We start from the raw sequence: 57,164 nt of genomic DNA, 5'->3' as shown, positions 1-57,164 counted from the left end.
AGATCATATAAACAAGAGTCTTACGCTTTCTGAAGAGGAGACATCTGAAATCCTAACTTTTTTCGATGCTCACACCATTACCTTCTCTAAAAGAGAAAGGAATGCGAGATTTATCTGTGAAAATTAATGCAAGTTGTGTCCAACGAAAGGAAGTAAGAGAGCTTTCCAAACCTTGACGGGCAGCAAAACCTCTTCCATCATTGCAGCTATATTCTCGCCACTCAAGCTGGGATAAGGACCAATAGCTTTTGTCAATCCTTTGAAATTAGTTATCGTAACTACCTAGTTTTTTGTACCTTATGATAATTAACTTCTAATTAAACACAATTGCTATGAAAACAAAATTCAACTTCGCAAGAGTATTATTGTTCACCACGGTTTTAGCTGTGGGTTTTGGCTGTTCCAAGGATGACCAACTGTATTCCGATAGTGAAAATCAGCTAGTGGCCGTTAAGGCAACACTGGGCAAATTCAATTTCAACACCACTTTAAAGGGGAAAAACGAAGTGCCTGCAGTTAATTCCATGGGTACAGGCCAAGCCAGTATTAAAATTGCCAGGGATGGGAAATCGATAGATTATAAGATTACCGCATCGAATGTTGAGAATGTACTTGCCGTTCATTTTCACATGGCCCCAGCTGGTCAAAATGGAGGTGTTGTAGCGTTTTTATTCTCAAATCCCAATCAGCCTTCTGGACCACAAAATGGTGTTTTGGTGGACGGAACCCTAACCGAAGCTGACGTTATTGGCGCTTTGGCCGGTGACCTAGATGGATTGATTGAAGCAATCAGGTCCGGGGATATTTACGTTAACCTTCATACTTCTGCCGTTCGATCCGGCGAATTGAGAGGTCAGCTCTAATGAGCACAGAACCAACAAAAGGATAGAGCCCGTTATTTACGACGGGCTTTCTCATGAAAACAATGATGTAGTAAAATTGATTTACTTAGCACCAAGACGGAAGGTATAATTGTACCCTTTCCGCTATTACCCCATAATACCATCTTTTCCCCTTCGATTACGCTCGAACTGATATTAAACCTGTGTAGTGCTGGGGTAATTTTATTAATCCCATAGCTTTGTTTAAACTTGATAAAGTGAGCCAATTATCTTCTAATCCAAAAATCCCTACCATTTAGTTTAGGTGGATTTTTAATCCAAAAACCTTTAACTTCACTTGTTCCAGGAGATTAATAATTCGGACGCATTTAAAAGTACACTTTGTCATTGGCAGCACCTTCAAAAAAAATAATATGGGAGTTTTAAAAGCAATCAAAAGATTTCCTTTATCCAGTTCTTTTTTGGTCTTAGCATTAGTTATTTGTATAACAATGGAAGGGAGAGCCCAAAGCAACCCTCCTGACGCTTTTTATAAGTTTGATGAAATTTACAGCGTAAAATTAGATTCCTTGTACAACGAGTATAATTTCTGGAACGGATGCTGGGATGTAGATTGGCAGTCATGGAAAGAATTGGATAAATACGCGTCGAGCGGAACACCAGCAGAACATCGGGTTTTCTCAGCATTGGATGGTAAGGCAATGATTGAACTCGCATACCATGATTCCATTTCACAAGGGAGCAAAACTGCCGGATTTAGCATCAGGTATTTTGATTCAGGACTGGAAAAATGGGTAATGTTACAAAGTTGGCCAGGAAAGAATTCGCCTAACATATCTTCACTTCAAGGAACCCATCATCACGGAAGAATTCAATTGTACAAAAGCGGAAAAACTACTGCAAATACTAAAACAGTACCTGTTGGCACACCTTACGTAAACAGATATACCTTCTCAGATGCCATGAAGGACTCCTATCGATGGGATTCGAGCTATTCTACAGATTCCATGAGAACTTGGTTTACCAATAGCATAGCCGAAGGCACAAGAATAGCTGATTTTATTTCATTAAGGGAAAAGTGGACGAATTATTGGTTTACTTATGGAGATGGATATAATTGCGATAGCAGTGTTTTAGAAGATATAGAACCTTTTTTAGGCGAGTGGGAAGGCGAAACCACATATTACGATACTGACAAAAAAAAATCAAAGTCTATCAGGGTATTAATGCCGTTTCTAAGCAATTGTGCTGTATTGGGATATCAGATAGATGAGCTTGATGATGGAAGATCAAACAAAGAAATACTATTTGCCACGTATTTACCTAAATCTTTAGAATGGGTTTTCTATACGCTTAACAACATCAAAGGAAAAAGTCATACATTGTATTTTTCAAGTTCATTAAAGAACCCAGAAGTCTTATTTTCCAAACGGGATCTTTTTGATGTGCCCAGCTCCAATGTAATAGAATCGTTGCAATGGAAAAAAAATGATAAAGGAGAACAGGAAATTTTAGGATATTCGGGGGATGGCAAAATTATATACAAGAAAATTCTAAAGAAGATTTAGCTTTAACCTCTGTCGAGATGGACAGTAAATCTAGGGCAAAAGAAGCATGAAGCCTCCTAGGTCTGTCTCAGTCAATAAACGAATCCATCCAAGAAATTTGTGAAATTTGTGCCTAGCAAGACACAATTTAAACTCCCGTATAATTCGCTGGGGTTATTTGCTTAAGCTCGCCTTTTATTGCATTGGAAACTTCAAGGGTATCGATAAAATCGGCAATGGATTTTTGGGTGATTTTTTCATTGGTACGGGTCAAGCCCTTAAGGGCTTCGTACGGATTCGGGTAACCTTCACGCCTTAAAATAGTCTGGATGGCTTCGGCTACAACAGCCCAGTTATCCTCTAAATCTTGTTCAAACTTTGCGGCATTCAACACCAATTTGTTCAATCCTTTAAGCGTAGATAAAAATGCCACTTGCGTATGTGCAAAAGGAACTCCCACATTTCGGAGTACCGTACTGTCCGTGAGATCACGTTGTAGCCTGGAAACCGGTAATTTGGCCGATAAATGCTCGAAAATTGCATTGGCCAAGCCTAAATTTCCTTCAGAATTCTCAAAATCAATCGGATTTACCTTGTGGGGCATGGCCGAGGAACCTACTTCTCCTTTTTTTATTTCCTGTTTAAAATAATCCATGGAAATGTAGGTCCAAATATCCCTATTCAAATCAATATAGATGGTATTGATACGCTTTAAACAATCGAACAAGGCCGCCATATGGTCGTAATGCTCAATTTGGGTGGTAGGGAAGGAGTGGTACAAGCCTAGTTTTTCCTGTACAAATTGCTGTCCAAAAGCTTTCCAATCGATTGTTGGATAGGCTACTTTGTGCGCATTGTAATTTCCGGTGGCGCCTCCAAATTTGGCTGCACTGGGAATGTCATTCAATAAATTGAACTGTTCTTTTAAACGCTCCACAAAAACATCAATTTCCTTGCCCAAACGGGTCGGGGATGCTGGTTGGCCATGGGTGCGTGCCAACATGGGAATATCTGCCCACTCGGCCGCCAAAGCTTTTAATTTTTCAAAAACCTCGAAATAAAGCGGCACATAAACATCGTTCATAGCCTCTTTAATGGATAAAGGAATAGCAGTATTGTTAATATCCTGCGAAGTCAATCCAAAATGGATAAACTCCTTATATTTTTCCAATCCAAGCACGTCAAATTGTTGTTTGATGAAATATTCAACGGCTTTTACATCATGATTGGTGGTCTTTTCAATGTCTTTGATAACTGTGGCATCTTCAGCAGAAAAATCCTGATAGATTTTTTGAAGTTCAGAAAACTTGGCGGTGTCAAAATCGGCCAATTGTGGAAGTGGAATTTCGCAAAGGGCGATAAAGTATTCAATTTCTACCTGTACCCGATACTTTATAAGTGCTTCTTCCGAAAAATAATTCCCTAGAGCTTCAGTTTTGTTTCGATATCTACCATCGATTGGTGAGATAGCATTCAATTGACTTAAAGACATTGACCGTTTTTTATGAAAGCGCAAAGATACTTATTAGTTAAGGAGTTTAAAAGCCCAGCTTTCGCAACTTTGCCAAGGTTTTTTTTGCCCTTGATTTGTACCCGGCACTATCGCGATGATGCTGTTGTTCCAGCACCATTTTTAGCTCAGGGTGAACCCAGTCATATTTGAGCCCCAAGTAGTACAAACTACTCATGGCGAATACTTTGGCTGCAACTTTGTGCGTGCCAATTAACCAATCAAAACATACGGTTAATATTCGTTCCAATTGTTCAGAGGTTATATTTTTTGTGAATACAGGGTCTTTTACTTCAAAGTAGGCTTCCATTGAAAATTCACAAACGTGAGCCATAGAACGGATAATGGATTCAGATTTTAATCCGGCTAAACCTTCAGTGAATTTTTCAAAATGCGGTAGGAGATAAACCAACTTTTTACGCATTAAATGGTCGAATGTCCAACTTGCATTGAAGGAATCGGTACCATCTTGGTCAAATACCTCTTGCAGTAAAGGCCCTGTCAATTCAGGTAATCTAACCAATTGATCAACCAATTGATTGATTTGCTCCTTGGAAAGTCGGCCCGAATTTAGTGCAGCGTGCAATTGTTGTTCTGTCACAAAAACTTATTTTTACTAAAATACAAGTGATGAAAATAGCAAAAAAAGCAGCCATATTTTTATTGATTGTTCTTATTGGGATGCAATTCTATCGACCGGAAAAAAATCAAGCAAATCTAGAAAGTTATGTGACCGCTTTTGAATTGGAAACGACTCCTTCGGAAGAAATCAAGATAATCCTGAAAACTGCTTGTTATGATTGCCATAGTGGGAACACCAGGTATCCATGGTATAATAATGTGGCCCCTATTTCCTATTGGCTGAATCATCATATTGAAGAAGGAAAGGAGCATTTGAACTTTTCCGATTGGGAAAACTATACGATTAAAAAGAAAGACCACAAGTTGGAGGAGCTTATAGAAGAGGTTGAGGAAGGAGAAATGCCATTAAATTCATATACCTGGACCCACCAAGACGCAAGATTGACAGAAAATCAGAAAAAACTACTGATGGATTGGGCCAAAAAAGCTAGATCTAACTATGAGATAGCTGAGCAACAAGAGTAGGAACGCCTTCTGTTGCGGTTTTAGCAATAATTTCTAAATTTCTATAACTGGAAGAGTTGATATTGGGTCTTGGATCTACAAAGTAGATCGGTGCTTCTTGGGGCGCATAATTTATTAAACTGGCTGCCGGATACACCTGCATTGACGTGCCAATAATAATCAATACATCGGCCTGTTGGGTGATATAAGCTGCAGTTTCCAACATCGGGACCATTTCACCAAACCAAACAATATGAGGCCTCAATTGGTTCCCATTTTCATCCAAATCCCCCAAAACAAGATCTTTTTTCCAATCCAGCACATGGTTTTCATTTACCGTACTGCGTACTTTGAATAATTCCCCGTGCAAGTGAACAACATGGGAGCTTCCGGCCTGTTCATGTAAGTTATCCACGTTTTGGGTAATTATGCTAACATCAAAATGTGTTTCCAATTCAACCAACGCATTATGCCCGGCATTGGGAGTAACCCCCAGTAATTGTCTTCTTCGCTGATTGTAAAATTCCAAAACCAGCTCTGGATTTTTAGCAAAACCCTGCGGTGAAGCCACTTCCATAACATCGTGGCCCTCCCACAGCCCATTGGCATCCCTAAAGGTTTTTAGGCCGCTTTCGGCACTCATTCCGGCTCCTGTGAGTACAACTGCTTTTTGTTTGCTCATAGGTAGCTAATTTATATGATTTTAAGGTTAAATTATAATTAGTGATGTCATCGACACAATTCTAACCATGTGTCAGGTAGAGCACTGTCGAGACCTTTATCCTGAGTAGACTTCAAAACTTCTCGACTGCACTCGATGCGACAAATTTCATTATTTTGGTATTAATGTTTGACCAAGAATTGTTCGCATATCTGGAAGGATTTCTTACCGAAGAACGGAAACGACGTTTCTTGGAGGTGCTCCAAAACAGGACCAAATATCTCACCGTAGCTATCGAAGATGTATTTCAATTGCACAATACAAGCGCAGTTATTCGAAGTTGCGATGCCTTTGGCATTCAAGAAGTCCAAGTGATTGAAGATCGATTTGGCCAGCGTTTGGACAAGAATATTGCCATGGGGGCGGAGCAGTGGGTAGATGTAAATCGTTATCAGACCACGGCGGAATGTGTGGAAAAGTTAAAGGGCATGGGCTATCAAATCATTGCCACGACCCCACACGATGATTCAAAATATTTAGCTGATTTCGATATTGCGTCTAAAACAGCGCTCTTTTTTGGAACTGAAAAGGAAGGTTTAAGCGAGGAGGTCATGCAACTGGCAGATGGTTTTTTGAAAATTCCCATGGTGGGGTTTTCGGAAAGTTTGAACATCTCCGTTTCCGCGGCTATCATTATCCAACAACTCACCCAAAAACTGAGGGAATCTGATGTTGATTGGCGACTTTCAGAAAGGGAAATTCTTGAAAAACGAATGGATTGGACCAAAAAATCCATAAACAATGTGGAAGGGATTATCGACCGATACCGTTCAAAATGAAGTTTTTTGTACTTTAGGAGGTAACCAATTTTTAATCAAATGATGACTCTACTTTACATTTTAGCCGGAATTGTTTTATTGATTTTGATCTTGGCGATGATTGCGCCGAAGAATTACAACGTCTCTAGATCCATAGAGATTGCCAAACCGAGAAGTGAGGTTTTTGAAAATCTCCGCTTTTTGAAAAATCAAGATGCCTGGTCGCCTTGGAATAAGAAGGATCCCAATATGGAAAAGAAATTTACAGGTACGGATGGAGAAGTGGGTGCTACCAGTTATTGGAATGGAAATAAAGATGTTGGTGAAGGGGAGCAGGAGCTTACTAAAATTGTGGACGGTGAACGTATCGAATCCGAACTTCGGTTCTTAAAACCATGGAAATCCACATCGGATGCCTATTTACTTACTGAAGATTCAGGAGATGGAAACACCAAGGTAACGTGGGGGTTCTCTGGGAAAAACAAATTTCCAATGAGTATTATGATGTTGTTTATGAATATGGACAAAGCCGTGGGCGGAGATTTTGAAGAAGGTTTGGCCAATTTAAAAGCCTTATTGGAAAAATAATATTTATAAATGTCATCCTGAGCATGTCGAAGGATGTCAACAATTAGATTCCCGCCTTCGCGGGAATGATAAAAAGTAATTTAGTATGGAACAAAATATGGTAAGCTGGTTTGAGATTCCAGTCACAAATATGGATCGGGCAAAGGCCTTTTATGATGAAGTTTTTCAAATAGAAGTTCAGGTACAGGATTTTGGAGGCACTTTAATGGGGTGGTTTCCCTGGGCCGAAGGAAAACCTGGTGCCAATGGCTCGCTAATACAACAAGAGAGCTATACACCCAGTGCTACAGATGGCGTTCTCATCTATTTTGGAAGCATGGATGTGCAAAATGAATTGGATAGGGTGGAAGCCGCTGGCGGCAAAATTCTGAGGCCAAAAACACAGATTAGCCCTGATGTGGGTTATATGGGCGTGTTTTCAGATTCTGAGGGCAATCGGATTGCACTGCACTCGAGAGAGTAACGGATGAAGTTTAAGAATTCCATCGTTGAGATACTTGGCCAATTTGTTGTCCTGTTTGTTGTTATTGTGGTGTTTGAATTTTTGACGGCTATATTAATTGCCTACAATAGCATGGGAGACGATACCCCCTCATTAAGTCAAATGAAATTTACTCAAACCCTTGTTGATATTATTGGGTTTCCCGTTTCAACGGTAATTCGAGGATTTCCTATGGAAGGAGGCACTACTTTTTGGCTAGTAGCCAATGTGTCAATTCAATCTTTAATGGTTATGGGGCTAATCTTTTTTTTGAGAAAGATAAAAAGGAAAAAATAGCCATTATTCCACCAATTCCAATAAGGCGATGTCATAATCATTTTCCAAAATGACTTTGCCCTTATTGACGATAACCTCCGTTTCGGAATAGGTATCGTACAATTTGGTGCCATCTCCGAAGAAGCCCTTTACCCAAAGCGATTTTTTACCTTTAGGTAAATCCAATCCCACCACCACCTTGTCCTTAAAATCTCCGTCCATATAGGTTCTAGAGAATACGTAAGGAGATTTGGCCAGCCGTTTGTGTCGCCCAGCACCTATTGCCGGGTGATCTCTTCGGAATTGACCCAGTTTTTGCCAGTGCTTGTGAATTTTTTGGGTTTGTGGCAAGCTATCCAGCTCTTCCCAATTCATAAACGACCGTAATGTGGCATCACCTTCAGTTCCTTCAATAATCAAACTACGCGCAGTTTCGTCGCCATAATACACTTGTGATGCCCCTGGCGTCAAAAGCAATACATTGGCCGTATAAAAGGGTCGTTTTCGTTCTTTGTCAAATGGGTTTCCATCATCATGGGAAGTCAAATAATTCAATACACTTTTTCCTTTGAGTTTGGTATTGAGTAGTTTGTTGTACTTCTTGAAAATGGTCTCATAGCTTTTGTGCGCATCTGTTTTTAAATCGAAATTGATAAGACTTTTAAAACCGTAATCAAAGAAATCCACTTTTTTGTCCCCAAAATCGAATTCACGTCCACCCGTAATGCCATAATTGTACACTTCTCCAACCATATAAAATGGATTTTCATCCAGCACATACTTTGGATTTTTCTTTTTCCAGGTCTCAAAAGCATAGGTGGCTTCGGCATACAAATCTGTCCATGCGTTTTCATTGACATGTTTCACAGTGTCCACCCGGAAACCATCCACACCAAAATCATTGATATAATCCGTTAGCCATTTTATGATATAATACCGAGGTGCTCGTGGATATCCGGTTCGTTCAAAAAACAATTGGAGTTCGTCCAACTCTTGGCTTAAGCGGCCTTCTTCTTTCCATTTTGCCAAAAGGGCATCCGGAAGTTCTACGGGCTCATCCGATTCAGTTAAAATATCGGGTAAGTTCTCAACCAAAGTACAAGCGGTAGTATTTTCATAGGTGGTAAACTCGCATTTAGGTCCTGTTCTTACCCAATCTTCCGGCCATACAGGGTCTTTGTCGGTTACAGGTCCGGTATGGTTTAAAACCACGTCCAATAAAATACGAATTCCCTTGGAGTGAGCTGTTTTCACCAGTTTCTCCAAATCTTTACGTGTTCCAAAATTAGGATCAATTGCCGTCCAATCCTTGGCCCAATAGCCATGGTAAGCATAGGTGTTTCCCGTTCCTTCATTTGTAGCGCCATGTACCTGCTCCACAATAGGTGTGAACCAAATAGCATTGATTCCTAGATTAGTAAAATAGCCTTCTTCGATTTTTTGGGTAATTCCAGCCAAATCCCCTCCTTCAAAACCGCGAAGTACAGCTGTTTCCTCATTTCTATCGAAATGTATGGTTGACTCGGTGTTTCCTTTATTAAAACGATCCGTTAAAAGAAAATATACGTTGGCACCTTCCCAGGTAAAGGGAATGGTTTTTGTTTCTATTTGATTTTCAACCATCTGTGGGGCTTCGTCAGGTTTTTTAAGGACTTTTTTACAACCCAAAAGAAAAGACAATAGGGACATGATAGCAAGTAGCTTTTTCATTTGTTGGGATTTTGTCTAAAACTATAAAATGAATACGGAAATATAAAATTTATTTACCGCTCCATTCGTCAACAAAACCCTAGGAAAGTTTGAGACTTAACCTCTATTCAACACCTTGTACTCCTCATAGCAGCTAGAGATAGCATCAAGGATTTGTAGGTCGTTGGCCGTATTGATAAATGATTTGGAATAATTGCAATTATTTAAGATGTCTTGGATATCCACCTTTTCCAATTGGAGCAGCTCTGTTAGAGTCTCTCTGTCAAACTTGGAAGCCAACAGATTTCTAATATCATCATCTTCTTTCATCTGGCGCAATTTTCGCATTTGGCGTGGTTTTTTGCCAAAAAGATTCCGTAAAAGGTCTGCGGGATTTAAAATAGCCCCCAATACTTTGGTGACCGCACTGGGATTTTTATTTCCGGCTTCGTAGCTTTTGGAAAGTCCAGAAATGCTATATTGATATGCGTTGTTTATAGGCAAGTTTTTTACATCAATCTCAAGGTAACCCGTTAATTGGTATGGTCTTACAATCACTTCTTCGAGGGCATAGGCCAACTCTGTCAATGCAATCTCTGTGTCCTCAATTTTGAACATATCGTTGGTTACCCGCACTTTTTCTGATTTAAAGCCCAAGAAAGAAAGGTATAGTGTATCGTTCACTGCGGCCCTAATGGTGAATTTTCCTTTTTGGTCGGTAATGGTACCTACCACCTTGTTTAAATTGATGATATGAACACTTTCCAAAGGGAAACTGGTCTGCGCGTTAATAACCGTGGCATTCAGTTCACCTTCAACTGGAGATTCATCAGTGTTTTGGGCAAAACCGATTGTTGAAACAAGAACAAATAGTATAAGTAGCTTTCTTCCCATGCAATCTTTGTAGGTATAAAAGTACTAAACAAACAAAAATAAACAGGAGTGTCTCTCTATTTAATATAGAATTAACTAATGGAAACCAGGTCTCTTTTTGCCTCTTCTACCCGAGCCTCCTTTTTTGCCTCCTCTAAAGGATTTATTGTCACCTCCTTTTCTATAGTTGCCATCTCCGCCTTTTCGATGGCCTCTTTTTCTATCCCGGCTACGACCTTTCCTGGCTCCGCCAGGGTCTTTGGACACCTCAACATTGATAAAACGACCGTTTACCTTAAATTCTGTAAAGGTCTGAAGAATGAACTCGGTGTGTTGCGCATCGGAATTAAAGAATGAAAAACTATCCTTGGTGTCCACATTAAAAATGTCTTCCTTTTCCAAGTTGAGCGTATCGCGAAGGAAATCTTTCAAGGACATCCAGTCATAACCATCACGTTCACCAACATTGATAAAATAGCGTACCGACCCACTTGATGGGACATCACCGCCTTTTGAACTTCTTTCACCTCTATCCCTGTCACCTTCGGATGAATTTAGATCACGTGTTTTGCTATAATAATTGTAGAATCGGGTAAATTCCACCGAAACAATTTTTTTGATCAACTCTTCCCTGTCCAAACCATCTAGAACATCGTTGATAGCCGGAAGGTAATTGTCAATTTCTGTATTGACTTCGGTATCCTTGATTCTATTGGCAAGATGGTACAATTGTATTTCGCAGATCTCGATTCCGGTCGGAATCTTTTTCGAGATAAAATCCTGTTTTATCTTCTTTTCAATGGCTTTTATTTTCCGAATTTCTGAGCGAGTTACGATCACCATCGAAATCCCGGACTTACCAGCTCTACCTGTACGTCCACTTCTATGCGTATAGGTTTCAATTTCATCAGGTAGCTGATAGTTAATTACGTGGGTGATATCATCAACATCAATTCCCCTTGCCGCAACATCGGTTGCAACAAGCATCTGAACCTGCTTCTTTCGGAACGCATTCATCACCAAATCCCGTTGATTTTGGCTCAGGTCACCATGAAGTGCTCCTGCATTGTAGCCATCTTCAATAAGTTTTTCGGCCACCCTTTGCGTATCTCGTTTTGTTCTGCAGAAAACAACGGAGAAAATCCCGGGATTTGCATCCGCTAATCTTTTCAGGGCAGGGTAGCGGTCACGTCCACCCACCTGATAATACTCATGCTGAACGGTAGATGCTCCCGCATTTTTGGTTCCCACAGTTATTTCCACAGGTTTGTGCATAAACTTTTTAGCTATCAAAGCCACTTCTTTGGGCATAGTAGCAGAAAAAAGCCAAGTAAATTTTTCTTCTGGCGTATTGGAAAGGATATCCTTGATATCTTCATAAAAGCCCATGTTAAGCATCTCATCGGCCTCATCGAGTACACAATAATCGATTTTGGAAATGTCGACCATACCCCTGCCGATCATATCCTTCATACGTCCGGGAGTTGCTACAACGATTTGGGCGCCACGTTTAATTTGTCTTGCCTGTTCCGTAATGCTTGCCCCTCCGTAAATAGCAACTGTATTTAATCCATTGATATATTTGGAATACAGTTTAAGCTCATTGGTTATCTGTAAACAAAGTTCACGGGTAGGAGAGAGGATAAGTCCTTGCGTGGTTCTACTTTCCGCATGGATTTTTTGGATCATGGGAAAACCAAATGCAGCGGTTTTACCAGTTCCTGTTTGTGCCAAAGCGACCAAATCGGTCTCTTTTTCCAATAAGATTGGGATTGATTTTTCTTGTACTTCGGATGGAGTTTCAAATCCAAGATCGGATATAGCATCCAATAGGGGTTTGTCCAACCCCAGGGTTTCAAATTTTGACATTTTGGTATATACCTTAAATCGCAAATATGTTGTGTTGCATAGAGCGATTGTATACTACCCATTTGAGCCCCTCGCAACACCATGCCCATACCGGCGGCGTTAATAAAGGCGCAAAGGTACACTTATTTAAAGATATAGGGCTAAGTTGTTTGATTTTTAAGGAATCCGACCAATTTTTGAACTGCTCTAGCCCGATGACTGATGGTGTTTTTGGTTTTCAGTGGAAGCTCGCCGAAGGTTTTATCAAACCCTTCGGGTTTAAATATGGGGTCATAACCAAAACCACCGACACCATGTTGTTCATTGGTGATGTGTCCATTGACTATTCCTTCAAAAACATAGCTCTTATCCTGAAAATTTAAATGAATCACCGTTTTAAAATGAGCTTTTCTACTATTGGTTTCTCCAAGTTCCGCTAATAGCTTGACCATGTTGTCCTGGGCATTTTTTTGAACTCCCGCATACCTTGCAGAATGTACTCCGGGATCACCTTGCAATGCATCAACCAACAGCCCCGTATCGTCCGAAAAGCAATCAAAACCGTAATTTCTGATGACATAATCAGCTTTTAATCTTGCATTATCTTCAATGGTTTTTCCAGTTTCAGGGATTTCCTCCAAGCAGCCTATATCCTCAAGAGACAATACCTTGATGGTTTTGGGCAAGAGTTTTTGAACTTCGTTCAGCTTATGTTGGTTGTGGGTGGCAAAGACTATTTCCAAGGCAATGTTTTTCAAAAACAAGGGTAAAAGTAGTAATTTCGAACCTCACATTATTCTATTTAAGATGAAGATTTTGCCAGCCTTGGTTTTGCTAATTTTTGGATTTTTGATGTACCTACTTGCCAAATTTCTACCCGTGGGTGATTTTGATTTTTTCGGGAGGAGGGAGTTGGCTATTTTTCTTTTTGTTTTGGCAGTTTTGGTGATGGTTTCCGGAATCTTTCAATTTACAAGGGCAAAAACCACTGTAAACCCGATGGATTTATCAAAAACTACACGGTTGGTCACCAAAGGTGTGTTTAAATTTTCACGTAATCCGATGTATTTGGGCATGCTCCTAATTTTGCTTGCCTTTGGGTTAAAATTGGGTAACGCTTTCAACACCCTTTTGGCTGCAGGGTTTGTGTATTACATGAATCATTTTCAAATCAAACATGAAGAAAAGGCCTTGACGGAAATGTTTGGAAAAGAATACAGGGCCTATTGTAAAGCAACAAGACGTTGGTTTTGAGTTAAAAAGAGCCAATGAAATGCCATTTTGAAACTTTTACACCCTGATTTTTGATATTTCCATATTTATAGGCCCATTTTGATTGCTTCCAATTCGGCGGATGGAATTAATGTTTAATTTTAGGCCTTAATTTTTGAAGCAATTCATGATAGAGGTGGGACGCAAATACGTTTTTGATTTTGACAGTACGCTTACAAGGGTTGAAGCGTTGGATGTTTTAGCGGAAATGACCCTTCAGGGCAAATCCAACAAAGAAGAAATTATTCAGGAAATCCAAGACATCACCAATCTGGGTATTGATGGTGATATTTCGTTTACTGAATCTTTGGAAAGAAGGATACGTTTACTCAACGCACATCGAAACGATTTGGGTGGACTGGTTGGTGAATTACGTCAAAAAATTTCAAAATCCATTGCCTCCAATAAAGAGTTCTTCGAGAAATTTTCTGATGACATTTATGTGATTTCCTGTGGCTTCAAGGAGTTTATAGATCCCATTGTAGAGGAATACAACATTCCATCCGATCGGGTATACGCCAATACTTTCAAATTTGACGAAGATGGAAACATTGTGGGTTTTGATGAGGAAAATGTTTTGGCATCGCACAATGGCAAGATAGAATGCCTTAAAAACCTCGATTTGGATGGCGAAGTACAGGTGATAGGTGACGGTTATAGTGATTATGTAATGCGCGAGGCCGGAATTGCCGACAAATTTTTTGCCTATACTGAAAACGTGCATCGTGAAAAAGCGGCGAATAATGCCGACCACATAACACCTAATTTGGATGAGTTCCTATTTGTGAACGATTTACCTCGAAATATTTCATATCCAAAAAACAGAATCAAAATACTGTTGTTGGAGAATGTACATCCAGCGGCGTTCGATAACCTTTCCGAAGATGGTTTTTCTGTTGAGTTGGTAAAACATAGTTTACCAGAAGAAGAACTTATTGAGAAAATAAAAGGGGTTCACGTCCTTGGAATACGGTCAAAAACCCAAGTAACACAAAAGGTTTTGGAAGCGGCCAATAAATTATTGGTTGTGGGCGCTTTTTGCATTGGCACTACCCAGATAGATCTTATTGCTGCTAAGAAAAAGGGAGTGGTTGTTTTCAATGCCCCTTATAGCAATACCCGTTCGGTAGTTGAGTTGGCATTGGGTCAAATTATTATGTTGATGCGCAATGTTTTTACACGCAGTACAGAGATTCATAACGGAGAGTGGAACAAAACAGCCATTAACTCAAGGGAAGTTCGAGGTAAGAACCTCGGCATAGTGGGCTATGGTAACATCGGAAAGCAAATGTCAGTTTTGGCGGAAGCGGTCGGCATGCGTGTTTATTATTATGATGTTGCGGATAAATTGGCCTTAGGAAATGCCACAAAATGTAGCAGTCTTGAAGATTTACTCTCCATTTCCGATGTGGTCACACTTCATGTAGATGATAATAAGGCCAATAGAAATTTTATAGGTGAAGACGAAATCAATCAAATGAAGGATGGTGCAATGTTGATCAACCTCTCAAGAGGGTTTGTTGTTGACATTGAAGCACTCACCAATGCACTCAAAAGTGGGAAATTGGGTGGTGCAGCCGTAGATGTTTATCCGTCCGAGCCAAGAAGTAATGGTAATTTTGAAACCTCATTACAGGGCATTCCAAATGTAATTCTAACACCTCATGTTGGTGGAAGTACCGAAGAGGCCCAACGTGATATTGCGGATTTTGTCCCCAATAAGATCATGGATTATATCAATTCAGGAAATACGGTGGATGCGGTGAACTTTCCCAATATTCGTCTTCCTAAACAGCAAAAGGCCCATAGATTCCTTCATATCCACAAAAATGTACCAGGAATTATGGCCAAAATCGGTAAAGTTTTGGCTGAATATGAGATGAACATCACCGGGCAATACCTTTCTACCGACAGTGAAGTGGGTTATGTAATAACAGATTTGGACAAGGAATACAATAAAGGGGTGGTAAAGGCACTTAAGAATGTTGAAAATACCATTAAGTTTAGAGTGCTGTATTAAATCTCTTTGACAGCGTTAATTCTAATTGGCGTTTCACCTTTCTAAAACTCTGTTTCACAACATTTATAGACCGCTTAGTATTTTTTTGAACTAAATTGTAGGCTAATTCTTACTAGTTTTTTAGTCTGTAATGAAAATCAGAAAGTTCAAACCATTTCAAAAAGGATTTAGGGCCTATTATCTTTTGGTCATTTCGATTGTTGTCTTGACAATAATTATTCAGTCGATGACACAATACTCCTTGAATAAGCAAAGGACCAACGCTCAAATTGCCAATTTGGCTGGGAGACAGCGTATGTTGAGTCAAAAATTGCTGAATGAACTTTACTCGTGTCGCTATCACAATTGTGACTATGCAGAAATGAAGTTGGTACTGACCAAGTTATACCAAATGAATGGCTACTTGCAACATGGAAACAAAGCACTGAAAATTGAACCTTTGAGCGACCCCGAGATCCTGGTTGAGTTTAGAAAATTAGAGCCTCATTTGGAATGGCTGTACAGTGAGCTCAAAGATTTTCGGAATTTTAAAAACGTCTCATTTAATGATGTTACCTATAGGGTAGACCGTTTTTTGTCGATTATGGACAATATTGTGAACAAATTCCAACAAACGGTGGATAAAGATATTCGGACTATGATGACCATTGAGCTGGAACTGGCCATATTTTCAATTGTAATCATACTTTTTGAGATATTTTTCATTGTCAATCCCATTATTGGCAAAATCTTGGATCAAAAAAAGAAACTTACAGAAATAGCATGGCACCAGTCCCAAGTGTTTAGTTCACACATAAAGAACATCGCGGATCTTCAATATGTGTTAAAAGTGGAGAAAGACCCCGAAAGGCAGAAAGAGATTTATGGTTTTATAACCGAAGAATTGGATCACCTGAAAACTGTTTCCAGTAAAATGGAAAAATCGTTAGAGGAAACCACCGAAGAGCCCAAGCCGCATCATATTGTCATAAAAAAAGTCGAAAACTTTTTGGAAAAGTACAACCTGCTTTCACATCGTGAAGTTGTTACCGATGATGATAAGGTTCATTCTTAAGAATAGTATATCCCCTGTACAATTGTTCAATTAAGAACAAGCGCACCATTTGATGCGAAAAGGTCATTTTGGAGAGACTTAGCTTTCCATCGCTTCTTTGATAAACTGCCTTGCTAAAACCATACGGCCCCCCAATGGCCAACACCAAGTTTTTAACGCCACTGTTCATTTTTTTCTGAAGGAATTGTGAAAACTCAACTGAAGATAATTGCTTTCCGTTCTCATCCATGAGCAACAAAGTATCTGCTTGCTTTAGCTGTTTCAATAGCAATTCACCCTCTTTTTCCTTTTGAAGCTTTTCAGAAAGATTTTTGCTGTTCTTTACATCGGGAATGACAACCAGTTTGAACTTGATATAATGACTCAACCTTTTTTCATAAATAGCGATAAGTTGCGAGAGTTCCTTACTATCAGTCTTGCCAATGGCCAATACGGTAATTTGCATATCCAAAAGTAATTTTTTCAGACCAAACAATGGTAAATATCCAGAGATCAAGAACAATGTTTTTATTATTTTCGTCAAAACCCCAATTTGATGATTACCGAGGATCAATTCCAAAATGAGATAGATTTGATTATTACCAATGCCATCCGCGAAGATGTGGGCGATGGCGACCATAGTTCTTTAGCCTGTATTCCCTCTGGAGCAATAGGAAAAGCAAAGCTTTTGGTCAAAGATGAAGGTATCATTGCGGGAATAGCATTTGCAAAACAAGTATTTAACTATGTGGATTCTAAAATGACCATTGAGGTACTCATCCCAGATGGTTCACAAGTAAAATATGGAGATATTGCCTTTTATGTAGAAGGGAGTTCCCAAAGTATTTTAAAAGCAGAACGTCTTGTGTTGAATGCGATGCAACGTATGAGCGCGATTGCCACAAAAACAAAAAGCTATGTGGATTTGCTGAAGGGAACCAATACCAAAATTCTGGATACCCGTAAAACTACGCCCGGAATAAGGGCATTGGAAAAATGGGCCGTTAAAATTGGAGGAGGCGAAAACCATAGGTTTGCCCTTTATGATATGATTATGCTAAAAGATAACCATATCGATTTTGCAGGCGGAATTACCAAGGCCATTCAAAAAACACAACAATATTTGGTTAAAACCAATCGAGAGTTAAAGATTATCGTTGAGGCAAGAAACTTAGAAGAGGTCGAAGAAATATTAAAATCCGATGGGGTGTACCGCATACTATTGGATAACTTTGATTATGAAGATACCGTGAGAGCGGTAAAAATAATTGGAGACCAATGCCTTACCGAGTCTTCCGGGGGCATCAATGAAAATACCATTAGAAATTATGCAGAATGTGGGGTCGATTACATTTCTTCGGGTGCTTTGACCCATTCTGTCCATAACATGGATTTAAGTTTAAAAGCAATATAATGTCCGTAGCCATTGAGGAAAAGTTGGAGAAAATACCCGTGATCAACTGGATGGTTCGTTTGCTTAAGAATATGAAGTTAAAGGCATTCGAGGGGCTTTCCTTTTACGACTTGCTGGAAATGTATGTGCTTGGAATTGTTAAAGGAGCGGTTTCCACAAGGGCAAGTTCAATTGCTTTCAGCCTTTTTATGGCGTTGTTTCCATTGATTATTTTTTTAGTGACACTTTTACCATTTATTATTCCATATGCTAGCGTTGGCAGCGAGAATTTTGATGCGCAGTTTCTAATTTTTTTGGAGTCATTTTTACCAACAGCTACTAGCGATTACTTCACCGAGATTTATCAACAAATCAAAGACCAAAAACGGGGGGGGTTATTGTCATCTACTTTTCTGGTTTCCATTTTTTTGGTAGCCAATGGTGTGAATGCCATTTTTGGTGGTTTTGAAAACTCCTACCATGTAGATTTGACCCGGAATTTCTTCAGGCAATACGCCTATGCCCTTATGGTGGGTCTCATATTATCGGTATTGTTGATCATAGGAGCCGTGGCCTTTGTGTATTTTGAGTTTTATATTGTGGAGTACACCAGCGAATACTTCGGAAAAACCTTGGGCTATGACATTGAGAAAAGTGATACCGTAGGTATTCAGATCACAAAAATTATTTTCTTTACCGTACTATCATATTTGACCACGGCGATTTTGTATTATTTCGGAACGGCGGAAGGTAGAAAAGCAAGATTCTTTTCGGCCGGGGCATTAATGACCACGCTGTTATTTATATTGACCTCCTACCTTTTTGGAGTATATGTTGAAAAATTTGCGAAATACAACGAGTTTTATGGAGCTTTGGGTGGATTATTGATCTTAATGGTTTTTATTTGGTTGAATTCCAATATTCTACTTTTGGGATTTGAGCTCAATGCAACTCTTAACTCCTTAAAAAAGAAACATGACAAAAACCAAGAGAATCAATAAATACCTACTGTTTATATTCTTGCTGTTGTGCCAAATTTCCTGGTCTCAGTCTGTTTTTGGCAAATGGAAGACAGTAGATGACCGTAATGGCATCACCAAGGCAATAGTTGAGGTTTATGAGGAAAACGGTCTGCTACAGGCTAAAGTTCTAAAAGTTGTTGAAAAAGGGAAGGAAAATGCACTCTGCATCAAGTGCAAAGGCGATCTTAAAAATAAGCCCATAAATGGGATGAAGATCATGGACGACTTCAAGAAAAACAATAAGGGAGAATATAAGGGCAACAGACTTTTTGACCCAGAACAGGCAATGACCTTTAGAGGTAGGGTCTGGTTAGACCCCAAAGACCCCAACAGGTTAAAAGTTAGAGGATATCTGGCATTTCTTTATCGAACCCAAACTTGGCACAGAGTATTAGAGGAAGAATGATATGGGTTATTTTCTAGATGTTGTACTTCCAATTCCTTTAGAGAGACTATTTACCTATAAGATTAACGAGGAAGAAGCCGGTTTTATCCAAAAGGGTATGCGGGTTGCAGTTCCCTTCGGAAAATCCAAGATTTATACTGCGCTCGCTTACAATATGCACCAAAATGGGCCACAGGCATATGAAGCTAAGGAAATCTATCAGATTTTAGATGAAAAACCTCTGGTTAATCAATATCAGTTGCAGCATTGGGAGTGGATTGCCCAATATTATATGTGTACACTTGGCGAAGTGGTTCGCAGTGCGCTGCCCAGTGCTTTTTTGTTGGAAAGCGAATCCCTGGTTTTGCTAAATAAAGATCATGAGGTCAATGATCTTGAGTTAAGGGATGACGAGTTTTTGGTGTTCGAAGCCTTGCAACACCAATCTGCATTGAAAATTGGAGAGATTAGCGGGATTGTTGATAAGAAGAACGTTCTTCCACTTGTTAATCGATTGGTTCAAAAAGGGGTGGTACTGCAAAAAGAAGAGCTTTATGAGCAGTACAGACCTAAATTGGTTCGATATGTAAAACTATCAAACGAATTTGATGACGAAACCAAATTGGAGGAACTACTGAACAATCTTGCGCGGGCTCCCAAACAAAGTCAGGTAGTATTATCCCTCTTCCAGATTAAAGCTACATCAAAAAAACCTGTTCCAATTGCCCATTTAGAGCAGGAAAGTGGAAGTTCCAGGGCTGTTATAAAAGCCTTGATCGACAAGTCGATATTGGAGGAGTATCACATTCGCGCAGATCGTGTTGAACACCAAGAACTCCAATCCGGAAAAAGTATTGAACTCAACTCTCTTCAACAGGAGGCATTTGAATCCATAAATAAAAGTTTTACTTCCAATAAAACAGCATTGTTACATGGTGTAACCTCATCTGGAAAAACTGAGGTGTACATCAAGCTTATTGAGAAATGTTTGGATCAAGGAAAGCAGGCTCTGTATCTATTGCCGGAAATAGCGCTGACTTCACAGCTTATTAATAGACTTCGACAGTATTTTGGAAACAAAGTGGCCGTTTATCATTCCAAATACAGCATACATGAGCGGGTGGAAGCTTGGAACAATGTTTTAAACAAGGCCGAAAAAGCCCAAATTGTAATAGGGGCCAGGTCTTCTTTGTTTTTACCTTTTTCCAATTTAGGACTAATTGTTGTGGACGAGGAACACGAAAGTTCCTTTAAACAATTTGATCCAGCACCAAGATATCATGCACGTGATGCCGCCATTGTTCTGGCTTCCTATCATAAAGCAGATTGTATTCTTGGTTCCGCTACCCCTAGCATTGAAAGCATGGACAATGTTCGAAAGGGGAAATATGGCTACGCCAGTATCACCAATAGGTATGGAAACGTTCTTTTGCCAGATATAAACTTGGTGGATATTAAAGAAGCTACCCGAAAAAAGCGAATGAAAGGACATTTTTCGGAAACCTTGTTCCATGCTATCGAAGAAACTTTGGAAGAAGGGGAACAGGTTATTTTGTTTCAAAACCGGAGAGGTTTTTCGCCTATTGTGGAATGCACCACCTGTGGACATGTAACGCAATGTCCCAATTGTGATGTGAGCTTAACCTATCATCAACACCGCAATCAATTGCGTTGTCATTATTGTGGATACCATACGGCCTTGCAAAACAGCTGTGGCGCATGTGGAAGTTTTACCTTGGATAAAAAAGGATTTGGTACCGAGCAGATTCAGGAGGAATTAAAGGAATTGTTCCCAGAAGCCAAGGTAGGTCGAATGGATTTGGATACGACCCGTGGTAAATATGCCTATGAAAAAATAATTACCGCTTTTGAACAGCAAGAAATGGATATTCTGGTGGGAACCCAAATGGTGACCAAAGGATTGGATTTTAGAAATGTGAGCCTTGTGGGAATCATGAATGCCGATTCCCTGTTGAATTTTCCTGATTACAGAGCCCATGAACGCAGCTTTCAAATGCTGACCCAGGTAGCGGGCAGGGCAGGGCGTACAAAAAAGAGGGGCAAAGTACTCATTCAAACATATAACCCTTATCACCAGATTTTACAACAAGTAACCACCAACGAGTACGATAAAATGTTCAACGAACAATTGTATGAACGGGAGCAATTCAAATATCCGCCAGTTGTACGAATTATCAAATTGACGCTAAAGGATAAAGATTTTAATAAACTTAACGAAGCGGCGCAGTGGTTCGCAGGCTCGCTTCAAAATGTTTTGAAACAACAAGTGTTAGGGCCAGAATATCCCCCTGTCGCACGAATACGTAGGGATTATTTGAAGAATATTGTAGTAAAGATTCCAAGAAGCCAATCCATTGCCCAAACAAAAAATAGCATTAAAAGAATTGAAAAATCCTTTAATGCTATTTCCAAGTATAAAAGTGTACGATTGGTCTACAATGTAGACCACATATAAATACTATACATTGGCCAGCGCTTCGGCCAGCTCTGTCTTTTTATTTCTACTTAATGGAATCTGTCTACCGCTAACCTCAACATTTTTACTGTTGAACTTTTCGATTTTCTCCAGATTCACAATATAAGATTTATGGATTCGCAGGAACTTTTCCGCAGGAAGTTGCTTTTCAAAAGCTTTCATGGTGGAAAGAATTACAATATTGGCTTCATCCGTCACCAATTTGATATAATCTCCTAAAGCCTCAATCCATTTAATATCGTTTAATATAACCTTACGTTTTTTAAGGTTACTTTTTACAAAAATGTGCTCCTCATCCTCATCAACCCTGTTCATTTGCTCATATTTTGCAACCGCCCTTTTAACAGAAGCCTCAAATCGGGCCAAGGTAATGGGTTTGTGCAAATAGTCCGTTACGTCATAATCGAATGCCTTTAGGGCATAATCTGGCTTTCCGGTAATCAAAATTACCTGTGGAGGGTTATCTAGGGCCTCCAAAAGATCAAAGCCACTAATGATAGGCATTTCTACATCCAAGAAAATCAAATCGATTTCATGGTTCTTAAGTCCGTTTTTGGCTTCAATAGCATTACTGTACTCGGCTACCAAGGCAAGATGAGGGTGATTGTTGACCAACTTTGCAACGGCCATGCGCTGCATTGAGGAATCGTCTACAATTATACTTTTTAGTTTCATAGAAAGGGGTGATTTGTAGGGTTTTAAATCATCGGCAAATTACACAAAAATGACGTTCAACTGCAACAAAAGATGTAAACATGGTCTATATTGTTGTGTATATTGCGATATACGTTACGTAGGTTTAAAAGGTTCATCATTGTTAATAACTCATTGCATTAAACGAAGATTTTTGTCTTTTCTTGCGGAGGTTAACATTTATCACTAATTTTGCGCTCCTTTAAAATAATAATGTATGAACCATTACGAAACTGTTTTCATTTTGAATCCCGTTCTATCTGAGACCCAGATAGAGGAAACAGTCAAGAAGTTCGAGGATTTCTTGATTAAGAATGGTGGCAAAATGGTCTCCAAAGAAAACTGGGGACTTAAAAAATTAGCCTATCCCATTCAGCACAAAAAAAGTGGCTTTTACCACTTATTCGAGTTTACCGCACCAGGTGAAGCAATCGAGCCTTATGAGCTTGAGTTCAGAAGAGATGAACGCATCATGCGTTTTTTGACCGTTAAATTGGACAAGCATGCAATTGCTTGGGCTGAAAAAAGAAGAACTAAATTAAAAGCAAACGCATAGGCTATGTCATCAATAGAACAACAAGCAAAATCGAAAAAAGATGGGGAAATCAGGTATTTAACCCCATTGAACATTGAGACCAGCAAGCAAAAGAAATACTGTAGGTTCAAAAAGTCAGGTATCAAGTATATCGATTACAAAGACCCTGATTTCTTGATGAAATTGGTAAACGAGCAAGGTAAATTACTTCCAAGAAGACTTACCGGAACCTCTTTAAAATACCAAAGAAAAGTGGCACAGGCTGTTAAAAGAGCCCGTCACCTAGCCTTAATGCCGTATGTTGGCGATATGTTGAAATAAAAAATACTGAAGAATGGAACTTATTCTAAAAGAAGATATACAGGATTTGGGATTTAAGGACGATATCGTAACGGTGAAAAACGGTTATGGAAGAAATTACCTTATTCCTAAAGGATTGGCTGCTTTGGCAACTCCTTCCGCTAAGAAGGTATTGGCCGAGAACCTAAAGCAAAGAGCCCATAAAGAAAAGAAAGTTGTTGACGAAGCCAATAAATTGGCTGAAGCTCTGAAACAATTGGAAATCCGCATTCCAGCCAAGGTTGGGGCAGGTGACAAATTGTTCGGCTCTGTCAGCAGTATCGATTTAGCAGCAGCTTTGGATAAAGCAGGTCATCAAATCGAGAGAAAGTTTATCAACATCAAAGGAGGAACAATTAAAAGAGTTGGGCCATATGATGCTCAGATTCGACTTCACAGAGAAGTAGTTGTTGATTTCCCATTTGAGGTAACTGCCGAAACCAAATAGGTAAGAAAATTCGGTTAATAACTTATAAAGAGCTATGCGTGCATAGCTCTTTTTTTTGTTTATGTTTGTAGGTACTCACAAAACTAACTCACTCAATATGAAGAAATTTTTACCCTTAGGGATACTTTGCTTTATGGTATTCTCCTCGACTTTTGCACAAGTCACGACCTCAAACATCCGAGGAACGGTTGTTGACGACCAACAAGCTCCATTATTGGGAGCCAATGTGGTAGCGGTCCACACACCTACCGGAACCCGCTACGGAGCCATAACCAACGAAGAAGGAAGATATAACTTATTGAACCTTCGAGTTGGGGGACCTTATGAAGTAACCATTTCCTATATCGGTTTTAAAAGCAATGTTAAAAGCGACATTTTCCTTTCATTAGGTAAGACCTTTAACCATAATATTGGATTACTTTTAGACAGTCAAGTACTGGATGAAGTAGTGGTCGTTTCGGATCAGACAGGTACCTTTGGCAGCGACAGAACAGGAGCCGAGACCAGTGTGGGTCGACGTGAATTGACCAGATTGCCCACAATTTCAAGGTCTACCAACGACTTTACCCGATTAGAGCCTACAGCAAGCGCCGGCTCTTTTGGAGGTAGAAACGATCAGTTCAATAACTTTTCATTGGATGGTGCCATTTTCAATAACCCATTTGGATTGGATGCAGCACAACCTGGAGGGCAAACCGATGCCAACCCTATCTCAATTGATGCAATAGACCAAATCCAAGTTTCCACGGCACCTTACGATGTAACGCAATCTGGATTTACTGGAGCTTCGGTAAACGCTGTCACGAAAAGTGGAACCAACGAGTTTTATGGTTCTGTTTACGGATTTTACAGAAATGAGAGTCTAACAGGAGGTAAGATTAAAGGAGATGACGTGTTCAAGGCAGATTTAAGTCAATCTCAATATGGAATTAGTATTGGAGGGCCAATTATAAAGAACAAACTCTTTTTCTTTGCCAATTTTGAAAAAGATGACCGTACCGATTTGGGCTCAGGATTTGTGCCTAATAGGAATACAGGAACGGCTAACGAGTCTAGAGTTTTAGCTTCAGATTTTCAATTGGTTTCCAACATTCTTAGCCAAGTTTCTATTGGAAACGGCGAATTTTATGATCCAGGAAGGTTTGAAGGCTTCAATTTTGACCAAGAATCTACCAAGGGAATCTTTAAATTGGATTGGAACATCAATGACAACAATAGATTGGCGATTATCTATAATTTCTTGAATGCTTCCAAGGAAAAACCTGCCCACCCGACGGCTTTGGGCTTCAGGGGACCCAATCTTTCCACCTTACAGTTTGAGAATGCAGGATACGAGATCAATAATCAGATTCGGTCCGTTCAAATCGAATTGAATTCTACCCTTTCCGATGACGCCATTAACAAATTGCAGGTCGGATATACCCATTTTGATGATTTTAGAAATCCGAAATCAACACCGGCCCCTACCATAACTTTATTAGATGAAAATGGAAGTTCCAACTATATCATTGCAGGTCATGAACCTTTCTCCATTAACAACCGTTTGGACCAAAAGGTATTTCAATTGACCAACAATCTGAACTTCTTTAAAGGCGATCATACGTTTACTGTTGGATTCTCTTTTGAAAAATTTCAATTTGACAACTCCTTTAATCTAGGAGTTTATGGTGCTCAAGGAGTATTCTTCCCTTCGGGATCCATAGCTGACTTTAGAAATTTGGATGCTGCGGGCGAAGCTGCCCTTGTAGGTGTTTATCAAAGTCAATTCAATGCAGCTATAGCGGCCAATAGTGCCTTAAACGCTGCTGGAGATGGAAATGCAGGTGGTTGGGCCTTGGCCGAGACCAATGTAGGACAGATGGCATTTTATCTTCAAGATGAATGGAACGCTACCGAGAACTTCAAATTGACCTATGGTATCCGTTTTGACAAGCCATTGTACTTTGATTCTTCGGCAAAGGCGCAAGATGTTATTGATGTCGCGCCAGCTTACGTTCCTGGTATTCCATATCAGAACCCAAACAATGGAGAAACCGTATTCTTTGATTCTACGCAGTTGCCCACAAACGATTGGTTGATTTCGCCAAGAGTTGGATTCAATTGGGATGTCCACAACGATAATACAGTGCAAGTTAGAGGTGGAACCGGAATTTTCACCGGTCGTTTCCCATTTGTATGGTTGGGCAACCAAATAGCGAACCCAAATGTGTTCTTCTATCAAGTGGTGGATCCCGATTTTAAATGGCCACAAGTATGGAGAACCAGCTTGGGAGTAGATTATCAGTTGGAAAATGGAGTTATTTTAACGGGAGACTTGTCCTATTCCAAGGATATAAATGGCCCACATGTGCAAAACTGGGGATTGTTACCTCCATCGGAAAACCTACAAGGTGTGGATAACAGGCCTGTTTATGGAGATAATGATTTGATCAACAATGCATACACATTTTCCAATTCGGATAAAGGAAGAATCTGGAATGCCGTATTGAAGGGGCAAAAAACATGGGATAATGGTTTGTATGCAAGTTTGGCCTATAGCTATCTCAATTCAAAAGACGTAAACTCCATTGAAGCAGAGATTACAGGGGATGCTTTTGTGGCCAATGCCATTTCCGGTAATGCAAATGACGATGTCCTTTCCTTTTCAAGATATGGAGATACCCACAGATTTATTGGGGTACTTTCCAAAGTTTTTAAAACCGGAACAACGATTTCCACATTCTTCGAATATGCCCAGGGTGGACGTTTCAATTATATCTACGGAGGTGACATCAATGGTGATGGATCCAGTATCAATGATCTGTTGTACATTCCTACTGCTTCGGAGGTAAACCAAATGAACTTTAGTGGTGCGGGACAAGCTCAAGCCTTTGAAGCTTTTATTCAGCAAGATGATTACTTAAGCGGTAATAGAGGTTCTTACGCAGAACGCTACGGAGCTTTGGCACCTTGGAGAGGACGATGGGATTTGAAAGTCCTTCAAGATATAAAAATCACAAGCAAGAATACCATCCAATTAAGCTTGGATGTGTTGAATGTGGGCAACCTGATCAGCTCAGATTGGGGAGTTGTCGAAATACCTACAAACCAGCAAGTTTTGGGAGTTACGGTGGATGACAACAACGTACCTACCTACACTTTTGATCCAAATTTGACAGAAACCTTTAGTTTCGACTCCAGCCTGCTGTCCAGATGGCAGGCCCAATTTGGGGTGAGGTATATATTCAACTAAAAGAGTATAATTTATACTAAAAAGGCTGCGCAAAAGCGTGGCCTTTTTTATTTTTGCCGGATCAAATGAATCTGATTCAATGAAGTACACAAGGTTGACGCAACAGCAATTGGAAGAACTACATCCGGAGTTTATCAACTTTTTGGCCACCCAGTCCATTACGGCAGATGAGTGGGCCAATATTAAACAGGAAAAACCCGAAGTGGCCGAAGAAGAGATTGATATATTCAGTGATTTGGTATGGGAAGGTGTACTGTCCAAAGTCGAATACTTGGAAAACATATCCGAACTGCAGATGCACCTGTTCCATTTGACTGAAAAGGAAATGAAATTGTTTTCTGTAAAAGTGATGAATCCTAAAATCGATTTGCGTACTGAGGAAGGTTTTGGCTGGTTCAAACGCAATTTTCAATCCGATTTTGTGGAATACCTCACCGCTTCCAAAGCCTATTCCGAAGATAAAAACAAGGATAAATTTGATTTGATCCAGCAAGGGGCTGTTATCACAAAAGGCGAACTCTACCAATGGTTTGAGCAGATTATGGAGTAGTTGGATTTCTAGATTATTCGATTTTTGGATATTTAGATGTCTGATACCCGAGTCGTCAGGTAAAATGTCATCCTGAGCCTGTCGAAGGATAGACAAAAGCAATTTTCAATACCCTCTCTGCCACCTTCGGTCGAGCGGTCAAATCAAAATCCTTTCCCTGTGCAGGGAAAGGTGTCCGAAGGACGGAAAGGGTGTTTTGTATTTTAGGGTATTAACTTAATTGTCAATCCCCTCCGGTTCCAATTTCAATTGGAACCACCTCCCCTTGGCCAAGGGGAGGAGCTTTTATAACCAAAAAAAGAGCCCTTTCAGCCTCTTCATTAAAAAACTATTGGAAAAAAATACTACTCCTCCAGCCCAAAATAGGCCATAACAGCGTAGTAATCGTTGGTATCAACTCCGGCAGCTTTTATACTTTTCAACACATTTTGCTGATCACCCTTGCCTTGCTGTAATCCTGAAATTTCAACCAAAACAATATGAAGGAAATCCCAAGTTCCTGTCCAACCCGCAGTTGTATCAGTTTTGTCAAAGTTTGCTATCCTCAATTGCACTCTTTCAGGAGAATATGCCACAGTATATGATCTGTCCTCCACCGAGAACCCTCCTGGAATTGGCAAGTAAAAGGGCGTATCAGGATCAAATAGCTCCAGATAAAAAAGGAGGACATGATTTTGTAACATGTCATTTGTCAACTCTGGTACATCGAGCAAAAGTGTTGATTGATCTAATGGGGTTTGGGAGACATCAATAATAATGCGCTGAACATTGGCATTGCCATCGTCACCAGGGGCACCATCATTTCCAGGATCGCCAGTTAAATCACCTGTTGTAAAAGATGAACCATCGGAATAGTTTATAGTGAATGTGCCATCACCATTGTCTACTGTTGATTCAATTCCAACACCATCATTGCCATTAACACCATTAGTTCCATCTTCCCCAGAGCAGGATATGAAGGTAAAGGAAATGGCTAAGAATCCTAACGCTATAAGGATTACGGGTTTTAGCTTTAAATATTTCATGTTTATTTGTTAATGACATAAACTTACTTTCATACCTATTTTTTCCTGAGATCAATTGACGGATATATGGTTTGGGTTGACGCTTCGACTTCGCTCAGCATATATTAAGGGTAAAAGGTGGGAGGTTTTTAGTTGTCAGGTCGAGCGCAGTCGAGACCTCTTCGAGACAAATACGTTGCTAACCGCCTTCTTCTATGCTAAAGGAGTAACAAATAATTATATTTGCACCAGAATTTGAATACATGCCACAAAAACCATCCATTCCTAAGGGAACGCGCGATTTTTCTCCGACTGAGGTTGGCAAACGCAACTATATTATCCAGACCATAAAAAAACACTTTGAGGTTTATGGTTTTCAACCCATTGAAACCCCGTCTTTTGAAAAATACGATACCTTAATGGGTAAATATGGGGATGAAGGAGATCGTTTGATTTTTAAAATTCTGAATTCAGGGGATTTTATTTCCAAGGTGGATGATGTGACCTATAGCTCCAAGAAATCTTCGTCCTTGACACCTAAAATTTCAGATAAAGCCCTTCGGTATGACCTAACCGTACCCTTTGCACGTTATGTGGTCATGCATCAAAATGAAATTGATTTTCCATTCAAACGTTACCAAATTCAACCTGTATGGCGGGCAGATAGGCCACAAAAAGGTCGTTTTAGGGAGTTTTACCAATGCGATGCTGATGTGGTTGGTGCAAACTCGCTTTTGCAAGAAGTGGAGTTTGTGCAGTTGTACGATGCCGTTTTTACTGATTTAGGCCTTAAGGGAACAACTATAAAACTCAACAATAGAAAAATATTATCCGGAATAGCCGAAGTCATTGGTGCCCAACATTTGTTGGTGGATTTTACCGTTGCGTTGGACAAGCTGGACAAAATAGGAGCGGAGAAAGTAAAGGAAGAAATGCTGTCCAAAGGTATTTCCGAAGTAGCCGTTGAAAAGGCTTCGCCTTTATTTAATATGTCAGGTTCAACTTCAGAACAGTTGGAACAACTGAAATCCCTACTGGTAAATTCTGAGATTGGAACGGAGGGCGTGGCCGAGTTGGAGGAAATTGTGAATGTAGTAGCCGAAATCGGATTACATTCTGCAAAGTTACAATTGGATGTAACTTTGGCCCGCGGACTAAACTATTATACAGGGGCTATCTTTGAAGTTGGTGCCCCGGAAGGAGTTAAAATGGGCTCCATTGGCGGCGGTGGTCGCTATGATGATCTTACTGGAATTTTTGGATTGAAAGGCGTGAGCGGTGTTGGTATTTCCTTTGGACTGGACCGTATTTATCTGGTTTTGGAAGAATTAGGTTTGTTTCCGCAGACTTTGGATAAATCCATTGACGTGCTCTGTATTAATTTTGGGCAGGATGAAAGCTTGGCTTCGCTCAAATTGGTCGGAAAACTTAGAAAACAAGGTGTGAAAGCCGAAGTTTATCCATCCGCAGCCAAAATGCAGAAGCAAATGAAATATGCCAACAACCGAAATGTTCCTTACGTGGTAATGATTGGCGGCCAAGAGCTGTCAAAAAGAGAGTTTGTGGTAAAAACCATGGCAACAGGCGAACAGGAGATTTATCCTTTGGATAGACCCGAAGGGTTTCTGTCAAGCCTTTAGGTTTTGGGAAACCACGTTCAATATTTCCAAGTAATACGATTTTTCATGCGGAACAAATCCAGCTAAATGGTTTTGCTCAACCTTCATTGTAAACGTATCCAAAGCGAAAAGTTGAAGATCATCCACCTCGCTTTTTTGTCTTTGGAGACTCGATAATGGAACTTCTAATTTGCAAAGAAAGTCATGATGGAATTCATTGTCAATAAGAATTTCAGAATGCCTGTGCATAGATTTGAAAACTCCAATCTTCTCCAAATCAGAAGAAGAAACCGAAAGACCAATTTCTTCTTCAATTTCGCGGACTGCAGCAATTAAAATATCTTCTCCAGCTCCAATATGTCCTGCTACCGAAACATCCCATAATGAAGGGAAGGCATCCTTGTCATGTGCCCTTTTTTGAAACAGTATTTCTCCCTCTGCGGTATAAAACCATACGTGAATGGTAGGGTGGAAAAGCCCCTTTAGGTGTGCTTCGGATTTCAAGCAGATCTGCCCCGTAGGGTTTCCATGTTCATCTAAAATGTCGACTAGCTCATCCATGAATGTATGTTATGGATCACCTCGGGCCTAGTCGAGAGATTATTAATGTTGATGGTTACGGAGTTCTCGACTGCGCTCGAACTGACAGTTTAATCAAAATAACTAAATGTCTCTCCAGCTTTTAAGGTAAGGAGTGTTTCGTAAATTAATCGAATTACATTCTCCACATCATCTTTATGCACAGTTTCAACCGTGGTGTGCATATAGCGTAAGGGTAAAGAAATTAGAGCAGATGCGACTCCTCCATTACTATAGGCGAAGGCATCAGTGTCAGTACCCGTATATCGAGACGAAGCCAACCTTTGGAAAGGTATCTTTTTGGCTTGCGCAGTTTCAATAATGCGCTCTCGAAGCTTGTTTTGCACCGCAGGAGCATATGAAATAACCGGACCTGACCCAATTGAGGTTTCTCCCTCTTTCTTTTTATCGATCATTGGGGTGGTGGTATCATGGCAAACATCGGTAACGATGGCAACATTTGGTTTAATGGTCTGGGTAATCATCTCAGCACCTCTCAACCCAATTTCTTCTTGCACGGAGTTGGTAATATACAGTCCGAATGGTAGTTTTTTCTTGTTTTCATGCAACAAACGGGCAACTTCGGCAATCATAAATCCACCGGCACGATTATCCAAGGCACGGCAGACATATTTGTTTTTGTTCAATACCTGAAATTCGTCGGGATACGTAATTACACAACCGACATGCACACCCATTTTTTCAACTCCTTCTTTGTCCTTTGCGCCAATATCGATAAAAATGTTGTCCAATTTTGGCGGCTCTTCCTTAGCTCTATTTCTGGTGTGGATGGCAGGCCAGCCAAAAACACCTTTTACAACGCCCTTTTTGGTATGGATGTTTACCCATTTTGAGGGAGCGATTTGATGGTCACTACCTCCATTTCTGATGACGTAGAGCAAGCCATTGTCGGTGATGTAATTCACATACCACGAAATTTCATCGGAATGCCCTTCTATAACAACTTTATAGGGGGCATCAGGGTTCACCACGGCCACCGCCGTACCATAGGTGTCCGTTATAAAATCATCTACATAGGGTTTAAGGTAATCCATCCAAATCTTTTGTCCTTCCCACTCGTAACCAGTAGGAGAGGCATTATTTAGATATTTTTCAAAGAATTTGAGTGATTTAGCGGTAATGATTTTTGAAACTGCCATGTATGTGATTTAGTCCACAAACATAACAATATTCACTTTTATTTAATAGCTGTATAAGGGGTTTATCCTTAATTTTGGCTAAAATTTATACAGTCCCGAATGTTGAGATATTGTACCATGTTGTTTTTAATGCTGGTTGGTGTTGTTGGACTTTCACAAGAAACCGAAAAGGATTCAGTTCAGGATTATTATGTACGCTTTGAAGGGGATTCCATTTTATATAGCTCCATTGCCCTGGACGAAGTCTATTTATTTGGAAAGCTGGAATTTGAGAGCAGGGGGGAGAAGCTGAGATACTATATTCTTCGTCGCAAAACCCTAAAGGTTTATCCCTATGCCAAACTGGCCGCGGAACGATTGGAAGAGATGAATGATAGTCTTGTTAAAATTAAGAAGCGCAGACAACGAAAAAAATACACCAAAACGGTTCAGAAATACGTGGAAGGTGAGTTTGCAGATGAACTCAAGAAATTAACACGTACCGAAGGACAGATATTAATAAAATTAATATACCGACAAACGGGGAAAACCGCATTCAACTTGGTAAAGGAACTAAGGAACGGATGGCGTGCGTTTTGGTACAATACCACGGCAAAGGCCTTTAAAATAAGTATAAAGGAAGAGTTTCATCCTGAACGAACACACGAGGATTATCTGATTGAAGATATTTTACAACGCGCCTTCGCTTCAAATAAATTGCAACGACAGAAGTCGGTTCTGGATTATGATTACGCCCAGTTGAGCAACAAATGGAAAAAAACTCCAGTAGAGAAGAATTAGTTTTTATTTTTCTTTCCGAAGAGGGCATCCATAAAAATCTTAATGGTGTAGAAACCCATTGCAATGGCAACAATGGCCAAAATTAACCCAACGATCAAAACAGGAATGTAAGCTGCATGTTCTTGATTCTTGAAAGCCTGATAAAGTGCGAATGGTGCAAGAAACATTAAGGCAACTGTAAATCCTATAAATTTTATTCCTTTTACCAAAAGTTGTTTGTCGGTTCCCATCGGATTCAAAAGTAGCAAGAATACTTTATATTTAGTGGAAGTCTACAATGTGAACATGGAATTACTTACACTTTTTTTGGCTATCCTATTCATTATTTTGGCCACGGTCAGATTTAAAATGAATCCCGTATTGTCCCTCACCCTAGCTGCAGTTTTTTCTGGATTGATGTTGGGCCTTGATTCTAATAAGATTGTGACCACTATTGGTGAAGGATTTGGTAAAACGCTTTCAGGTATTGGCCTTGTGATAGCTTTCGGAACCATAATTGGAGCATTTTTGGAGAAAACAGGGAGTACCAAAATACTGGCCAATTCCATTTTATCGCTTATTGGTTTAAAACGTTCGCCACTTGCCCTGAATTTAGCTGGTTTTGTGGTCTCCATTCCGGTGTTCTGCGATTCGGGTTTTGTAATCTTATCTTCTTTGAACAAAGCTTTGAGCAAAAAATCAGGATTACCGGTGATGGTTTTCGCGATAGCACTGGCAACGGGATTGTACTCTGCCCATGTTTTTGTTCCACCCACTCCGGGGCCATTAGCAGCCGCGGCTGTAATCGAAGCTGATTTGGGAATGGTTATGATCCTGGGGCTCGCAACGGCAATTCCAGTTTCGTTGGCGGGTTACTTCTGGGCAAGGTATATTGGAAAATCTTTAAAAGAGCAAGAAAAAGAAGTGGTGTTTAAAGAAGAAGATAATACTTCACTACCTAAGATTAAACCCATAATGGCATTTTTGCCACTGTTGGTGCCAGTGCTATTGATTGCACTGAAATCCATAGCAGATTATCCAACATATCCTTTTGGCGAAGGGATTATTTTTAAAGTTATTGGGTTTATTGGCAGCCCCATAGTTGCTTTGTTGATAGGAGTGTTCTTTGCGTTTCCTTTGGCCAAGGGAGTGGAGTCCAAGGTAAGAAACGAATGGGTCGCTGGTGCTTTAAAACAAGCTGGGGCCATTGTATTGATCACTGGGGCTGGTGGCGCTTTTGGTGCGGTATTGCGCACTATGGACATAGCTTCGATTTTTGATATTAGCACAGCATCGGGCACATCCGGTTTGTTGATTTGTTTTGCCATAGCCGCAGTGTTGAAAACTGCTCAAGGCTCGTCTACCGTATCCATAATAACCACGGCGGCAATAGTTGCACCTTTACTCGGAACTTTTGGATTGGAATCGTTAACGGACAAGGCATTAAGTGTATTGGCCGTTGGTGCAGGAGCTATGACGGTTTCGCATATTAATGACAGCTATTTTTGGGTAGTGTCACAGTTTTCAAATATGGGAATGAAGACGGCTTTGCGTGGCCATACTATAGCCACTTTTTTTCAAGGATTAACAGGATTATTGATGATTCTAATGTTACATGCCCTATTGTAATTATTCAAGGGTCAAGGTCTGTTTAAATTCTTCCACCACAGCAAAATAACCCAAAGGAAAATCATCAGGTCTGTTTACGTTGTCGAATATCAAAGTATTGTCAAGGCCAGTAATATCAAATACATTTCCTCTTACTGTAGCGGAGGGAGTCTCAAAAACACCGCCATCGTTTTGCGTTTGTTCCACCAATAAATCCATATAATTGAAAAACTGCTGGTCAGCTCCCAAAATACTGATTTCAACTTCTTGACCTGGCTCCAAATCTTTTTGATAAAAATAGGAGAACTCAAATTGTTGTCCATCAATAAACTGGTCGTCCAAAGCCAAAAACTCACCAAAACCAAAATCAAAGACGTAATAGTTTTCAACACCTTCAATATCCGAAATGGTGATTTTGATTTCAGTATCATCATCATCAAAAAGTGTTTCGTCTCCCTGAACAAGGCTGTCCAAAGGCACGGTTTTGGAATAAGGAGTTCTTGAAGCATACCTTCTTCCTTTGTGCTCAATAATTAAGATAAATATGGTGTTTGGCAGTAATGATGAAGTTCTAATACGTTGATCGGAGTCAAATGTGGGGTCTGGAATATAAATACCAGAACCTTGAGTGGATTCTGCCAGGGACGAAGTGGCCAAATTATCTAAAAGTTCCGGGGCGTCCGGATTTGGTTGGCCAAATATGATAATCGCACTTTCAAGTTGTGTCACTGGGTTTTCTTCGAAGAAATTGGTGGTTTCAGTCACTTTAATTTCTACTGGAACAAACTCTTGACTTTCATCGACTCTTAGAAGTCCGTTTACCACTAATCTTGGTGGAGTGGTTGGAACTTCAACATTGATCACATCTTCACATCCTGTCAATGCGACCAACAATCCTAGGATATAATATTTGTATCGCATATTAAAACTTAAAATTATAGGTTATTGCCGGGATGATTCCAAATATAGAGGTCCTAATGGCCTCGTTTCTACCTGTGTCCTGATTCTGTCTAAAATTAATAGAAGCTGCATTTTTTCTGTTGTAGACATTGTAGATGCTAAAAACCCATTCGGATTGAAAGCTACGATCGCGTTTTCTTTTGTTTTTGAGCGTTGCCGATAGGTCAAGACGATGATAATCCGGTAATCTGGTTTGGTTTCTCAATCCAAAAAAGGGTACAACCAGTCCTTGAAAATCAAATTGACCAACAGGATAATTGGTCGGCTGTCCTGTTTGATAGACGAAATTGGCATTAAAATTCCACCTTTCATTCAAATCAAAACTTCCGTAAAGTGCAATGTCATGGGTTTTGTCATAAGGAGTACTGTACCATTCCCCAAAGTTTATACCAGTTTCCAAATTGGAACGACCATTATCAAAAGTTGGTGTACGTCCAGGTGTTCGCTGCTCCGACCTTGATAGGGTATAGGCCAACCACCCTTGGAATCTTCCTTCGTTTTTACGAAATAACACCTCGAGTCCATAGGCCCTGGCCTCACCATTTAGAATGACTTGTTCAATGGCATCATTGGCAATTAAATCGGCTCCATCAATGTAATCAATTCTGTTTTGAATATCCTTATAAAACCCTTCGACCTCTACACTGTATTCACCGTTATTGATGTTCCTGAAATATCCTAAAGCATACTGATCAAGCAGTTGTGGCTCCACAAATGGTCCACTGGGTGTCCATACATCCAATGGAGTGGGAGAGCTGGTATTTGAAAGCAAATGCAAATATTGAGCAAGTCGGGTGTAGCTTCCTTTAATGGAATTGTTTTCGTTTATGGTATAGGCAACTGAAACCCGTGGTTCCAAATTGGTAAAGGTGGATAGGTTTTGTCCTCTGCCAGGATTGATGGTGTCAACAGGAACGGCTTCGCGATATACCAATTGAAAAGGGTCAAAAACAACCGGTTGGTCATTTTCATAAACGAAAAGCTCATCTTGACCCAAACGATTGAAAAGACTTACTCTTAATCCATAATTTATACTCAAATTTTCTGAGATTTTTTGTTCTACATCGACATAACCAGCTGTCTCGTTCGCATATTTTTTGGTAAGTTGTTCTTCCACTATTCCCGAATCGGGCCTATTGGGTTTTATTTTGCCGGGATTAAAGACATAGTAAATGTTGTTCAGGCCATAATTTACTTGGAGCTTGTCATTGATATAATGCTTCAGGTCGTATTTAAGATTGAAATTTTGAATTCCTGAATCCCATTCAAATCCCACAAAATCCAGTTCTAAGCCATAGAAATAATCGGAGTAGATAAGGGATAGATTGGAGAATAATTTGTCGGAAAACAAGTGGTTCCATCTAAAATTCCCAACCGCATTACCATAGGTGTTTACAAAGCTGTCATTGATACTGAACAAATCCCTGCCGAAATATCCTGAAAGAAAAATACTGTTTCTATCGTTTATTTTATGGTTGAATTTGGTGTTGAGGTCAAAGAAGTAGGCTTTATTATCCACATCGAACAATGGCAGGAACAAATGTGCATAAGAACCTCTTCCTCCCACTAAAAAGGCTGTTCTATCTTTCGTTATTGGGCCTTCAACCAACAATCTACTGGCAACTGCCCCGATACCACCATTTACTTTTAGTTCTTTGCTATTGCCCTCTTTTTGAAATATTTCTAGGACGGAGGAGACTCTACCACCATACCGGGCAGGGATACCTCCCTTGAATAATTTCACATCCTTTATAGCATCAGGATTGAAAACTGAAAAGAATCCGAATAAATGGGAGGAGTTAAATATTGTGGCTTCATCCAGTAAAATTAGATTCTGGTCGGCCGCACCACCCCTTACATTGAACCCGGAGGAAGCTTCTCCAGCGCTAGTAACCCCAGGAAGTAATAAAAGGGATTTGATTACATCGGCCTCCCCAAGAACGACCGGTATTTGTTTTATGGTTTGAACAGCGAGCGTGTTTACGCTCATCTGAGGTTTTCTAATATCCAATTGTTTGGCATCATCAGTGACAATTACCTCCTCCAATTGTTCAGCTTTTTCGTTAAGGCTAAAATCTTTTTTTATGTCCCTATTGAGGTTTATAGTTTCCTGAATGTCATTATAACCTAAATAACTAACCGTTATTTCATAAGTGCCTTTGGGAAGTGTAATGGAGTAAAAGCCGTATTCATTTGTGGTTACACCAGTTTGTAAACTTTGAAAAGCAATGGTGACCCCAATCAAAGTTTCGTTGCTACTGGCCTCCGAAATAGTTCCGCTGAGCGTATACTTTTGTTGCGCTTGAAGAAAGGTTAGATTGAGCAATAGACAAAGAAGAACAAAAGATCTTTTGGACATAGCAACCATTTGTTGAAAGTTACGCATTGGGTTGGATAAATAAAAATTGTTGATGGGTCGTTTATTCCACGGTCAACAACTTTGTGTCAAATTCGCTAATCGCAAAATAGCCAAATGGGATATTTGTAGGGTTGGTTGTGTTAATGATATTACCACGGATGTTAGCCGGGGGCACTGAAAATGGGCCATTTCCTGTGTCTTCTCCCGATTGAATCAAAACTAGGTTAGCATAATTGGCGAATTCTTTATCAATTCCAAAGAGGGTTATCGATAGCAAATCTCCGGGCACTACGTCTTCATAAAAATAGGAAAAGGTCAGCTGGCCGTTTTTAAAAAACTCGTCATCGACCACCAAAAAATTATTGAATCCAAAAGAGAAGAGATAATGATTGGTTTCCCCGGAAATGTCGGTGAAGGTAACCTCCACTTCAGTTTCATCTTCTTCAAACAAAAAACCATCACCTTGTGCCACATTGTCTATAACTGGGGAATGATTCATTTCTTCGGTCGCCGTATAAACTTGATTGTTGTGTTCAACTACCAAGGTGTATGATCGATTAAATTCAAATTCTGGAAAATTAATTCCAAATACCCCAGGCTGGGTTTCCGTAAGGATATAGGATTGGCCAGTTTGCTCATCAATTATGGTTACACTGGCATTTAAGGCCGGAGGAACCTCCTCCGATAGAAAAGGAGCAGTCTGGGTTAGTTTTATTTGTCCAGAAATAATGGGATTTCCATTGTTTTCATTGTACCCCAGTAGGGCATCTATGACCAATCTAGAGTCGGAAGTAGGTAGGTCCAAACTAATGGCATCTTCACAGCTAACGCATGCAAACAAGTAAAGAATTACGAACAGACCCTGCTTCAAAACGAATGATTAATGAGCTATGAAAGTCTAAAATAGACAATCATCATTTCAAAAACCCTAAGATTTAACAGTTTCTTAAGCGGGAATCATTTAAGCTATAGCTGCCAAAATTTCGTTGAAAGTGGCACTTGGCCGCATTGCCCCGGAAGCTTCATCATCATTGGGTAAATAATAACCCCCGATATCTACAGAACTTCCCTGTGCGTTGATAAGCTCCTCGGAAATCTGTGCTTCCTTTGCACTTAAAGCTTCAAATACTTTTCCGAAGATGGATTTCAGCGCAGCATCAGCGTCTTGGTTCGCCAAGTGTTCAGCCCAGTACATTGCTAGGTAAAAATGGCTTCCCCTTGTATCCAATTCGTTTACCTTTCTCGAAGGGGATTTATCATTGTCCAAAAACTTTTCTGTGGCTTTATCCAATGCATCAGCTAAAACCAAAGCTTTTTCATTTTTGTTTTTTTCACCATAATGTTCCAATGAAACACCTAATGCCAAAAATTCACCCAGAGAATCCCAGCGAAGGTGGCCTTCTTCCAAAAATTGCTCTACGTGCTTTGGAGCGGAACCGCCTGCACCAGTCTCAAAAAGACCTCCCCCGTTCATTAAAGGAACTATGGATAGCATTTTTGCGCTGGTACCCACTTCTAGAATAGGGAACAAATCGGTAAGGTAGTCACGAAGCACATTTCCAGAAACGGAGATGGTGTCTTTACCTTCTTTGATTCGTTGAAGGGTAAACTTGGTTGCTTCTATAGGGGATAGGATTCGAATATCCAATCCTTCAGTATTGTGATTTTTTAGATATTCGGTAACCTTGGAAATCAATTCTCTATCGTGGGCGCGTTCTTCATTCAGCCAAAAAACCGCTGGAGTGTTGGTTGCTCTTGCTCTTGAGACGGCTAGTTTTACCCAATCTTGGATGGGAGCATCTTTTACCTGGCACATTCTCCAAATATCACCTTCTTCTACATTGTGTTCAATCAAAGTTTCATTTGAACTATTGTTCACTATACGCACGCTTCCTGCTCTTGAAATCTCAAACGTTTTGTCATGCGAGCCATATTCTTCCGCTTTTTGCGCCATTAGGCCAACGTTGGGAACTGTTCCCATGGTTGTTGGGTCGAAAGCTCCGTGTTCTTTACAGAAATCGATTGTGGCTTGGTATATTCCTGCATAGCTACTATCCGGAATTACGGCTTTAGTGTCTTGAAGAGCTCCGTTCTTATCCCACATCTTACCTGAATTCCTAATCATGGCTGGCATGGAAGCGTCGATGATGATGTCACTGGGGACATGAAGGTTGGTAACGCCCTTATCGGAGTTTACCATGGCTAAATCTGGGCCATTTTCTATGCCTTCAGCGATAGCCTTTTTTATTGCTATTTGTTCTTCCGAAGGAAGTTCTTCCAATTTATCCAGAAGACTTTCGAGCCCATTATTGGCATTGATGCCCAATTTTTCAAATGTATCTCCATAAACTTCAAACAAATCGGAGAAATATGTTTTTAAAGCATGGCCAAATATGATAGGGTCAGAAACCTTCATCATGGTAGCTTTAAAGTGCAGTGAAAGTAGTAGATTTTGCTCTTTCGCATCAGCCACTTCATTTTTCAAAAAACTCACCAAAGCCTTTTTGCTCATTACCGTGGCATCGATGATTTCATTTTTTTGAAGAGCTACTTTATCCTTTAATACTGTTATATTTCCTTCTGAATCGACTAGTTCAATACGAATATCACCGGCATTTTCTATTGTAGTAGACAATTCATTGCTTCTAAAATCCCCTTCGGACATGGTAGCGACATGCGTTTTAGAATCTGAAGCCCATGCTCCCATGGTGTGGGGATTTTTTTTGGCGTAATTTTTAATGGCCTTTGGTGCCCTTCTATCGGAATTTCCTTCACGAAGGACAGGATTAACCGCGCTTCCTTTTATTTTATCGTATCGAGATTTTATGGCTTTCTCGTCATCATTTTTGGGCTCGTCCGGATAATCGGGCAGGTTGAACCCTTTTTGCTGTAATTCTTCAATGGCTTCTTTAAGTTGGGGTATGGAGGCACTTATATTTGGCAATTTGATAATGTTGGCTTCTGGAGTTTTGGCCAGTTCACCAAGAAGTGCCAAATCATCGGTGGCTTGCTGTTCCTTTTCTAAAAATTCAGGAAAAACGGCAATAATCCTTGCTGCCAATGAAATGTCCTTTGTTTCAATAGCAATATCTGCGGTATTGGTAAATGCTTTTACAATGGGTAAAAAGGAAAGAGTTGCCAAGGCTGGAGCCTCATCGGTCTTCGTATAAAAAATCTTAGCCATTAAGGTGTTTTTTTAGAGCGGTGCAAATATACGATTTATGGCAGTTGCGATGCTAGGGGATATTGCTAAAAAAAGGGATGGTTTTTTGAGGAAATACCAAAAACAAAAGCCATATCTATGTTTGCACATTGATATGGCTTTCTGAAAAGGGCTAAAAGACATCATTTTGCGTTGCCGCAAAACCGCAATCATTGATTGCGTCTGTTGCCCCTTTGACGTTTACTCAACACTATGTCCTTAATTTTTCAACTAAACAACATCTTGTAAAGTGTCTAATGGGTTCCTAAATTTTATCAAAACGGAAAATTGCTCTCCCGTCCGCACATAAAATTCATTATTTCTTCTTCAGTTTCACCGAGGTTCCCCTGAGTTCGAAATTCCTTTTGTGATTAGTAGTGTTACCAATTAAAAAGGGAGTCATTAGTTTAAAGAACGTCAACTTTAAATTCAAAATACAAATTTGATATAATCTCCTTCATATTTCTTTGACTAAATTATAATAAAGTCCCAGATTTCCAAATTTTGTAAGGGATTAAAAATCAACATAATATGAACTACGGTTATTAACAATTGTTCATAAAAAAAGCACCTTATTATAAGGTGCTTTTTTGTTGGGATAAGAAAGGATAAATTATCCTCTAATCTCTTTTATACGGGCTTTCTTACCGGTTAGGCCTCTAAAGTAGAAGATTCTTGATCTACGTACTTTACCTTTTTTGTTTACTTCAATTCGCTGAAGTGCAGGCATGTTGATAGGGAAAATTCTTTCTACACCTACGGTACCTGACATCTTACGAATGGTAAAAGTTTCGGTTGCCCCAGTTCCTCTTCGTTGAATAACTACTCCTTTGAAAAACTGTGTTCTTGTTTTTTCACCTTCCTTAATTTCATAATAAACGGTGATGGTATCACCTGATGAAAATTGAGGAAATTCTTTTTTTGGAACAAATTCGTCTTCGACAAATTTTATTAAAGATTCCATTTTGCTGTGTTTTAAAGTTTTAACAAAATCAACTTTCACGGATATCGTCAGAGGTTAATTTTGCGATTGCAAAAGTAATGCAATATTTATAATTGACAAGAGGATTTATCTTTTTTTGAAACGACTTTAGGCCTTATGTTATTTTTTTATATACCTAACCGCTAACAAAAGAAGGCCAATGGCAAAAAGTACATTGGGTAAAGGCCCCGCAATATTCATTATTTTGGTTGCTTGTAAAAGTGATTCACTACCATCTCTTGCTGCAAACTGTGTCCAAATCATGTTTAATATGGAAAATAGAAGGATTGAAATACTTCCAATCAACATTAAAATGGCGCCTATATTTTTATGCTTTATAACAAGAAAAATACAGGCAACAATAATCAACAGATTGGCAATTCCATATAACAAACTGCCAAGGGCATAATAAATTGAATCGTTATAGTCCATAATTAGTGTAATAAATCAGGTCTCTTTTTAGTGGTTCGTTCCAAGGCTTGTTCTTCTCGCCACTTTTCTATTTTTGGAAAGTCTCCGCTCAATAAAACTTCGGGTACTTCCATTCCTTTATAGTTGGAAGGTCTGGTATAAACTGGTGGTGCCAATAGGTTATCTTGAAAAGTATCCGTCAGGGCAGAAGTTTCATCGTTTAATACACCAGGCAACAACCGCATTATGGAGTCACAAAGTACCGCTGCGGCAAGTTCGCCTCCGGAAAGCACATAGTCACCAATGGAGATTTCGCGTGTTACAAATAAATCCCTTACCCGTTGATCTACACCTTTATAATGACCACAAAGAATGATCAAGTTCTTCTTTAACGAAATTTCATTAGCCGTTGCTTGATTCAGCGTGTCGCCATCAGGGGTCATATAAATGACCTCGTCGTAATCTCTTTCTTCCTTCAGTTTCGTTATGCATTTGTCAATGGGTTCTATCATCAGTACCATTCCGGCTCCACCTCCATACTGATAATCATCAACTTGATTGTAGTTCCCCTTTGAATAATCCCTGAGATTATGAAAATGAACTTCGACCAATCCTTTTTCTATAGCTCTTTTAAGTATGGATGCTTCGAAAGGACTTTTTAAAAGCTCAGGTAAAACGGTAATGATATCTATCCGCATGGAAGAAATTGTTTAAAAAACACTTAGGTGTTCGACCAAAAATAGTGAAGATATGCTTCATCTTTTGTCCAACCCAGTCGTTCGTACAGTTTTTGGGCGGGATTATCCACAGCTGTTTCCAGAGCCAGACCCTTGTATCCCATTTGCTCGCAATGTTTTTTTGCTGCATTAATCAAAGCTTCGCCCACACCTTTTTTTCTTGCTTTAGGAGCTACAAAAAGGTCGTTCAAAATAAAAAATGGCTGAAGAGATACTGAAGAAAAGCTTGTGTAAAGTTGGGTAAATCCCACGGGAATCCCATTATCCAAAGCCAAAAACACTACAGTTTCCTCTTTAGAAAATCGCTCCTTCAGAAAAGAACGCGCAGCTTCTAAATCGGATTTTTGCTCATAAAAAACCCTATAGGCATCAAAAAGAGGAACAATTAGTTCAATCTCTTGTAAGGAAACTCTTTTGATTTGCATGTTTAAAGGTAATTAATGTAGGAGGCAATCCCCAATAGTATAAAGATACCTTAAGGTGTTGTGTTTTTATCAGGTTGAAAAAGGTTCTTGGAGACTTAGGTTGCTATTTGTTTTTTTGCCTGTTCAGTTCGTCTTGCAATTGGCGACTGATTTTTTGTTCCCGCTCCAAAGCACGTCTGCGATGCTGCTCATATTCCTTTTCCAAATCAGCCAAAGCCGTCTTGGCTTGATGCGTAAGAAAATTACTGTTTCTAAACTTATAGATGAAAAATATAAGGAACAAAAACAAACCAAATATAATGGACCACAAAATGAGCTTATACGTTCCTTTACTGACCAAAGCTCCAAAGAAGGACATGCTGTCTTTTTCTTCGGTCACATTGTTTAAATTATTTGTGGTTTCCTGTAATTTGGAATTAAGATCTTCAATTTCCGAATTGTTACTGGTAATTGTAGCGGATAAATCCTTGATAGTGGCGTTGGCCGTATTTATGGAATCAAAAATGTTTTGTTTGATTCTATAGAGATCACCGATTTTAACAACTTCATACCGAATACCATTGGCCCTATAGTTGCCTGATTTTCGCTCCAATTCTGTAAACTGGCCTACCAAGGTTTCATCTTTGGTAGTTTGGGCATCTTGTTGTTGGGCAGTTATTGTGCAAAAAGAGGTTAGTAGGGTAAGGGTAAAAAGAATTCGTAAACATTTCATGGTCAAAGCGTGTTTTATTTTGATTAAGGGTAGGGCGAAATTACGCCAATAAACTAAAAATCAAAAGAAAATCATGAATACTCGACTCGTACGGCGAGAAATTTAATTCTAATAATAGGTATACCTTCTAACCTTGGCAATATACTTTGCCAATCTAATTACTTGATGGGAATAACCATATTCATTATCATACCATATATATAGAACGATACTTTTTCCATCCGAAGAGACTAAAGTTGCCTTGCTGTCATAAATAGATGGGGCAGAGGCACCTACAATATCAGAGGATACCAACTCATTGCTCAACGAATATTTTATCTGTTCCACCAAATCGCCTTCTAGGGCATACTTCTTTAAAATGGTATTGATGCTTTCTTTGGAGGTCTTGTTTTTTACCTCAAGATGCAAAATGGCCAAAGATCCATTGGGTACGGGAACCCGAATTGCATTGGAAGTCAATTTTCCCTTTAGGGAAGGTAGCGCCTTGGCAACAGCTGCGCCGGCACCAGTTTCTGTGATGACCATATTTAAGGCAGCGGCACGACCTCTACGGTACTTTTTGTGCATGTTGTCCACCAAATTTTGATCATTGGTATAGGCATGAATAGTTTCCAAATGCCCTTTTTTGATTCCCAAAGAATCTTCGATGACTTTTAAAACAGGAGTAATGGCATTAGTAGTGCAAGAAGCTGCTGAATAAATCTTGGTTTTATCGGGATCAAACTCGTTCTGGTTTACACCATGTACAATATTGGGAACTTCTTTTCCTGGAGCAGTGAGCAGCACTTTGCTAGCTCCTTTCGCTTCCAAATGTCTCGATAGAGCAGTCTTATCTCTAAATGCTCCCGTATTGTCTATGATTAGAGCGTTATAAATGCCATATTTTGTATAATCTATGGACTCTGGTTTATCAGCAACGATAAATTTAACGGTGGTTCCGTTTACGATTAGGGCTTCATTTTCCACATCAATATCCACAGTTCCCAAAAATTGCCCATGTACTGAATCGGTTTTCAATAAGGCTGCCCGCTTTTCAAGGATTTCTTCATTGATTTCCCCTCTTACAACAATAGCTCTCAACCTTAACTGGCTTCCCCTACCTGTTTTTGCCATGAGTTCACGAGCAACCAATCTGCCAATTCGGCCAAACCCATAAAGAACTACGTCTTTTGGTTTTATTTCCTTGGAAGAGTGGGCATCTTTTAATTTCTCTACAACAAATGCCTTTACATTTAGGTGGTTGTTATCATCAGAGTGGTATTCATAGGTTAGTTTACCAATATCCAATTTTGCAGGAGGAAGGTTAATGTCATTTATAGCCCTAAGAATTTCCACAGAATCAAAAATAGAAATTGGCTTTTGAACAAATTCACCAGCATATTCATGTAAATTGATAATGTCACTGACATTTTTATCAATAATCTGATTTTTGAAAAGCACAACTTCAATGGCTTTGTCATACCACAGGTCGCTAATAATTTTAATAAACTCTGTGGTAGCTTTTCTTCTATCTGCTTGAAATGCTAGTTCCTTTTCGTAAGACTTAATATCACTCATGGATTTTGGTTGAAGGTCTCCCTTAAATTTTCGGCAAAATTATATATTTCAAACGTTTTCGTGAAAGAATGTTATAAAAAAAAATGACACCCTATCCAGAGTGCCATTTTTCCTTATGTTTTTAATAATACTATTGCAAAATTAAGCGTTCTTTTTCGCCTTTTTCATTGATCATGGTAAAACTGGTTCTTCCATATTTTGAAATTTCATCAAAGTGCTCCTTGGCATCATCTATGTCATCAATTTCATTATCGCCCACAGCGATTATTATTTTGTTTTCTAGGCCATATCGTTCATAACCTTGGGGTACATCAATGATTTTCACCCCTTTCTTCGTCCCATAGATTCTTTTGTCTTTGTCAGATAGGTTTTTGACTGTGAACCCTGTATTTGGGAGAATGATTGTCTGGTCCTTTTTTAAAGTGACTTTTTTGGTCAACTTATTTCCTTCTCTTTCAACAGTAACGTTGATCACATCACCAGGACGCTTAGAGCGTAAATAACCGGTTAGTTCTGAAAATTTACGAACGTCAATATCATCCACTCTTTTAATCACATCACCCTCTTGCAGTCCAGCGGCCTCAGCACCAGAATCATCGGTAACTTGTGAAATATAAACTCCTTCAATCTCATCTAAACCAAGTTCTGTCGCACTTTGTGGGTTTAGGTCGCCACCACGAATTCCCAATAATCCGCGCTGCACATTGCCAAACTCCATAATGTCCTCAACCACTTTTTTTGCAATATTACTGGGAACCGCAAAGGAATATCCAACGTACGAACCAGTTTGGGAAGTGATTGCGGTGTTGATTCCAATAAGATCTCCGTTAGTGTTAACCAATGCGCCACCACTGTTTCCTGGATTCACTGCAGCATCCGTCTGAATAAAAGACTGTTGGCCTAAAGTAAGAGATCGCGCTTTCGCACTAATAATTCCAGCGGTTACCGTGGAGGTTAGGCTAAAAGGATTTCCAACAGCCAATACCCATTCTCCAACACGGGAATTGTCCGAATCGCCAAAGGCCAAGTAGGGCAGTGGTCTATCAACATCAATTTTTAAAAGTGCAATGTCCGAACTGGTATCTGTTCCTATGACTTCTGCCTCGTATGTTTTTTTATTGTTTAAAGAAACTTCCAATTGACTTGCATTTGCAATGACATGATTATTGGTGACTATATATCCATCAGGAGAAATAATCACACCGGATCCAGTTCCTATTTGTGGGGTTTGTTGACGTTGGGATCCATAAAAGAAATCAGCTAGGCTTCCTGAACCTTTACTAATACTTAGATTTTTTACATGTACCACGGCATTGACCGTCTTTTCGGCAGCTATGGTAAAGTCCACCTCATTTATTCCGGCTCCTTTTGCAGAGGTGACCGCAGTGCTCGTTCTTACGAACGGGGTTACTTGCGTTGAATCGACTATTTCGTAGGTATTTTTTTCAAAAAATAATTTATATGCTCCTAAGGTAATTGCCCCTGCAAATAACGATACAAGGAACAAACTGGCTATTTTCTTCATATTTCAATAATAATTTAACATTCCGGTTCAACAAAATTAAATGAATTCGTTTTCCACTTGGTCGGTTTAACTCGTTTTTAACTACAAAAAATTCCTTAAAGAATACCCTATATTTGTTCCTTTGTAAGCAATTATGGTACTTCAATTTTTCAAATATCAGGGAACAGGTAATGATTTCATTGTAATCGATAATCGTCAACATGTTTTTCCCAAAAACGATACCAAATTGATTGCAAAACTTTGTGATCGAAGATTTGGTATAGGTGCAGATGGACTTATCTTGGTTGAAAATGACCAAAAATCAGATTTTAACATGGTTTATTACAATTCTGATGCAAGCCAAAGTCTTTGCGGAAATGGAGGAAGGTGCGCAGTTGCTTTTGCCTATTATTTGGGAATGATTGGCAAGGAAACCACTTTTAATGCCATTGACGGATTGCATTTTGCAACCATTGAAGGAGATGAGGTGAACCTGAAGATGGGAAATGTTGAAGAAATCAAAGAAAAATCAACCTATACCTTTTTGGACACTGGATCGCCCCATCACGTGCAACTTGTTGATAATCTGGAAGAGGTGGATGTGAAAACCATTGGCGCCAAGCTTCGTTACGGAATGTACGGAAAGCCGGGAAGTAACATAAACTTTGTTTCCCAAATAGAGGACAATACCTTTAAGGCCCGAACTTATGAACGTGGCGTTGAAGATGAAACCCTTTCCTGTGGCACCGGGGTCACTGCTGTGGCCATTGCCATGCATAAAATGGGAAAAACAACTTCAGATAGGGTAAAAATCAATATGCCTGGAGGTAATTTATCTGTGAGCTTTAAACAACAAAATGGTTCGTATACCGACATTTTTTTGAAAGGACCGGCCAAGCAGGTGTATAAAGGAGAATTGGAATGTTAGATTTAAAAGGAAAACAGGTTTACCTAAGGGCGTTGGAACCAAAGGACCTTGAATTTCTCTACCAGCTTGAGAACGATACTTCCATTTGGGAAATCAGCGGCACTTTAAAGCCGTATTCGAAAAAGGTGCTACGCCTGTATTTAGACAATGCCCATCGTGATATTTACGATGTAAAACAGCTTAGATTATGCATTTCAGACATGAAAGACAATTGCATAGGGCTCATTGATTTGTTTGATTTTGACCCGAAGAATAAAAGAGCAGGAATCGGAATTGTTATTGCCAAATCCGAAGATAGAAACAAAGGATGGGGCGCGGAAGCACTTTCTCTGCTATGCAATTATGCTTTCACAATTCTTGATCTGCATCAATTGTATGCCAATATTTTAGAAGAAAATGAAGGAAGTATCCATCTTTTTGAAAAATTGGGTTTCAAAAAAATTGGACTTAAAAAAGAATGGATCAGAACTAGTAATGGATTCAAAAACGAAATAATGTTCCAAAAAATCAATTCAAGTGTATCTTAAAAAAATACTTTGGGCGGTAGCCATTATAGGACTTTTGATCTGTGGATTTGTGGTATACCAGATATACAGTGCCATTTTTAGCGCCAATACACAGTTCAGCAATGAGGAGGCTTATGTTTATATTGCTACTGATGCTTCGATGATGGAAGTAAAACAAAGTCTGGAACCATTATTAAAGGATATTTCAACCTTTGAATCCGTGGCGGACAGAAAGGGATATTCCTCAAACATCAAAGCAGGGAAGTATGCCATTAAAAAAGGCATGAACAACAATGAGATCATCAATACCTTACGGAGTAAGAACCTTCCGGTAAAAGTTTCGTTCAACAATCAAGAACGATTGGAGACCTTGGCGGGTAGAATTTCCCTTCAAATTGAAGCCGATAGTCTTTCGCTGCTCAATGCTTTCAGTGAGGTTGGGTTTTTGGAAGCGTCCGGATTTAATGAGGACACCAAATTATGTATGTACCTGCCCAATACGTACGAGTTTTTCTGGAATACCAGCGCCGAAGATTTCAGGGACAGAATGCTGAAGGAATACCAAAGGTATTGGAACGAAAGTCGGATGGAAAAAGCCAAACAATTGAATATGAGCCCTACTCAAGTTATGTCATTGGCTGCTGTAGTTCAAAAAGAAACGGTTAAGACAGACGAAAAACCAAGGGTTGCGGGCGTATATCTGAATCGTATACAGAAAAGAATACCCCTTCAGGCAGACCCAACGGTAATTTATGCCATCAAAAAGGAAACGGGAAATTACGATACTATTATAAAGCGGGTGTTGTATAGAGATTTGGAAATGGAATCTGCTTATAATACCTATAAATACGTTGGTGTGCCGCCGGGCCCAATCACCATGCCCGATATTTCCTCTATTGAGGCAGTTTTAAATCCGGAAAAACACGAATATCTCTACTTTGTGGCCGATGTTTCCAACTTTGGATACCATATTTTCGCTAAATCCTTAGCGCAACACAACCGAAATAAGGTACAGTACATCAAATGGCTCAATGCTAAAAAAGTATATAGATAGTGTTGTTTGGCGTTAATTTTCAGCTATTTAACGTAATTCGAACCATATTTAAGAAAATCTTAGGAGCTTTGACCTTGTTAATCTAATGTCTCCCCCTATATTTGCCGGCCAAATTTGATTTCATTGTTTTTCGGCAATGAGACATTAAAAATTTGAGTTATGAAAAGATGGATAAGTTTTATTTTACATCTTGCCATGATTGTAATTTTAACGAGCTTTGTTTCCTATACGGCAACAAAACAGTTGGATCTTAAGATTCCGGACTCGTTAAAAGTTGTGACCAATCAAGAGGTCTTTGTGCTTCAGGATTCACTTACCTCGGAAAGTACCTTGGTCAACCCTCCCTACTTAGGAAATGCTTACAATGGTTTTAAGGAAGCCCTTGCGTTCAAGGAATCGCAAGGAAGATATGGTGTGGTCAACACTTTGGGCTACCTTGGAAAATATCAATTTGGATTGAGCACTTTAAATCTTATGGGTGTTTACAATGCCAATTCTTTTTTGAATGACCCCAAACTTCAAGAAAGAACTTTCGAGACCAATATTGCTCGAAACAAATGGATATTGCGACGCGATATTAAGCGTTTTAACGGAAAAAGAATCAGAGGTGTTGTTATAACCGAGTCCGGGATTCTGGCAGCAGCACATTTGGCCGGGGCCGGGAACGTTAAAAAATACTTGCGCTCATACGGCAAAGATGATGTAGCGGACGCTTATGGTAGCAATATTTCATATTACATGAGAAAATTTGCCGGATATGACATTTCAACAATCCAGCAAAAAAGAAACGCAAAAGTTTAAATAAGTATTTACGATTTGGTTAGAGGCCCAGGATTTATTCTGGGCTTTTTTATGCTTGAATGATAAAAATAGTAGGGCGCTTGTTCAAATCCAGCTCAATTTCCTTCCACTCATGTATAATTTTGGTCTGAATAAATTCCGTGGGAAGGGTGATATCCGAAGCAATACAAAGTCGGGTGCTTTTGTGTAAAATTCTGATGAGCTCTTTAAGTAGTTTGTCATTTCGGTAAGGGGTTTCCATAAATATTTGGGACTGCCCTTTTTCTTTGGAAAGTCTTTCCAAACTTTTGATCATCGCCTTTCGTTCCCCAGTATCAATGGGCAAATACCCGTTGAAGGCAAAATTCTGCCCGTTCATTCCGCTGGACATCATGGCCATTAAAATAGAGGAGGGGCCAATTAGCGGAACAACTTGTATTCTTTTTTCATGGGCCACTTTGACAACCGCGGCTCCAGGATCTGCAATCCCGGGGCAACCTGCCTCGGACAGGATTCCAATATTGTGACCGTGTATGCATGGATCTAAATAGGATGGTATTATTGCCGGGTCGGTGAATTTGTTCAGTGATTCAATATGTAAACTTGGTTGGGGCTTATTAGGGCTTATTCTTTTTATAAACCTTCGGGCGGTTTTTTCATTTTCCACAATATAATGGTCAATGTTCTCTATCGCCCTTTTAATGGAAATTGGCAGTACTTCCAAAGGAGCATTATCGCCCAAGGTGGTCGGTATCAAATAAACTTTTCCCGAAACAAGACTTGGTTTTGCCTCTTCCATTTAGTTCAATCTTTTTGCGATGGCTTCACATGCAAGGTCGACCATTTCGTAGACTTTTTCAAATCCATCCGAACCACCATAATAAGGGTCAGGTACTTCACTCAACCCAAAATCAACTTCATCCAACAAAAGTTTGACCTTTCTTTCATCTTCCTTGCTACCAGCAAGCTTTATGATATTTGAAAAATTACTTCTGTCCATGGCATAGATATGATCAAATTCTAGAAAATCGGCCTCAGAAAACTTCCGACATTTTTGCGTGCTTATATCAAGTCCGTATTTTTTAGCCACGGCAATCGACCGTTCATCAGGTGGATTTCCCACATGGTAACCCGCTGTTCCAGCTGAATCAACAAAAATCTTGTCGGGGTCAACTTTGGATTTCAAAACCCCCTCTGCCAAAGGTGACCTGCATATGTTTCCAAGGCAGACCATCAAAACTTTGGTTTTCATGAAATAAAATTAGGAGAATTTTTTATTCAGATCCTCAATATACTTTCTGAACTGTTTGTCTGTTTCTGCAAGATTGTCAACTGTTTTACATGCATGCAATACCGTAGCGTGATCTCGCTTTCCTATTTGCGAACCTATACTGGCCAAGGAGGCCTTCGTGAATTTTTTGGCAAAGAACATGGCTAATTGTCTTGCCTGAACAATATGCCTTTTTCTGGTTTTGGATTGCAAGGTGGCCACATCCATTTCGAAATAATCCGAGACCACTTTTTGGATGTAGTCGATAGAAACTTCTCTTTTGGTGTTTTTTACAAACTTTTCCACTACTTGCTGGGCCAATTCCAAAGTAACTTCCCTTTTGTTGAAGGAAGATTGTGCAATCAATGAAATGATGGCACCCTCCAGTTCACGAATGTTGGTCTTGATGTTCTTGGCCACATGATCAATGATGTCTTCGGGCATTTCAACCCCATCTCGATACAATTTATTCTTTAGAATCGAAACCCTTGTTTCGTAATCAGGGCTTTGCAGTTCTGCAGAAAGTCCCCATTTGAATCTTGACAACAGGCGTTGCTCAATATCTTGCATATCAACCGGGGCTTTGTCAGACGTTAGTATGACCTGCTTGCCATTTTGGTGCAAATGGTTGAATATATGAAAGAACACATCCTGTGTTCCTGATTTACCAGATAAAAACTGGACATCATCAATAATAAGCACATCGATGAGTTGGTAAAAATGGATAAAATCGTTTCGAGTATTCTTTTTTACCGACTCAATATATTGTTGGGTAAATTTCTCGGCAGAAATATAAAGTACAGTCTTTTCTGGATACTTATCCTTAATTTCAACACCAATGGCGTGTGCCAAATGTGTTTTGCCCAATCCTACCCCTCCAAAAACCAATAAAGGGTTAAACGACGTTCCTCCCGGCTTATTGGCAACTGCCATACCGGCAGAACGGGCCAACCTATTTGAATCTCCTTCCAGGAAGTTTTCAAAATTGTAGCTTGGATTAAGCTGTGATTCAATCTTTATATTTCGAATACCTGGAATGACAAACGGATTTTTTAACTCAGGACTTTTTGAAGTAATTGGGACATCCAGTTCTTGAGGGCCTACTGCAGTTCGGTTGGAACTTGGAATTTGCTCTGTGAACGGTTCCTTGTTTCCGTACTTGTTCTCCATCTTAATGATGTAGATGAGTTTGGCATTATTTCCCAACTCCTTGGTCAAAGCAACTTTTAAGAGCTTTACGTAATGCTCTTCGAGCCACTCGTAGAAAAATTTACTTGGAACTTGAATGCTAAGTGCTTTGTCCGTTAACTTGATAGGCTTAATAGGTTCAAACCAAGTTTTGAATGCCTGCGGTTGGATATTATCCTGGATAAAAGCCAAACAGTTGTTCCATACGGAATTTGCAGTAACACTCATAAAAGTCTTTCCTTAGTTTTGTTGGTTAGCTTTAAGCTTTTGGTTCAAACATCGGACGGGAATCAGATGCTTTTTGATTGCGACAAATATGTGAACAAATCTTTGAAAAAAAAAATGATTTTAGGGTTGAATATTCTGTTTTTTTTTCTCATGTTTCCTTAACGGTAACCAAGACATTAAATATATAATTTTTCAGCAAATATATGCGCCAAAATTCCTTTTCTTTTCGAGTTAGATATGGTGAAACCGACCAAATGGGAATCGTGCATCACGGCAACTATGCACAATATCTGGAAATGGGAAGGATAGAGTGGTTAAGAACGGTTGGAACCTCTTATAGAGCGATGGAGGAAAATGGAATCATGCTCCCTGTAATTTCCTTACAAATTAATTATAAAAAATCCGCACTGTTTGATGACCTACTTACAGTGGAAACCACAATCAAAAAACCGCCATTGGTGAAGATTGAATTTGATTACAAAATATTTAATGAATCAAATGAGTTGTTGTCCACGGCAAACACCGTTTTGGCATTTATGGATAAGAAAAGTAGGAAACCCATAAAATGTCCTGACTATATTTTGGAAAAACTGGAATTTTAGATGTCTGATGTCTGATGTCTGATGTCTGATGTCTGATGTCTGTATTGAAGGTATCTGGAACTGACCCACTATTTCACTACAACCCCCACGCCCTGCATTTCTTCAAAAATTTGAGCAGTTTGTTCTGCCTCGCTTTCACGCACCGAAATAATCAATTCGCATTGCAGCTCCATTTTTTGCGAGACTATATTGATGTCTTGTCGTTTAATGGTCCGCATTACCTTATCCATTTCCGGATAGCCAAATTTCAATGTAAACCGAGTTTCTATTGTTTTTTGAACTATCGAAGCACCTTCCAGTGTCAATTGTGCAGCAGAGCGATACGCTTGAATTAATCCACCAACACCCAATTTGGTGCCACCAAATATTCGGACAACCGCTACAAGTACGTTGGTGACCTCAAAAGATTGAATTTGGCCATAAATGGGCATTCCGGCAGAATTGTTCGGCTCTCCATCGTCGTTTGCTCTGTATTTTGTGCTCTTTTCGCCCAATTGCCAGGCATAACAGACATGATTTGCCGTGTGGTGTCTTTTCCGTAATGATTCGATAATGGGTTTTACATCCTCTTCCACGGAAATCGGAAATGCATATCCATAGAATTTACTCTTTCTATCCTTATAAAGGATTTCAGGAGCTGGTTGTAAAAGTGTTTTATAGGTATCTTCCTTCATCAAAATAGTGCCACCAAAACAATACTTACAACCGCAAGAGCAATTCCTCCCCAATTTCTTGGGCTCATTTTTTCCTTAAATAATAGGATGCCCACAATTGTGGTCAACATAACAATGGCCACATTGTTCAAGGTAAAGATGGCCGCACTGTCCAATCCCCCATGTTGAAGGGCCTTCAGCAAAAAATAGATGGAGAAGTAATTAGGGATTCCAAGGAAAATTCCGCCCAAAACATTTCTCGAACTGAATTTCAATCCATGTTGAAATGCTTTGATTCCAATTGCGAAAAATCCGGTAAGCGCAGCAAAACCAAACAGCATGGCCGAAAAAATGGAAATTTCTTCAGAATCAAGGTGACTGGCTTGAAAATATTTGATACTGGCATCGATAATTCCCGATCCTAGAAATACCAAGAGGGGTAAAAGCAATGTTTTTTTTGAGATGGAAACATTCCCTCCCTTGATCGAAGCAAAATATACCGCGGCCAATGCCAAAAAGATTCCAAAAATCTGAAGCGCCGATAGTTTTTCCTCATACATTACCACCCCAAAAACCACAGGAACGACCAAAGACATTTTTGTGGCCACAGATGCCACTGAAACCCCTGCAACCTGTGAGGTTTTTGCCATAAGGTTGAACACCACTATGAAAAACATACCCAATGCCACAGCTCCTAAAAACCATGACTTACCAACCATTTCATTATAATGAAATGAACTTTCGGAAAGCAACAAGCCTACAGCACACGCCACTACATAATTAACTACAATAGCGTAAAGTGTTTGCACTTTGTAGACAGCAAAAAGTTTAAAGATTACAAAAATCATAGTGGTGCAAAGCACGCTTAAAACCAAATACAGCATTATAGACGGGATTTTAACTCGGTTACATCTTCTTTTTCAACCTGCAAATTCCAAACATGAATCCCAAGGGTTGAGGCTGTATCCGTATTTTCTTTAGAATCATCAATAAAAAGGGTTTCAGATGCTACAAGATTATCTGCATTCAGCACAAATTCAAAAATTTCGGCATCGGGTTTGCGCATTCCCATTTCATAACTCAGATGAAAAGTTTCGAATGCATTTTTAAATCGGTTGAATTTTTCCCTTCCCATATATTGTTTTACATATTCAATGTGAATGTCATTGGTATTACTCAACAAGAACAAGCGGTAATGGGATTCTTTGGCCAGTTCCTCCACAAAATCCAAACGGGAATCGGGAAAATCCTTGAGTATGGCATTCCATGAATCAATAAGTTCATTCTGGGTGGCTTTTGGAAAAAAAGCGGACACTTTTTCCAGGAAATTGGGTGAAGTGATCAATCCTTTTTCGTAATCTTTAAAAATGGTGTCAAGTTCTGGGGTCAGGTTTTCAAATCCGAATTTTTCCATAGCTTTCGCCGTGGCAGGTTTGTCCAAGTCTATAAAGATGTCTCCAAAATCGAAAATAATGTTCTTAATCATTCGTATACGTGGCTAAAGTGTCTGTTAAAATAAGATTGTTTTCTTTTAGTTTTCCTGAAATTTTTGGGGCAAGAATTCCATTTCCAAAAGAAGTAGTTCCTTTAAATACTCTGGCTTCGTCCCATAAGTTTTCTTCAAGGAAAGTTTGAAGCGTTTGCGAGCCTCCTTCAACCAACAAACTTGTAATGTTGTGTTTGTGCAATGCTTTGCAAATTTGCGAAGCCAAAGGCTTCGAGAAATCGATTACTTCGTAATCTACTTTATCAAAGTATTTTTCTTTATTCTTTATTTGGGTGATTACAATAGTTCTGACGCTACCGTCCATCACATGAAATTCTTCGGGAATCCTTAACCCGCTATCCAATATCACTCGAACGGGATGATTTCCTTTCCAGTTTCGTGCTGTCAATTTTGGATTGTCTTCCAAAACGGTATTGGTGCCCACCAAAATGGCCTGTTCTTGACTTCGCCATTGGTGTACCAATTGTTTGGAGTACGAATTTGTTATCCAAAAGGGCTGTGGACTGGTTTTTCTTTTTGAAGGGTTGGGTGCAATAAACCCATCTTTGCTTTCGGCCCATTTTAGTACTATGTGGGGTCGATGCTCTTCATGAAAAGTCAAGAAACGTCTATGGTGCCATCGACATTCAGATTCAAGGATACCAAGTTGAACGTTACAACCTGATTGCCGCAATTTTTCAATGCCTCTTCCTGAAACCTTCGAATGCGGGTCTTTCAGTCCTATTACAACTTCTGGAATTTGGTGCTTCACAATCAAATCAGCACACGGTGGTGTCTTACCGTGGTGACTGCAAGGTTCCAGGGTGACATACAAAGTGGATTTTGAAAGCAGGGATTTATCTGTAACACTTGCTATTGCATTGACCTCGGCATGATTGCCTCCGTAGGGACTTGTAAAACCTTCGCCGATAATCTTGTCCTTATACACAACAACACTGCCAACCATGGGATTTGGTGCCGTATATCCGAGTCCTTTTTTACCCAATTCGATACACCGCAACATGTATTTTTCATGTATCTTCACACGACAAAAATAGGATAATAAAATGCAATATGGATGATGTTGTTATTCGGGAGATAACCCCTGAGGACAATGAAAAGGTTGCCGTGTTGATACGTGAAGTTTTGTTGGAAATGGGAGTGCCTAAAATTGGGTCTGCCTACGCTGATAAAGCATTGGATAATATGTATGAGACCTACAATATTCCACGAGCAATTTATTTTATAGCTGT

General features: G+C 39.6%; 59 protein-coding genes (1 of these 59 only partly in view). 28 read left to right on the top strand and 31 right to left on the bottom strand.

The window, feature by feature from the left end:
- Positions 1-332 precede the first annotated feature (332 nt).
- Together ACULLG_RS13370 and ACULLG_RS13365 are read left to right on the top strand one after the other, a co-directional pair.
- Entirely contained in the window at positions 333-863 is a 531-nt protein-coding gene (locus ACULLG_RS13370; protein ID WP_452127298.1) for a CHRD domain-containing protein, read from the top strand.
- Positions 864-1,333: 470 nt separating this feature from the next.
- A complete protein-coding gene (locus tag ACULLG_RS13365) occupies positions 1,334-2,410 on the top strand; it encodes a hypothetical protein (protein WP_452127297.1) in 1,077 nt (358 codons plus the stop codon).
- A 127-nt stretch (positions 2,411-2,537) separates the two neighbouring features.
- Here ACULLG_RS13365 and purB read toward each other — a convergent pair whose 3' ends face one another.
- On the bottom strand, positions 2,538-3,881 hold the full coding sequence (purB, locus tag ACULLG_RS13360) for an adenylosuccinate lyase (RefSeq protein ID WP_452127296.1): 1,344 nt from the start codon (positions 3,879-3,881) through the stop codon (positions 2,538-2,540).
- A gap of 46 nt (positions 3,882-3,927) precedes the next feature.
- Positions 3,928-4,500, bottom strand: coding sequence for a hypothetical protein (locus ACULLG_RS13355; protein ID WP_452127295.1), 573 nt, complete (start codon positions 4,498-4,500; stop codon positions 3,928-3,930).
- 29 nt (positions 4,501-4,529) lie between these two features.
- Here ACULLG_RS13355 and ACULLG_RS13350 point away from each other — a divergent pair, with 29 nt between their 5' ends.
- Positions 4,530-5,006 carry a heme-binding domain-containing protein gene (locus tag ACULLG_RS13350; protein ID WP_452127294.1) on the top strand — a complete coding sequence of 159 codons (477 nt, stop codon included), beginning with the start codon at positions 4,530-4,532 and terminating at the stop codon, positions 5,004-5,006.
- On the opposite strand, the gene ACULLG_RS13345 is transcribed toward ACULLG_RS13350, so the two are convergent.
- Positions 4,975-5,667 (bottom strand): SIR2 family NAD-dependent protein deacylase, encoded by a 693-nt coding sequence (locus ACULLG_RS13345; RefSeq protein ID WP_452127293.1) that lies wholly within the window; start codon positions 5,665-5,667, stop codon positions 4,975-4,977. The genes ACULLG_RS13350 and ACULLG_RS13345 overlap by 32 nt on opposite strands.
- Before the next feature lie 164 nt (positions 5,668-5,831).
- Between ACULLG_RS13345 and ACULLG_RS13340 the strand changes: the two genes are divergently transcribed.
- The 4 genes from ACULLG_RS13340 to ACULLG_RS13325 all read left to right on the top strand — a co-directional run bounded on the left by ACULLG_RS13340 (position 5,832) and on the right by ACULLG_RS13325 (position 7,830).
- Positions 5,832-6,485, top strand: a complete 654-nt coding sequence (locus ACULLG_RS13340; protein ID WP_452127292.1) for a TrmH family RNA methyltransferase — start codon at positions 5,832-5,834, stop codon at positions 6,483-6,485.
- A 39-nt stretch (positions 6,486-6,524) separates the two neighbouring features.
- Entirely contained in the window at positions 6,525-7,052 is a 528-nt protein-coding gene (locus ACULLG_RS13335) for an SRPBCC family protein (RefSeq protein ID WP_452127291.1), read from the top strand.
- 85 nt (positions 7,053-7,137) lie between these two features.
- Positions 7,138-7,515 (top strand): VOC family protein, encoded by a 378-nt coding sequence (locus ACULLG_RS13330; RefSeq protein WP_452127290.1) that lies wholly within the window; start codon positions 7,138-7,140, stop codon positions 7,513-7,515.
- A gap of 3 nt (positions 7,516-7,518) precedes the next feature.
- The gene (locus tag ACULLG_RS13325; RefSeq protein WP_452127289.1) at positions 7,519-7,830 is read left to right on the top strand and encodes a hypothetical protein; all 312 of its coding nucleotides are present in this window, start codon (positions 7,519-7,521) and stop codon (positions 7,828-7,830) included.
- A gap of 3 nt (positions 7,831-7,833) precedes the next feature.
- On the opposite strand, the gene ACULLG_RS13320 is transcribed toward ACULLG_RS13325, so the two are convergent.
- From ACULLG_RS13320 to ACULLG_RS13305, 4 genes are all read right to left on the bottom strand, one after another.
- The gene (locus ACULLG_RS13320; RefSeq protein WP_452127288.1) at positions 7,834-9,519 is read right to left on the bottom strand and encodes an alpha-amylase family glycosyl hydrolase; all 1,686 of its coding nucleotides are present in this window, start codon (positions 9,517-9,519) and stop codon (positions 7,834-7,836) included.
- A 96-nt stretch (positions 9,520-9,615) separates the two neighbouring features.
- A complete protein-coding gene (locus tag ACULLG_RS13315; protein WP_452127287.1) occupies positions 9,616-10,392 on the bottom strand; it encodes a carboxypeptidase-like regulatory domain-containing protein in 777 nt (258 codons plus the stop codon).
- A gap of 75 nt (positions 10,393-10,467) precedes the next feature.
- Positions 10,468-12,240, bottom strand: coding sequence for a DEAD/DEAH box helicase (locus ACULLG_RS13310; RefSeq protein ID WP_452127286.1), 1,773 nt, complete (start codon positions 12,238-12,240; stop codon positions 10,468-10,470).
- Positions 12,241-12,380: 140 nt separating this feature from the next.
- A complete protein-coding gene (locus tag ACULLG_RS13305) occupies positions 12,381-12,962 on the bottom strand; it encodes a non-canonical purine NTP diphosphatase (protein WP_452127285.1) in 582 nt (193 codons plus the stop codon).
- Between the two features lie 64 nt (positions 12,963-13,026).
- Here ACULLG_RS13305 and ACULLG_RS13300 point away from each other — a divergent pair, with 64 nt between their 5' ends.
- From ACULLG_RS13300 to ACULLG_RS13290, 3 genes are all read left to right on the top strand, one after another.
- Positions 13,027-13,473, top strand: a complete 447-nt coding sequence (locus ACULLG_RS13300) for a methyltransferase family protein (RefSeq protein WP_452127284.1) — start codon at positions 13,027-13,029, stop codon at positions 13,471-13,473.
- Positions 13,474-13,618: 145 nt separating this feature from the next.
- The gene (serA, locus tag ACULLG_RS13295) at positions 13,619-15,511 is read left to right on the top strand and encodes a phosphoglycerate dehydrogenase (protein ID WP_452127283.1); all 1,893 of its coding nucleotides are present in this window, start codon (positions 13,619-13,621) and stop codon (positions 15,509-15,511) included.
- Positions 15,512-15,641: 130 nt separating this feature from the next.
- A complete protein-coding gene (locus ACULLG_RS13290) occupies positions 15,642-16,565 on the top strand; it encodes a hypothetical protein (RefSeq protein ID WP_452127282.1) in 924 nt (307 codons plus the stop codon).
- Here the strand turns inward: ACULLG_RS13290 and rlmH are convergent.
- Complete coding sequence (gene rlmH, locus ACULLG_RS13285; protein WP_452127976.1) at positions 16,537-17,010, bottom strand: 23S rRNA (pseudouridine(1915)-N(3))-methyltransferase RlmH; 474 nt, start codon at positions 17,008-17,010, stop codon at positions 16,537-16,539. The genes ACULLG_RS13290 and rlmH overlap by 29 nt on opposite strands.
- Positions 17,011-17,100: 90 nt before the next feature.
- Between rlmH and nadC the strand changes: the two genes are divergently transcribed.
- The 4 genes from nadC to priA are packed head-to-tail and all read left to right on the top strand — an operon-like array spanning position 17,101 to position 21,820.
- Positions 17,101-17,958, top strand: coding sequence for a carboxylating nicotinate-nucleotide diphosphorylase (nadC, locus tag ACULLG_RS13280; protein WP_452127281.1), 858 nt, complete (start codon positions 17,101-17,103; stop codon positions 17,956-17,958).
- Complete coding sequence (locus ACULLG_RS13275; protein ID WP_452127280.1) at positions 17,958-18,938, top strand: YihY/virulence factor BrkB family protein; 981 nt, start codon at positions 17,958-17,960, stop codon at positions 18,936-18,938. Before nadC ends, ACULLG_RS13275 begins: the two co-directional genes overlap by 1 nt.
- Complete coding sequence (locus ACULLG_RS13270; protein ID WP_452127279.1) at positions 18,913-19,365, top strand: DUF2147 domain-containing protein; 453 nt, start codon at positions 18,913-18,915, stop codon at positions 19,363-19,365. Before ACULLG_RS13275 ends, ACULLG_RS13270 begins: the two co-directional genes overlap by 26 nt.
- 1 nt (position 19,366) lies before the next feature.
- Complete coding sequence (gene priA, locus ACULLG_RS13265; protein ID WP_452127278.1) at positions 19,367-21,820, top strand: replication restart helicase PriA; 2,454 nt, start codon at positions 19,367-19,369, stop codon at positions 21,818-21,820.
- A gap of 3 nt (positions 21,821-21,823) precedes the next feature.
- Here the strand turns inward: priA and ACULLG_RS13260 are convergent, their stop codons facing one another.
- Positions 21,824-22,516, bottom strand: coding sequence for a LytR/AlgR family response regulator transcription factor (locus ACULLG_RS13260; RefSeq protein ID WP_136465557.1), 693 nt, complete (start codon positions 22,514-22,516; stop codon positions 21,824-21,826).
- Between the two features lie 235 nt (positions 22,517-22,751).
- On the opposite strand from ACULLG_RS13260, the gene rpsF reads away from it, so the two are divergent.
- The 5 genes from rpsF to ACULLG_RS13235 all read left to right on the top strand — a co-directional run bounded on the left by rpsF (position 22,752) and on the right by ACULLG_RS13235 (position 27,638).
- The gene (gene rpsF / locus ACULLG_RS13255; protein ID WP_420322864.1) at positions 22,752-23,090 is read left to right on the top strand and encodes a 30S ribosomal protein S6; all 339 of its coding nucleotides are present in this window, start codon (positions 22,752-22,754) and stop codon (positions 23,088-23,090) included.
- Between the two features lie 3 nt (positions 23,091-23,093).
- Complete coding sequence (gene rpsR, locus ACULLG_RS13250) at positions 23,094-23,390, top strand: 30S ribosomal protein S18 (protein ID WP_420322863.1); 297 nt, start codon at positions 23,094-23,096, stop codon at positions 23,388-23,390.
- A 13-nt stretch (positions 23,391-23,403) separates the two neighbouring features.
- Complete coding sequence (gene rplI / locus ACULLG_RS13245; RefSeq protein ID WP_452127277.1) at positions 23,404-23,856, top strand: 50S ribosomal protein L9; 453 nt, start codon at positions 23,404-23,406, stop codon at positions 23,854-23,856.
- A 97-nt stretch (positions 23,857-23,953) separates the two neighbouring features.
- Positions 23,954-27,088: a TonB-dependent receptor gene (locus ACULLG_RS13240; RefSeq protein WP_452127276.1), complete on the top strand. Its 3,135-nt coding sequence runs from the start codon at positions 23,954-23,956 to the stop codon at positions 27,086-27,088.
- 79 nt (positions 27,089-27,167) lie between these two features.
- Entirely contained in the window at positions 27,168-27,638 is a 471-nt protein-coding gene (locus tag ACULLG_RS13235) for a DUF6495 family protein (RefSeq protein WP_452127275.1), read from the top strand.
- Positions 27,639-27,982: 344 nt separating this feature from the next.
- Here ACULLG_RS13235 and ACULLG_RS13230 read toward each other — a convergent pair whose 3' ends face one another.
- Positions 27,983-28,663: a hypothetical protein gene (locus tag ACULLG_RS13230; protein ID WP_452127274.1), complete on the bottom strand. Its 681-nt coding sequence runs from the start codon at positions 28,661-28,663 to the stop codon at positions 27,983-27,985.
- Between the two features lie 242 nt (positions 28,664-28,905).
- Between ACULLG_RS13230 and hisS the strand changes: the two genes are divergently transcribed.
- Positions 28,906-30,282: a histidine--tRNA ligase gene (gene hisS, locus ACULLG_RS13225; protein ID WP_452127273.1), complete on the top strand. Its 1,377-nt coding sequence runs from the start codon at positions 28,906-28,908 to the stop codon at positions 30,280-30,282.
- On the opposite strand, the gene ACULLG_RS13220 is transcribed toward hisS, so the two are convergent.
- Together ACULLG_RS13220 and ACULLG_RS13215 are read right to left on the bottom strand one after the other, a co-directional pair.
- Positions 30,271-30,822: an NUDIX hydrolase gene (locus ACULLG_RS13220; RefSeq protein WP_452127272.1), complete on the bottom strand. Its 552-nt coding sequence runs from the start codon at positions 30,820-30,822 to the stop codon at positions 30,271-30,273. The two genes, hisS and ACULLG_RS13220, sit on opposite strands and share 12 nt — an antisense overlap.
- An 89-nt stretch (positions 30,823-30,911) precedes the next feature.
- Positions 30,912-32,000: a M42 family metallopeptidase gene (locus ACULLG_RS13215; protein WP_452127271.1), complete on the bottom strand. Its 1,089-nt coding sequence runs from the start codon at positions 31,998-32,000 to the stop codon at positions 30,912-30,914.
- Between the two features lie 99 nt (positions 32,001-32,099).
- On the opposite strand from ACULLG_RS13215, the gene ACULLG_RS13210 reads away from it, so the two are divergent.
- Entirely contained in the window at positions 32,100-32,780 is a 681-nt protein-coding gene (locus tag ACULLG_RS13210) for a DUF4294 domain-containing protein (RefSeq protein WP_452127270.1), read from the top strand.
- Here ACULLG_RS13210 and ACULLG_RS13205 read toward each other — a convergent pair.
- A complete protein-coding gene (locus tag ACULLG_RS13205) occupies positions 32,777-33,010 on the bottom strand; it encodes a DUF6095 family protein (RefSeq protein WP_452127269.1) in 234 nt (77 codons plus the stop codon). The two genes, ACULLG_RS13210 and ACULLG_RS13205, sit on opposite strands and share 4 nt — an antisense overlap.
- 55 nt (positions 33,011-33,065) lie before the next feature.
- Here ACULLG_RS13205 and ACULLG_RS13200 point away from each other — a divergent pair, with 55 nt between their 5' ends.
- Positions 33,066-34,388, top strand: a complete 1,323-nt coding sequence (locus tag ACULLG_RS13200) for a GntP family permease (RefSeq protein ID WP_452127268.1) — start codon at positions 33,066-33,068, stop codon at positions 34,386-34,388.
- On the opposite strand, the gene ACULLG_RS13195 is transcribed toward ACULLG_RS13200, so the two are convergent.
- The 11 genes from ACULLG_RS13195 to ACULLG_RS13145 all read right to left on the bottom strand — a co-directional run bounded on the left by ACULLG_RS13195 (position 34,389) and on the right by ACULLG_RS13145 (position 47,237).
- Positions 34,389-35,288 carry a DUF4249 family protein gene (locus ACULLG_RS13195; protein ID WP_452127267.1) on the bottom strand — a complete coding sequence of 300 codons (900 nt, stop codon included), beginning with the start codon at positions 35,286-35,288 and terminating at the stop codon, positions 34,389-34,391. It lies immediately after the preceding gene.
- Position 35,289: 1 nt separating this feature from the next.
- Positions 35,290-37,686, bottom strand: coding sequence for a TonB-dependent receptor (locus tag ACULLG_RS13190; protein WP_452127266.1), 2,397 nt, complete (start codon positions 37,684-37,686; stop codon positions 35,290-35,292).
- A gap of 61 nt (positions 37,687-37,747) precedes the next feature.
- The gene (locus tag ACULLG_RS13185) at positions 37,748-38,557 is read right to left on the bottom strand and encodes a DUF4249 family protein (protein WP_452127265.1); all 810 of its coding nucleotides are present in this window, start codon (positions 38,555-38,557) and stop codon (positions 37,748-37,750) included.
- Positions 38,558-38,647: 90 nt separating this feature from the next.
- Positions 38,648-40,870: an NADP-dependent isocitrate dehydrogenase gene (locus ACULLG_RS13180; protein WP_452127264.1), complete on the bottom strand. Its 2,223-nt coding sequence runs from the start codon at positions 40,868-40,870 to the stop codon at positions 38,648-38,650.
- Positions 40,871-41,501: 631 nt separating this feature from the next.
- Positions 41,502-41,852, bottom strand: a complete 351-nt coding sequence (rplS, locus tag ACULLG_RS13175) for a 50S ribosomal protein L19 (RefSeq protein ID WP_452127263.1) — start codon at positions 41,850-41,852, stop codon at positions 41,502-41,504.
- A gap of 138 nt (positions 41,853-41,990) precedes the next feature.
- Positions 41,991-42,302 (bottom strand): hypothetical protein, encoded by a 312-nt coding sequence (locus ACULLG_RS13170; RefSeq protein ID WP_452127262.1) that lies wholly within the window; start codon positions 42,300-42,302, stop codon positions 41,991-41,993.
- 2 nt (positions 42,303-42,304) lie between these two features.
- Positions 42,305-42,979 (bottom strand): tRNA (guanosine(37)-N1)-methyltransferase TrmD, encoded by a 675-nt coding sequence (gene trmD / locus ACULLG_RS13165; RefSeq protein WP_452127261.1) that lies wholly within the window; start codon positions 42,977-42,979, stop codon positions 42,305-42,307.
- A gap of 23 nt (positions 42,980-43,002) precedes the next feature.
- Positions 43,003-43,443 (bottom strand): N-acetyltransferase family protein, encoded by a 441-nt coding sequence (locus ACULLG_RS13160; RefSeq protein WP_452127260.1) that lies wholly within the window; start codon positions 43,441-43,443, stop codon positions 43,003-43,005.
- Between the two features lie 103 nt (positions 43,444-43,546).
- The gene (locus ACULLG_RS13155; protein WP_452127259.1) at positions 43,547-44,155 is read right to left on the bottom strand and encodes a tRNA (guanine-N1)-methyltransferase; all 609 of its coding nucleotides are present in this window, start codon (positions 44,153-44,155) and stop codon (positions 43,547-43,549) included.
- Positions 44,156-44,263: 108 nt separating this feature from the next.
- Positions 44,264-45,712 carry a glyceraldehyde-3-phosphate dehydrogenase gene (locus ACULLG_RS13150; RefSeq protein WP_452127258.1) on the bottom strand — a complete coding sequence of 483 codons (1,449 nt, stop codon included), beginning with the start codon at positions 45,710-45,712 and terminating at the stop codon, positions 44,264-44,266.
- Between the two features lie 130 nt (positions 45,713-45,842).
- Positions 45,843-47,237, bottom strand: a complete 1,395-nt coding sequence (locus tag ACULLG_RS13145) for a S1C family serine protease (protein WP_452127257.1) — start codon at positions 47,235-47,237, stop codon at positions 45,843-45,845.
- Between the two features lie 133 nt (positions 47,238-47,370).
- On the opposite strand from ACULLG_RS13145, the gene dapF reads away from it, so the two are divergent.
- The 4 genes from dapF to ACULLG_RS13125 all read left to right on the top strand — a co-directional run bounded on the left by dapF (position 47,371) and on the right by ACULLG_RS13125 (position 50,505).
- Positions 47,371-48,144: a diaminopimelate epimerase gene (gene dapF, locus ACULLG_RS13140; RefSeq protein WP_452127256.1), complete on the top strand. Its 774-nt coding sequence runs from the start codon at positions 47,371-47,373 to the stop codon at positions 48,142-48,144.
- The gene (locus ACULLG_RS13135) at positions 48,138-48,671 is read left to right on the top strand and encodes a GNAT family N-acetyltransferase (RefSeq protein WP_452127255.1); all 534 of its coding nucleotides are present in this window, start codon (positions 48,138-48,140) and stop codon (positions 48,669-48,671) included. The genes dapF and ACULLG_RS13135 overlap by 7 nt, the downstream gene beginning before the upstream one ends.
- Positions 48,661-49,704 carry an endolytic transglycosylase MltG gene (mltG, locus tag ACULLG_RS13130; RefSeq protein WP_452127254.1) on the top strand — a complete coding sequence of 348 codons (1,044 nt, stop codon included), beginning with the start codon at positions 48,661-48,663 and terminating at the stop codon, positions 49,702-49,704. The genes ACULLG_RS13135 and mltG overlap by 11 nt, the downstream gene beginning before the upstream one ends.
- Before the next feature lie 159 nt (positions 49,705-49,863).
- Positions 49,864-50,505, top strand: coding sequence for a hypothetical protein (locus ACULLG_RS13125; RefSeq protein ID WP_452127253.1), 642 nt, complete (start codon positions 49,864-49,866; stop codon positions 50,503-50,505).
- 49 nt (positions 50,506-50,554) lie between these two features.
- Here ACULLG_RS13125 and ACULLG_RS13120 read toward each other — a convergent pair whose 3' ends face one another.
- The 3 genes from ACULLG_RS13120 to dnaA are packed head-to-tail and all read right to left on the bottom strand — an operon-like array spanning position 50,555 to position 53,170.
- Complete coding sequence (locus tag ACULLG_RS13120; RefSeq protein WP_452127252.1) at positions 50,555-51,283, bottom strand: SAM-dependent methyltransferase; 729 nt, start codon at positions 51,281-51,283, stop codon at positions 50,555-50,557.
- Positions 51,284-51,736 (bottom strand): low molecular weight protein-tyrosine-phosphatase, encoded by a 453-nt coding sequence (locus ACULLG_RS13115; RefSeq protein ID WP_452127251.1) that lies wholly within the window; start codon positions 51,734-51,736, stop codon positions 51,284-51,286. It abuts the gene before it with no gap.
- Positions 51,737-51,745: 9 nt separating this feature from the next.
- Positions 51,746-53,170 carry a chromosomal replication initiator protein DnaA gene (gene dnaA, locus ACULLG_RS13110; protein WP_452127250.1) on the bottom strand — a complete coding sequence of 475 codons (1,425 nt, stop codon included), beginning with the start codon at positions 53,168-53,170 and terminating at the stop codon, positions 51,746-51,748.
- Between the two features lie 203 nt (positions 53,171-53,373).
- Between dnaA and ACULLG_RS13105 the strand changes: the two genes are divergently transcribed.
- Positions 53,374-53,772, top strand: a complete 399-nt coding sequence (locus ACULLG_RS13105) for an acyl-CoA thioesterase (protein ID WP_452127249.1) — start codon at positions 53,374-53,376, stop codon at positions 53,770-53,772.
- Between the two features lie 68 nt (positions 53,773-53,840).
- On the opposite strand, the gene ACULLG_RS13100 is transcribed toward ACULLG_RS13105, so the two are convergent.
- The 4 genes from ACULLG_RS13100 to ribD are packed head-to-tail and all read right to left on the bottom strand — an operon-like array spanning position 53,841 to position 56,956.
- Positions 53,841-54,446, bottom strand: a complete 606-nt coding sequence (locus tag ACULLG_RS13100) for an IMPACT family protein (protein WP_452127248.1) — start codon at positions 54,444-54,446, stop codon at positions 53,841-53,843.
- Complete coding sequence (locus ACULLG_RS13095; protein WP_452127247.1) at positions 54,446-55,309, bottom strand: EamA family transporter; 864 nt, start codon at positions 55,307-55,309, stop codon at positions 54,446-54,448. Before ACULLG_RS13095 ends, ACULLG_RS13100 begins: the two co-directional genes overlap by 1 nt.
- Complete coding sequence (locus tag ACULLG_RS13090) at positions 55,309-55,911, bottom strand: HAD family hydrolase (RefSeq protein ID WP_452127246.1); 603 nt, start codon at positions 55,909-55,911, stop codon at positions 55,309-55,311. Before ACULLG_RS13090 ends, ACULLG_RS13095 begins: the two co-directional genes overlap by 1 nt.
- Positions 55,904-56,956, bottom strand: a complete 1,053-nt coding sequence (ribD, locus tag ACULLG_RS13085; RefSeq protein ID WP_452127245.1) for a bifunctional diaminohydroxyphosphoribosylaminopyrimidine deaminase/5-amino-6-(5-phosphoribosylamino)uracil reductase RibD — start codon at positions 56,954-56,956, stop codon at positions 55,904-55,906. The genes ACULLG_RS13090 and ribD overlap by 8 nt, the downstream gene beginning before the upstream one ends.
- A 29-nt stretch (positions 56,957-56,985) precedes the next feature.
- On the opposite strand from ribD, the gene ACULLG_RS13080 reads away from it, so the two are divergent.
- A protein-coding gene (locus ACULLG_RS13080) for a GNAT family N-acetyltransferase (RefSeq protein ID WP_452127244.1) crosses the window boundary here: on the top strand, positions 56,986-57,164 show its 5' portion. It continues 307 nt past the right edge of the window; only the first 179 of its 486 coding nucleotides appear in the window; the start codon lies at positions 56,986-56,988; the stop codon falls past the right edge of the window.

The sequence above is a fragment of the Flagellimonas sp. 2504JD1-5 genome (genome assembly GCF_053618295.1).
Note: the sequence above shows the minus strand (reverse complement) of the source record. Positions and strands in the feature narration are given on the sequence as shown.

Excerpts from the sequence above, each read along its gene's own strand:
- ACULLG_RS13370 (WP_452127298.1), top strand. The coding sequence starts at position 333 with ATGAAAACAAAATTCAACTTCGCAAGAGTATTATTGTTCACCACGGTT.
- ACULLG_RS13365 (WP_452127297.1), top strand. The coding sequence starts at position 1,334 with ATGGAAGGGAGAGCCCAAAGCAACCCTCCTGACGCTTTTTATAAGTTT.
- purB (WP_452127296.1), bottom strand. The coding sequence starts at position 3,881 with ATGTCTTTAAGTCAATTGAATGCTATCTCACCAATCGATGGTAGATAT.
- ACULLG_RS13350 (WP_452127294.1), top strand. The coding sequence starts at position 4,530 with ATGAAAATAGCAAAAAAAGCAGCCATATTTTTATTGATTGTTCTTATT.
- ACULLG_RS13345 (WP_452127293.1), bottom strand. The coding sequence starts at position 5,667 with ATGAGCAAACAAAAAGCAGTTGTACTCACAGGAGCCGGAATGAGTGCC.
- ACULLG_RS13340 (WP_452127292.1), top strand. The coding sequence starts at position 5,832 with ATGTTTGACCAAGAATTGTTCGCATATCTGGAAGGATTTCTTACCGAA.
- ACULLG_RS13335 (WP_452127291.1), top strand. The coding sequence starts at position 6,525 with ATGATGACTCTACTTTACATTTTAGCCGGAATTGTTTTATTGATTTTG.
- ACULLG_RS13330 (WP_452127290.1), top strand. The coding sequence starts at position 7,138 with ATGGAACAAAATATGGTAAGCTGGTTTGAGATTCCAGTCACAAATATG.
- ACULLG_RS13325 (WP_452127289.1), top strand. The coding sequence starts at position 7,519 with ATGAAGTTTAAGAATTCCATCGTTGAGATACTTGGCCAATTTGTTGTC.
- ACULLG_RS13320 (WP_452127288.1), bottom strand. The coding sequence starts at position 9,519 with ATGAAAAAGCTACTTGCTATCATGTCCCTATTGTCTTTTCTTTTGGGT.
- ACULLG_RS13315 (WP_452127287.1), bottom strand. The coding sequence starts at position 10,392 with ATGGGAAGAAAGCTACTTATACTATTTGTTCTTGTTTCAACAATCGGT.
- ACULLG_RS13310 (WP_452127286.1), bottom strand. The coding sequence starts at position 12,240 with ATGTCAAAATTTGAAACCCTGGGGTTGGACAAACCCCTATTGGATGCT.
- ACULLG_RS13300 (WP_452127284.1), top strand. The coding sequence starts at position 13,027 with ATGAAGATTTTGCCAGCCTTGGTTTTGCTAATTTTTGGATTTTTGATG.
- serA (WP_452127283.1), top strand. The coding sequence starts at position 13,619 with ATGATAGAGGTGGGACGCAAATACGTTTTTGATTTTGACAGTACGCTT.
- ACULLG_RS13290 (WP_452127282.1), top strand. The coding sequence starts at position 15,642 with ATGAAAATCAGAAAGTTCAAACCATTTCAAAAAGGATTTAGGGCCTAT.
- rlmH (WP_452127976.1), bottom strand. The coding sequence starts at position 17,010 with ATGCAAATTACCGTATTGGCCATTGGCAAGACTGATAGTAAGGAACTC.
- nadC (WP_452127281.1), top strand. The coding sequence starts at position 17,101 with ATGATTACCGAGGATCAATTCCAAAATGAGATAGATTTGATTATTACC.
- ACULLG_RS13275 (WP_452127280.1), top strand. The coding sequence starts at position 17,958 with ATGTCCGTAGCCATTGAGGAAAAGTTGGAGAAAATACCCGTGATCAAC.
- ACULLG_RS13270 (WP_452127279.1), top strand. The coding sequence starts at position 18,913 with ATGACAAAAACCAAGAGAATCAATAAATACCTACTGTTTATATTCTTG.
- priA (WP_452127278.1), top strand. The coding sequence starts at position 19,367 with ATGGGTTATTTTCTAGATGTTGTACTTCCAATTCCTTTAGAGAGACTA.
- ACULLG_RS13260 (WP_136465557.1), bottom strand. The coding sequence starts at position 22,516 with ATGAAACTAAAAAGTATAATTGTAGACGATTCCTCAATGCAGCGCATG.
- rpsF (WP_420322864.1), top strand. The coding sequence starts at position 22,752 with ATGAACCATTACGAAACTGTTTTCATTTTGAATCCCGTTCTATCTGAG.
- rpsR (WP_420322863.1), top strand. The coding sequence starts at position 23,094 with ATGTCATCAATAGAACAACAAGCAAAATCGAAAAAAGATGGGGAAATC.
- rplI (WP_452127277.1), top strand. The coding sequence starts at position 23,404 with ATGGAACTTATTCTAAAAGAAGATATACAGGATTTGGGATTTAAGGAC.
- ACULLG_RS13240 (WP_452127276.1), top strand. The coding sequence starts at position 23,954 with ATGAAGAAATTTTTACCCTTAGGGATACTTTGCTTTATGGTATTCTCC.
- ACULLG_RS13235 (WP_452127275.1), top strand. The coding sequence starts at position 27,168 with ATGAAGTACACAAGGTTGACGCAACAGCAATTGGAAGAACTACATCCG.
- ACULLG_RS13230 (WP_452127274.1), bottom strand. The coding sequence starts at position 28,663 with ATGAAATATTTAAAGCTAAAACCCGTAATCCTTATAGCGTTAGGATTC.
- hisS (WP_452127273.1), top strand. The coding sequence starts at position 28,906 with ATGCCACAAAAACCATCCATTCCTAAGGGAACGCGCGATTTTTCTCCG.
- ACULLG_RS13220 (WP_452127272.1), bottom strand. The coding sequence starts at position 30,822 with ATGGATGAGCTAGTCGACATTTTAGATGAACATGGAAACCCTACGGGG.
- ACULLG_RS13215 (WP_452127271.1), bottom strand. The coding sequence starts at position 32,000 with ATGGCAGTTTCAAAAATCATTACCGCTAAATCACTCAAATTCTTTGAA.
- ACULLG_RS13210 (WP_452127270.1), top strand. The coding sequence starts at position 32,100 with ATGTTGAGATATTGTACCATGTTGTTTTTAATGCTGGTTGGTGTTGTT.
- ACULLG_RS13205 (WP_452127269.1), bottom strand. The coding sequence starts at position 33,010 with ATGGGAACCGACAAACAACTTTTGGTAAAAGGAATAAAATTTATAGGA.
- ACULLG_RS13200 (WP_452127268.1), top strand. The coding sequence starts at position 33,066 with ATGGAATTACTTACACTTTTTTTGGCTATCCTATTCATTATTTTGGCC.
- ACULLG_RS13195 (WP_452127267.1), bottom strand. The coding sequence starts at position 35,288 with ATGCGATACAAATATTATATCCTAGGATTGTTGGTCGCATTGACAGGA.
- ACULLG_RS13190 (WP_452127266.1), bottom strand. The coding sequence starts at position 37,686 with ATGTCCAAAAGATCTTTTGTTCTTCTTTGTCTATTGCTCAATCTAACC.
- ACULLG_RS13180 (WP_452127264.1), bottom strand. The coding sequence starts at position 40,870 with ATGGCTAAGATTTTTTATACGAAGACCGATGAGGCTCCAGCCTTGGCA.
- rplS (WP_452127263.1), bottom strand. The coding sequence starts at position 41,852 with ATGGAATCTTTAATAAAATTTGTCGAAGACGAATTTGTTCCAAAAAAA.
- ACULLG_RS13170 (WP_452127262.1), bottom strand. The coding sequence starts at position 42,302 with ATGGACTATAACGATTCAATTTATTATGCCCTTGGCAGTTTGTTATAT.
- trmD (WP_452127261.1), bottom strand. The coding sequence starts at position 42,979 with ATGCGGATAGATATCATTACCGTTTTACCTGAGCTTTTAAAAAGTCCT.
- ACULLG_RS13160 (WP_452127260.1), bottom strand. The coding sequence starts at position 43,443 with ATGCAAATCAAAAGAGTTTCCTTACAAGAGATTGAACTAATTGTTCCT.
- ACULLG_RS13155 (WP_452127259.1), bottom strand. The coding sequence starts at position 44,155 with ATGAAATGTTTACGAATTCTTTTTACCCTTACCCTACTAACCTCTTTT.
- ACULLG_RS13150 (WP_452127258.1), bottom strand. The coding sequence starts at position 45,712 with ATGAGTGATATTAAGTCTTACGAAAAGGAACTAGCATTTCAAGCAGAT.
- ACULLG_RS13145 (WP_452127257.1), bottom strand. The coding sequence starts at position 47,237 with ATGAAGAAAATAGCCAGTTTGTTCCTTGTATCGTTATTTGCAGGGGCA.
- dapF (WP_452127256.1), top strand. The coding sequence starts at position 47,371 with ATGGTACTTCAATTTTTCAAATATCAGGGAACAGGTAATGATTTCATT.
- ACULLG_RS13135 (WP_452127255.1), top strand. The coding sequence starts at position 48,138 with ATGTTAGATTTAAAAGGAAAACAGGTTTACCTAAGGGCGTTGGAACCA.
- ACULLG_RS13125 (WP_452127253.1), top strand. The coding sequence starts at position 49,864 with ATGAAAAGATGGATAAGTTTTATTTTACATCTTGCCATGATTGTAATT.
- ACULLG_RS13120 (WP_452127252.1), bottom strand. The coding sequence starts at position 51,283 with ATGGAAGAGGCAAAACCAAGTCTTGTTTCGGGAAAAGTTTATTTGATA.
- ACULLG_RS13115 (WP_452127251.1), bottom strand. The coding sequence starts at position 51,736 with ATGAAAACCAAAGTTTTGATGGTCTGCCTTGGAAACATATGCAGGTCA.
- dnaA (WP_452127250.1), bottom strand. The coding sequence starts at position 53,170 with ATGAGTGTTACTGCAAATTCCGTATGGAACAACTGTTTGGCTTTTATC.
- ACULLG_RS13105 (WP_452127249.1), top strand. The coding sequence starts at position 53,374 with ATGCGCCAAAATTCCTTTTCTTTTCGAGTTAGATATGGTGAAACCGAC.
- ACULLG_RS13100 (WP_452127248.1), bottom strand. The coding sequence starts at position 54,446 with ATGAAGGAAGATACCTATAAAACACTTTTACAACCAGCTCCTGAAATC.
- ACULLG_RS13095 (WP_452127247.1), bottom strand. The coding sequence starts at position 55,309 with ATGCTGTATTTGGTTTTAAGCGTGCTTTGCACCACTATGATTTTTGTA.
- ACULLG_RS13090 (WP_452127246.1), bottom strand. The coding sequence starts at position 55,911 with ATGATTAAGAACATTATTTTCGATTTTGGAGACATCTTTATAGACTTG.